Raw genomic sequence first — 57,671 nt, 5'->3', positions numbered from 1 at the left:
GTCATACCTTTTATGAGAAGGTGTCGAGAAACAATATCATTGCCAGTGACAAGTTGGATGTGAAAGACATCATGGATGGGCAGTCGAGAATTGGCCCTTCTCACTACAACACATCGGCCCGCTCAAAAGTTAGCCGTTTCTTCAAGATAAAATTAAAGGACACGGTTGGAGAAAAGGTTTCCTGGCACTCGTACCTGAATGCTTATATTACACTGGCCAATATGCGACTAAGCGAAAAGGAGTGGGGGCGAAAGCTTATATTCAAAACTCCTAGGCCAGTGTTGAAATTTTATTTATATTTCAAGAAGGGTTTGGAAACATTGCGATGAAGGAAATATCAATAATTGGTGCGACGTTTTACGGGAATCGTGGCGCCGAAGCTATGCTTAGTACCACGATAGGAAGGCTTCGTGAAGCTTGTGCCGGTGATTTGCACTTCAATGTCTTTACATATTACCCCAAGAGCGATGGTGATCTGATAGACGATTCCAGGGTGTCGGTATACTCCTCTACCCCTGCCTATTTGGTAACTGTACTCTTCCCCGTCGCGATACTGTACCGGTTGTTTGGTGCTTTACGGTTGAGTTTTTTTCACCGTTTCTTCCCACAATCCATCTTGTCTCTGGCAAGATCAAAAGTTTTAATATGTTTGGCGGGTGTTTCATTTGTCGAGGGACGGACCAAGTTTATACCATTCAATATCGCCACTATCCTACCTGCCATGGTGCTGGGAGTTCCCGTCGTAAAATTTTCACAAGCAATGGGGCCTTTCAAGTCATATATAAATAGGGTGGCGGCACGAATCTTTCTAGGCCGTTGCCGACAAGTCTTTACGCGCGGTGAGACGACACATGCCTATCTACGCGATCTGCTCACCGCGTCAGAGCGTTACCAGCGCGCTGACGATGCTGCCTTTCTCTTCAAGAGCGAGGATTGCCTAAGCCAGCAAGTCGCGGGTTTAGAGAATAAGTTATCGGAACTAAAAGTTCTTCGTCAATCCGGCAAGACTATTGTGGGTGTTTGCCCAAGCGTCGTGATCGCCAAACGAGCCGAAGCTGCCGGTTGGGATTACCACCAGCGCATGCAGGAGCTGATTAGCGGCTTGGTAGAGAAGGGCTATGCAGTTGCTCTATATCCCAATGCTACGCGGGGTGAGGATATGGATAAGACCCATAATAATGATTTGCCACTTTTGGCAGAGATTGAAAAGAAGTTATCTTCAGATATTAGTAAGCATGTTGTCAGCTTTTCTGGGTCGCTCAATGCTGCTCAGATTCATCAGATCATTAATGCCTGTGATGTCCAAGCTGTTTCACGCTTTCATGCCATGGTGGCTTCATTGGCCTCATGTATTCCTGTTATGGTTATTGGTTGGAGTCATAAGTACCTCGAAGTCATGGAGCGTTTTGGCCAGCAAGACATGGTGCTTGATTATAAGAAGGGCAGCGTAGAGCCAGTCATTGACTGTGTCGATCGCTTGATCGCAGAAAGAACTGAACGTGCTCAGAAAATATCCAATGCATTGCCTGCAGTTCAAAAGCTTTCAAATGTACAGATCGATTATATCACCCATTTACTGAAGAGCAGCTCATGAACTGGGCTCTTCTCAAAAATGTCGCCAAGTGGATTTGGCTCAGTGCGATTGTTGTTTTTGTCATCTATTATGCGCTCAATAAAAGAGACATAATTCTTCAGACGCTTTCTTTACTGTCATGGGGGATTTTGCTTGGCGTTTTTCTACTGATATTCTTAGCCAAGCTCTGTCTAGTTGCCAACATGCGGATAGCAGCAAGTCATTTCTCCATTAATTTTGGCTGGATAGATAGCTACCGCATCTACAATCTCACTCAGTTGGCAAAATATATACCGGGCTCCATCTGGCAATTTGTCGGACGTATTGCCATTCTTCGCGAACGTGGAGTGGCCGCTCAGGATATTCGTGACTCACTGTTAGCAGAGCACTTGTGGGTAATGGCCTCTGCAGGGGTAATGGGTGTTGTACTCATTGCTGCCAGCCAGCCTGGCTTATTGCATGTTTGGTTCGATAACGTGGATGTCAATATTCGGCTCCAGTGGGTGCTGGCTGGGTCGGCCTTGATGATTGCTTCAGTAATAGTGGTCTTCTTCTTAAGAAGTCACCTGTTACGTTGGTTTCTTAGGCTTCGCCCTCCTGTTATGGCTATTCCAGCCCTTTTATTTACTTGGTTATTCCTAGGCTCTTCACTGGGGGTTACGATTGCTCCTTTTGTAGAGTCTTCCCCACCGCTAGCTTTTATTATTGGTATTTATTGTCTTGCCTATGTGGCAGGCTTTTTAGTGCCCTTTGCGCCAGCAGGCTTAGGTGTGCGTGAGGCAGTTTTTACGTTTTCCCTAATCCCATTCATGAGTGTAGACCTTGCGGTTTTATTGGCGGCAATAAATCGGATTGTATACTTTTCTGTAGAGATAATAGCTGTTGTATTTTGTTTTCGCCTGAAAGGTTTTCAGATTAATAAAATAGGGTAGTAGGGATCATGGGAAGTAGAGTATCTAGATCCGACAGTGGTTGGTTCTTCATGGCTTTGTTAATTGCTCTTGTTATACATGGAGCGATTCCATTTTTAGCTCTTCCTACTTTAGGTCAAGCGCTAGGTACTACCGTCGGCTTTGCACAGTCTCTTCTTAATGAGGGTGGCTTTTCACTTTACGCGAAGAACTTTGGCTACCCAACCCCGATGCCTCGCTCATTTGGTCTGGCAGGGGTTCTGGTAACAGAATTCTTTCTCTGGGTTGGTTTTAGCCCTGCTGATGCTTACACAAGCATGGCACTTCTTTTTTTGGCGCTAGCTTTTTGGGGAGCATATTGCCTTTCTGTATTCTTAGGTTCATCTAAAAAACTTGCGTCCATATTAGCTTTACTCTGGTTATCCCAGCCCGTAGTTTGGAATCATTCGGGATACTCAATGCTTTCATTAGGTGTTTCACTTCTCCCGTCATATCTATACGTTGCTTTTCTTTTATGTACCCCTCGCTTCAGTTTTGTCGATAAAACAAAAATTGTCGGCCTTTTTGTTTTTGTATGCATTGTCTCTGTGTTTATGGATGGCTATAGTTATGTGATGTTTGCTGCTGGGGCATCATTCATATGGCTGTTCACATACTATAAAATTAATGAAAGTCGATCATATGTTCTTTCATATTCGACACCTTTGATGTTCCTTGGGTTTGGTTTGTCATATGTCCTATATTCACTATATATTGGCCAAGCGAGCTTTCCATCATCACCTATTGATTTCTTCCGGGGATGGGGGCTTGATTTATCTTTTCTTGTGATGCCCACGCAAGGGGTGCATTGGCTTTGGGATTCTCTTGATTTAAGTGTTCAGCGATCTAGCGATGACTTCTTTGGTGATTCCTCGGTATGGGTCACGACTTTTTCACTTCCTATCATCATGGTCGGAATTTATGCCTGGTGGGTGGGGAAAAAATGGACACATATTGCAAGTCTATTTGTATTGATATCCATCTTCGCATTTTATATGTCGCTTGGCCCCTCGCTGAAGGTGAATTCCATAAAAGATATTTCACCTAAAGGTGAGTCATCATATGGCCGCATGATGCCTGAAGATATGGCTTTGATGCCTACGGGGAGTGCTATCATCTACGAAAACATTCCAGGCTTTAAGAGTATGCGTGCCACTTACCGTTGGCATGCGCTTTTTATTTTTGGGATGTGGGGATTGGTTATTATACTGGCAGTCCGTTGTGAAGCAAAAAACCATCGTATAGCTGCTTTCGGCATTCCATTTGTTTTATTGATAACAGTGCTGCCTGACCCTGTGGCCACTTTATCGAAAAAAATTGATAATCGTGCATCTGCTTTTAATTTAGATGAAGAGTTACTGTTGCCTATAGGTGGGAATATATCAAAAAAAGATACGGTTGCTTTTCTGCCATACCGAAACGATATTTTGGTTAACTATCTGTCATCAAAGTTGGATTTTACAACGTACAATGTTGGTGGTGATAAAAATTTGGCCATGGCCAAGAAAAATTGGCCATTTATTATAAAAAGTTCTCCACATGGTTTGGTTGATAATAATATTGAGGAAAGGATTTATCATCTCCTGTCGCAAAATCAGGCCGATGCCATCGTTTTGCTTTATGTAGACAGTATCAGAGCAATCCATTCTTGGCCAAGTCCTCCAGCGTATAGAGTAGATTTCAACCCCATAGTTTCTAATCTTCAGGAATCTGGTTGGGTGGATGTTGTTCAGCATGAGTACTTTGCTGTAATAAAGCCAGGTGATGATCTGCCGGAAAATTATAAGATAAATGGGAATGGTTTTTCCGTAGAGGGGTTTTCTTACAGCAACCATCATTCGCAAGTGGGTGAATTGCGAAACGAAAGTTTGGTTTCCACTGGAGCAGAAGGCTTCCTTCATTTTGGCCCTTACAAGTATCTTCCTGCTGGCAGGTATGGCCTCATTGTCAAGGGGGAGTCACACTCTTCTGAGTCAGCATGGATAGATGTTGTTTCTGAAAAGGGAGGCGTTAAACATTTTGGTGACTCCTTGAGTGATTTCGATGAAACTGGTGTGCTTTCTCAGGGGGAGTTCGAACTTAAAGATGATGTAACTGATTTGGAGATTCGTGTTTTTGTGGCAAATGAAGATCAAGTGGTTTTGCAGGGATATGAGGTTTTCCCCGCTGCAGAATCTACTTCAGATGAATAACTATTTTTGTTGCAATTAGGTGAATTACTGTCTTGAAATTGGTTTTCTGAAACAGTGGGGTTTTTGATGAAGGCGATTATTACCGGCATTACCGGCCAAGACGGCGCTTATCTGGCCGAACTGTTGTTGGAGAAGGGCTATGCGGTCTATGGCACCTTTCGCCGCACCAGCTCCGTCAATTTCTGGCGGATCGAGGAGCTGGGGATCCAGGACCATCCCAACCTGCATCTGGTGGAGTATGACCTGACCGACCTGTCGTCCAGCATCCGCTTGTTGCAGTCAACTGAGGCGACCGAGGTGTACAACCTGGCGGCGCAGAGCTTTGTCGGGGTGTCGTTCGATCAGCCGGTGACCACCGCGGAGATCACCGGCCTGGGGCCGGTGAACCTGCTGGAGGCGATTCGCATCGTCAACCCCGAGATCCGCTTCTACCAGGCGTCGACCTCCGAGATGTTCGGTAAGGTGCAGCAGATTCCCCAGACCGAGGCCACGCCGTTCTACCCGCGTAGCCCCTACGGGGTCGCCAAACTGTATGCCCACTGGATGACGATCAACTATCGCGAGTCCTACGGCATCTTCGGGACCAGCGGAATCCTGTTCAACCATGAATCGCCGCTGCGCGGGCGCGAGTTCGTTACGCGAAAGATCACCGACAGCGTGGCCAAGATCAAGCTGGGCAAGCTGGACGTGCTCGAACTGGGCAACATGGACGCCAAGCGGGACTGGGGCTTCGCCAAGGAGTACGTGGAAGGCATGTGGCGCATGCTCCAGGCCGACAAGCCGGATACCTATGTGCTGGCCACCAACCGCACCGAAACGGTGCGCGATTTCGTCACCCTGGCCTTCAAGGCGGTGGACATCGAGCTTCGCTGGGAAGGGGAGGGCGAACAGGAGCAGGGGCTGGATGCCAGCACCGGCCGGGTACTGGTCAAGGTCAATCCCAGGTTCTATCGCCCCGCCGAGGTCGAGTTGCTGATCGGTGATCCGCAGAAGGCCAGGGATGAGCTGGGCTGGGAGCCGAAGACCTCGCTGGAGGAGTTGTGCCGGATGATGGTCGAGGCCGACCTGCGCCGCAACGAACAAGGTTTCTCGTTTTAAGCCACGCGTTTCTTCAGGAGGCTGTATGCCAACTGCCCTGGTGACGGGGGCGTCCGGCTTTACCGGGCGCTACATGGTCAAGGCGCTAAAGGAAAAAGGCTTCCACGTGGTGGGATGGGGTTCCGACCCGTGCGGGGCCGATGACACCCAGCCATGCGATCTCACCGATGCGGCGGCCGTTCAGGCCGCCGTTTCGCGTGCACGGCCCGATTGGGTCGTGCATCTGGCGGCGCTTTCGTATGTGGGCCATGCCGATCAGGAAGCGTTCTACCGTACCAATGTGTTCGGTACGCTGAACCTGTTGGCGGCCCTGGGGGGGCTCGACTCGCCACCCTCACGGATTCTGGTGGCCAGCAGCGCCAATGTGTATGGCACTCCCGGGCTCGAGGTCATCGATGAGACGGTGTGCCCGGCACCGGTCAACCATTACGCCTGCAGCAAGCTGGCGATGGAGCACATGGTGGCCAACTATTTCGAGGGGCTGCCGATCGTGATCACCCGCCCGTTCAACTACACCGGCCCGGGGCAGGACGACCGCTTCCTGATCCCCAAGATCGTCAAGCACTTTGCGGGGGGAGAGCGCGTCATCGAGTTGGGGAATATCGATGTCAGCCGCGACTTCACCGATGTGCGGGATCTGGTCGGCGCCTATATCGCCTTGCTGGAAAGCGATGCAGTGGGGCTTCGTGTGAATGTCGCCTCCAACAAGGCGACGGCACTGCGCGCGTTGATCGAGACCATGAATGAACTGGCGGGCTACGAGATCGAGGTCAGGGTGAACCCCGATTTCGTCCGGCCCAACGAGATCGCGCGCTTGTGTGGCGATAGCACCCGGTTGCAAACGCTGACCGGGTGGCAGCCTGGCTACCCCCTGCGCGATACACTGGCGGACATGCTGGTCCATGAACAAGGAATGTTGGCGTGAAGTTGACGGTGGGCCTGGATGCGCTGACTCCCCCCTTGACAGGCATCGGCTATTACACCCTGAACCTGCTGGAAGCGTTTGGAGATTGCCCCGATATCGAGTTGAGCGGTATTTCCTATCGGGGGCTATGGTCCCGCGAGCAGATCGAACACTCGCTGAGGCAAGCCAGTCAGCCGGCGCCGGTTCAGGCACGGCAAGACCCTTCGGCCGCCCGGTGGCACCGCCTGCGGGTGGCCGCCCGCGACGTGCCGGCGGCCTATCATGCCGCCAAGTGGTGGCGCGGCCGCAAGTGCGGGCAATTGCTGGCGAGCCTGGATAGCCGCACGATCTATCACGAGCCCAATTTCGTCGGCTATCCGTTTCGCGGGAAGACGGTGATTACCGTACACGACCTGTCGCATAGCCGGTTTCCGGAAGCCCATCCGCCGTCGCGGGTAGCGTACCTCAATCGGCACCTTCCTCGGGCAGTCCAGCAGGCGTCCGCGATCATCACGGATAGTGCCTTCGTCAAGCGCGAGCTGCTTGAGCTGGGGTTGGAGACGGATCCATCGCGCATTCATGTGACGCACCTCGGCTGTGAAGCGGGCTTTCACCCACGCGATGAACCATCCACCCAGCCATTTCGGGAGCGGCTGGGGTTGCGTTGGCGGGGCTTCGTGCTGGCGGTGGCGACCCTGGAGCCACGCAAGAACTTCGAAGGCTTGCTGCGTGCCTATCAGGCACTACCTCCGGAGCTTGCCCGTGAGTATCCCCTGGTACTGGCCGGGGGCGGTGGCTGGAAGGGAGCGGGGCTGAAGCGTCTGATCGCCGACATCAAGCCGCCGCACCGGGTGATCGTCACCGGCTATCTCGCTCGCCCCGAGGTGCAGGCATTGATGGCCTCCGCTGCCGTGTTTGCCTACCCATCGCTCTATGAGGGATTCGGTTTGCCGGTTCTCGAGGCCATGGCCAGTGGCACCCCGGTGCTGACATCCGACAATACCTCCCTGGGGGAAATCGCCTCCCAGGCGGCCTTGACGGTGCCGCCGCACGAGGTCGAGGCGATCGAACAGGGGCTAGCGTCGCTGCTCCGCGACGGCAGCAAGCGTGATAAACTCCGCGCCCTTGGGTTACAGCGAGCGGGGGAGTTTTCCTGGCGCCGCTGCGCCGAACAGACGCTGGGGGTGTATCGCATGGTAGACAGGGACGTGGGCAAGGGGTGTCATGGCGGCTAGCTCGACAGGCTCGGTCAGGAAGGTGTTGCTGGTATACAAGCACTATGCGCCCGACACCGGCGGGATCGAAACCGCCATCAAGCAGTATGTGCGGTGGCATCAGGACATGGGCCATGAGGTGACCGTGCTGTGTTGTGCGACCTCGGGTAGGGCGACGCGCCACGAACGCATCGACGGGGCCCGGGTCATTCGCTGCGGCTCATGGGGCCATCTGAAGTCGGTCCCCTTGTCGCCGGCCTTCTTCTGGCACTACTGGCGGGAAACGCGCGCTGCCGATCTGGTGCATGTGAACCTGCAGTTTCCCTGGGCCAGCCTGGGTTACTGGCTGTTCGGTAGAACGCGGGCGTGCCGATGGCTGGTGAGCTATCACATGGATGTGCACCGGCAGAAGTGGCTGAAGCGTTTGACCTATCCCTTCGATCGTTATCTGCTGACACGTGCCGACCAGGTGATCACCGGTAGCCCCAAGCTGCGTGAGCACTCCGAGATGCTCTCGGCCATCGAGCGCGACATCGCTATTCTGCCTTATGCCCTGGAGGAGGGGCGCATCGAGTCGGCGCTGGCCCCGGCCCAGGCGACGCCTGCCCGCGAGGCGGAACAAGAGCTGCCGGCTCCCGGCTACTTCGTCTTCTTCGGGCGCCTAGTGGAGTACAAGGGAACGCGCCCTACGGCGGCGGCCATGCGGCGGCTGGCGGTGGAAGCCCCGGGGATTCGCTTCGTGGTGTTTGGCCGTGGCCCGGAACAGCAGGCCTTCGACCGGCTGGCCACGGAGTTTCCGGAGCAGGTGACGGTGATTCCCGAGTTCGTCAGTGAGCGCCGCAAGTACCAATTGATCGCCCGCTCGGCCGCGGTACTCTTCCCCTCGGTGTATCCATCCGAAGCCTTCGGCATCGCCCAGCTGGAGGCCATGGCCTGTGCCAGGCCGATCATCAACTGCTGGCTGAATAGCGGTGTCAACTGGGTGGCCCCCGACCGGGAGTGTGCGATAACCGTGGCTCCGCACGATGTGGAGGCGCTGGTCACCGCCATCCGGCAGCTCGATACCGACCCCGAGTATGGCCGTCGACTGGGCGACGCCGCCCGTCAGCGCTTTCTCAAGGAGTTTTCCGAGCCCGTGGTGGCCAAGCATTTTCAGCATCTGGTGACGAGGTTGGTGGGTGACGAGAGTCGGGTCACCTGTGTTGGATGAGTGATATCACCTGATGACGCTGATGGAGTGGTTGCCTTCATGAGGCAGGCTGGAGATAGAAGTCCGATTACCGAGCGCTACCCCGCTCAGGTCTTCGTGCCGCTGGTCGATTCAATTGCGGTCTTCGTGGGTGGGTTCGTTGCCCACTACCTACGGTTTGGTACCTTCGATGTCCACGAGCGCTTCATGATCGGGATGTTCCTGATCGCGATCTTCGTGGTCATGGCCAATTTCATCGACGACGCCTATGTGCGCTGGCGCACGACCCGCCTATCCACCATCCTGTTTCGCTTGATGGGCGTGTGGCTGGGGGTCACCATCGTGGCGACCTCGATCATCTACCTGGCCGAAGCCTCGGTGCGCTATTCACGCCTGTGGCTGGGCATGACGATGGTCTTTTCGCTGGTGCTGGCGGGGGGCTTTCGCGTCGCGGTGATGCTGGCCTTGAAGTATGCCCGCGCCAAGGGCAAGAATCTGCGCGGGGTCTTCCTGGTCGGTCCGGGAACGAATTTGCTCAATGTGGCCAGGAGCATGCGCAAATCGCCGGGCGAGGGCTTCGCCATCGCCGGCGTTCAGCGGTTGAAAGACAAGCCGGATCGGGCCTTCCTGGAGTGCGTGGCGCGGCGTGTCGAGGCTTCCGGGGCAAGGGAGGTATGGATCTGCCTGCCGCTGGAGATGGGCAGCACGGTGCGCGAGATCGTGCATGCCTTGCGTCACCAGACGGTGGAAGTGCGTTTCATTCCCGAGTTCGGCGAGATTCAGCTGCTCAATCATCAGATCAGCGAGGTCGCAGGGCGTTTCGCCATCGACCTGAGCGTGACGCCGATGGTGGAGACGGCGCGCTTCGTCAAGCGAGTCGAGGATATCGTGCTGGGGTCGCTCTTCCTGCTGATATCGCTGCCGGTCTGCCTGATGATCGCCGTGATTCTCAAGTGCCAGTCACCGGGGCCGGTGTTGTTCAAGCAGTATCGCATGGGTATCAACGGAAAGCAGTTCAAGGTCTACAAGTTTCGCTCCATGGAAGTCCACGAGGAGGCGAGTGGCCAGGTCACCCAGGCGCGTCGCGGCGACCCCCGAGTGACCAGGTTTGGTGCTTTTCTGCGCCGTACCTCCCTGGATGAATTGCCTCAGTTCTACAACGTATTGCAAGGGCGGATGTCCGTCGTGGGGCCGCGCCCCCATGCCTTGGTGCACAATGAACAGTACAAGGAACTGGTCGAGTCCTACATGAAGCGCCATAAGGTCAAACCGGGGATGACCGGTTGGGCGCAGGTCAACGGCTTCAGGGGGGAAACTGATACACTGGACAAGATGGAGCGGCGTGTCGAGCATGACCTGTGGTATATCGATAATTGGTCGCTGTGGCTGGACCTGCGGATAATCTTCCTGACGATAGTTAAAGGCTTTACCGGTAAGAATGCATATTGATAGGTGCTTCTTGGCGAAAGCACCATGGTCTCCTGTATAATTTTTGGAAATAATTAATGACACTTTTTGACCGTGGCAGGGCAGCTCACTTCAACGGTATCGTATTATTCCTTGTATTGGCTTTGCTGGTTTCGACCCCTGTCAGGGTTCATGTCCTGATCGCCCTGCTTGCGTTGTATGCAATAGCATATTTGGTAGTGGCTAGAGAGAGTGTCAAGCTAAGCGCATTGGATTACTGTGTGATGGCTATATTGTCACTTTACGCCATTAGCCATATTCCTGTGTTCTGGTTGAGCGGCTTTTCATGGCGCTACCTCAGTCCGGGGCTTCATATGGTGGCCGTTATCCCCATTTATTTGATGCTTCGGCATGCATCTCCAGCCATCTCGTTGACACGGTATCGAGACTATATGGAGTGGGGGGCCGTCATTGGCGCGCTAGGAGCTGCGACAATCGCCATTTACCAGACCCAGTGGCAGGGAGGCTACAAGGCAGATGGCTTTCTGTTTCATATAAACTTTGGATATCTGTCCTGCTCCCTGCTGCTTGTTTGTGTGGCACTGATGCACGGTTCTTCACGAAAAATCATACTCGCTCTTGGTGTGCTCGCGGGTTTGGCGGCAACTCTATTGAGTATCTCGCGTGGCGCTATATTCGTGATACCTCTGGTACTTGCCATGCTGCTGGTACTGAATTTTTCACGCATCGGGGCATTGCGTGTCACGGGCGCCGTGATCGGCTTTATCGTCTTGGCAATCATCAGCTATGCAACGGTCCCCATGGTCAAGGAGCGCATGGATTTCACCGTGGAGGAATTTTCCAGCATCGCCGAGGGAAATGTGGAAGCCGCCATTTCTAGCGGTGGACGGCTGCAATTGTGGCGAGCTGCTACTGAAGCTTTCAAGGAGCGGCCATCGATTGGCCTGACTTATGATGAGCGCGAAGCGTTCAATCATGAGCTCGTTGACAATGGGGTCGTCACGGAGTGGGTGCTTGGAGTTTCGCGTGGTCATGCCCATAGTCAATACTTCGAAACCTTGGCTAGCGGTGGCGTGATTGGTCTTTTCGCCCTGATCGGATATTTGATTATTCCAGGCGCTTATTTTTTGTCTCGATATGTGAAGGATCCTGAGAATACGTATGCCTTGGTCGGGGTGACCTTTAGCGCTGCCTTTGCCTTGTTTTGCCTGACTGAAGTTGCGCTACAGCATGAAATGATCGCTACTTACTATGCCTATATGCAGGTTGTCATATTTGTCTTGGCCTTGGTGTATGGCCGCCAGGGGAACTATTCATGAAGCATGGATTGATCAGCCTCCAGGAGTGAGAATTTTGGTACTTGAAGCACGGCTGGTGAGGTTACATTTGTATACATAAGGGGCGCCCGCGGCGCCACTCGCCCCGTGGAGCGTGGATTCTACAATAGGGGCAGGAACCAGTAGCAATCGCAGGAGCAGGGACATGAGAATTACCGTTTTCGGCACGGGGTACGTTGGCCTGGTGACGGGCGCCTGTCTGGCCGATGTGGGCCATGAGGTGCTGTGCATGGACGTGGATGAGGCCAGGATCACTCGGCTCGAGGCCGGCGAGATTCCCATCTTCGAACCGGGGCTCGAGACGCTGGTGAAGGCCAATGTCGAGGCCGGGCGGCTGCAGTTCACTACCGACCCCACCGACGCCGTGGCCTTCGGCGTGTTGCAGTTCATCGCGGTGGGCACCCCGCCGGACGAGGACGGCAGCGCCGACCTGCGCCATGTGCTGGCGGTGGCCGGCACCATCGGCGAGCAGATGTACGACTACAAGGCGGTCGTCAACAAGTCGACGGTGCCGGTGGGTACCGCCGACCGCGTGCGCGAGGCGATCGCCCGAGGGGTGGCAGCGCGTGGCGTGGAGGTGGAGTTCGATGTGTGCTCCAACCCCGAGTTCCTCAAGGAGGGCTCGGCGATCGACGACTTCTCCCACGGGCCGCGGATCGTGGTGGGTACCGATTCCGAGCGGGTGAGGGAACTGATGCGCGAGTGCTACGCGCCCTACATCCGCCAGCAGGAAAAGCTGATGTTCATGGACGTGCCGGCGGCGGAGCTCACCAAGTATGCCGCCAACGCCATGCTGGCCACCAAGATCAGCTTCATGAACGAGATCGCCAACCTGGCCGAACGGCTGGGGGCCGATGTGGAGCAGGTGCGCCGCGGCATCGGCAGCGACCCGCGCATCGGCTACCAGTTCATCTACCCGGGGTGCGGCTACGGCGGCTCCTGCTTTCCCAAGGACCTGCGGGCGCTGGCCCACACCGCCGAGCATCTGGACTATTCGGCCGATCTGCTCAAGGCCGTGGAGGCGGTGAACCAGCGCCAGAAGCAGGGCATGTTCAACAAGCTGCGCCAGGCCTTCGACGGCAAGCTCGAGGGCAAGGTGATCGCGCTGTGGGGCCTGGCCTTCAAGCCCAACACAGACGACATGCGCGATGCCCCCAGCCGCGACCTGATGGAGGCGCTGTGGGCGGCCGGCGCCCGGGTGCAGGCCTACGACCCCGAAGCCATGAAGGAGTGCCGGCGGCTCTACGGCGAGCGCGACGACCTGATGCTGGTGGCCGATCGCATCCAGTCGGTGAAGGGCGCCGATGCCCTGGCTATCTGCACCGAGTGGAAGGAATTCCGCACGGTCGACATCGCCTGGCTCAAGCAGCAACTGGCGCTGCCGGTGGTGGTCGACGGGCGCAACCTCTATGACCCGGCCCTGATGAAGCAGGCCGGCCTGCTGTACTACGCCGTGGGGCGTGGGGATTCGTTGACGGCCAGGGAGTGATCTCCGCCAGCGGGACAGGGGGAATCATCCTCACGGGCGCCTTCGGGCGCCCGTTTTGTTTGTGCGCCATGCGCCTGCCGGTGGACAAGGAGGGTGTGTAGAAACCAGGGGGTCATTACAATTCGTCTGTCGCGGTTCCTCGGTACCAGCGAGGGCTATTGGCTGCGCCTGCAGAATGCCTACGATCTTGAGCAGGCGCGGCGCAGCGGGCGCTACGACGGCATTCGCCCCCGCGCCGCGTGACAACTACGTTAACAGATTGGGGCCACCTTGGATGAAACCTTGACGCTTTCAGAGTGGAGATCTATGTGCTACGTTGTAATGACGACGTAACACATGAAGGGCAGACCCATGAGCGAAGCAACCTTTACCTTTCGTGTCGATGACGCGCTGAAAGCGGAATTTGCCCAAGCGGCCAAGGCCAAGGACAGGACAGGGGCGCAGCTCCTACGCGACTTTATGCGCGATTTCGTGCGGGAGCAGCAGGAAGCGGCCGCCCACGATGCCTGGTTTCGCCGTGAGGTTCAGGCCGGTATTGACGCGGCCAATGCCGGCGATGTGATCCCGGCGGATGAGGTCGAAGCCGAAGCTGCTGCGTGGCGCGCTGAAACGCAACGGAAGCTGACCGGCTCTGCGTCGTGACGCTGGTTTGGACACGCCTGGCACGCCTCGACCGGAAGGAAATCCGCGAATACATCGCACAAGATAACCCCACCGCCGCGCTGGCTCTCGATGAGCTGGTGTCAGAGAAAGCCCAGCGGCTGGCCGATCATCCCAACCTCGGCCGTCCCGGCCGTGTCACCGGCACGCAAGAGTTGGTCGCGCACCGCAATTACATACTGGTCTATGACGTGGCTGGTGATACCGTGCGGGTTCTCCGTGTCCTGCACGCGGCACGCCAGTGGCCACTCCCCCAGAAGCTTTAGGTCGTCTCGGCCGTCCAAAAGATGGCGGTGGCCGCCAACCTGGCCGATGACCGCCCAGCGACGCTTCGCGCCGCTATCGCCCCGCGGAGCGTGTTTCCCACAGGGTGGTAGATTCGCTGCAGGTGGGGCTCCTGCAAGGTAGGCAAGGGAACGCCGGGTGGGCTTGCTGTACGGAGTGATTCCGACCAGCGTGACAAGTGGTATCATCCTGCGGGCGCCTTCGGGCGCTCGTCGTGTTTCTGGAGCAGGCTGATTACAGGGGATACCCTGTCAGGGCACCGGAATGCCTACACGATTGCCGAGTTCACCAATCTCGCCGAGGGCGATATCGAGGAGGCGGTGTCCGCTGGCGGGTGCCTGCAGCTGTGGACGGCGGCCAGCCATGCCCATAGCCAGTACTTCGAGATGGCGGCCACCGTGGGCGTTCTGTGGCTGCTCGGCTACCTGGTGGCGCCGGCCGTCTACCACTGGCGGCTCTACCGTCGCGATCGGGGCAACCCCTGGGCGCAGGTCGCCCTGGTGTTCACCCGCGGGCTTCGTCATCTACGGCCTCACCGAGGCGGCGATCCACCATGAGATGATGACGACCTTCTATGCCTATATGCAGGTGCTGTTGCTGGCGTTGGCGTTGTGTCATCGTCATGGCGTGTCGGCCGATCGCAGGACATGACGGCTGGGGGCCTTGCCCCAGCCGACACATCGTATAGAAGGGGAGGCGTCCTTGCGTACACTGGTGGTGGTTCGCTCGCTGAAGATGGGCGGTATGGAGCGCGTGGCGGTCAACCTGGCCGATGCCTTCGCCGAGCAGGGGCATGAGAGCCACCTGCTGACCTTCCGGCGTGTGCGCAGGCCGCTGGCGCCCGAGCACGGCGAGGTGCAGCTGCACCAGTTCGCGTTGCACTGGGTGCTGCGGCTGACCCTGGTGGGGTTGCTGATCGAGTGGCTGGCGCGCTGGTTTCTCAACCCCATCATCCGGCGTTCCTACTTCGTCTGGACGGGCTACCTGGGGGGATGGGTGTTCCGCGCCTGGTTGTGGCGTTTCGAGCGTCGGCACGGCCATGTGGATCGCATCGTGTTCCGAGGGGTCGGCACCTTCGAGTTGATCTGGCGCTTTCGTGACGAGCGGGCGCGCTTCGTGCTGGAGAACCTGATCTATCGGGGCGAGCGGGGCTGGAAGCCGCGACTGTTCACCCGGTGCCTGTTCCAGCACAAGCACCTGGTGGCGGTGTCGGGCGGCGTTGCCGAGAACGTGGCCGAGGCGCAACGGGCATTGGGCTTTGCACCGGCGTCGGTCGAGGTCATCGTCAATCCCTGCCCGATCCGTGCCATTCGCCGGCTGATGCTGGCCGACGAGCCCGACCTGCCCGACGAGCCCTATCTCGTGACGGTGGCGCGCCTGGTGCCGGCCAAGGACCAGGCGCTGCTGCTGCGGGCCTATGCGCAGTCGGCCCTGCAGATGCCGCTGGTGCTGGTGGGGGCGGGCAGTGAGCGCGGGCGGCTCGAGGCCCTGGCCGGTGAGCTCGGCATCGACGGGCGGGTCCGCTTCGCCGGACAGCGTGACAATCCCTATCCGTGGATGCGCCACGCTCGGCTCTTCGTGCTGAGCTCGCGCTTCGAGGGCATGGGGATCGTGCTCTTCGAGGCCCTGGCCTGCGGCACGCCGGTGCTGTCGGTGGACAGCTCCGGCGGCATTCGCGAGATCCTCAAGGGGGAACTGGAAGCCAGCATCGTGGCGCGGGACGAGGCCTCCCTGGCGGCCGGCATGCGGGCCGCCGTGGCGGGCGAGAAACCGCCCATCGACGATGCCTGGCTGGACGACTTCATGCCCGAGACGGTCGCCCGGCAGTTTCTCGCGGCTGCGCTTCCCTCTGTTGACCCCGGGTCTGAGCGCGGGCGTGCAGGCTCAGCTGCGAGATAGGGTTGAGGGGCTGGCGGATCGAGAGGCTGGCGAGTTGAGGGGGCTGGCTCGATATAAACCACCGCCTGCATAATCGGCCTGTCTGAAGCGAGGGAACGGGAGTGCCTGTGGAGCAGCGCGAGTGAAGTTCACGGCGGTGGAGGTCGATGGCCGGCGGCGAGGCTACCTGTTGTTCGAGTATGTCGGGGCGTACACGCCCCTCAACCTGGCCAAGGACGAGCGGTCGCGGTTGCTCGAACAGGTGGCCAGCAGCGAATTCTATTTCGATGAGTCAACGGGCGCCCTGGCCAAGGTCAAGAGCGACAAGTACGACTGGCGGCGGAATCCCTTCCGCTGGTTCTGGCGCGACTACTTCGAGAAGCGCCTGCTGTTCCAGTTCGAGGCGCGCAAGGAGATCCGCAGCAAGAAGGTGGTGCGGGCGGCCGGGCTGATCACCCCGGATTGCGTGGCCTGGGGGTTATCCCTCAACCCCTTCAATCGGCGTGGGTCGCTGTTGCTGATGGAGCACGTCCATGGCGTGGTGACCGGCGAGCAGTACTTCACGGGGCTGGGCGAGGCCGACCGCATGGCGTTTCTCTCGCGATTCTGCGCAGACGTGATGAAGCTGGCCAGGGCCGGCTACGTGCACCGCGACCTGCACATGAACAATGTGCTGTGCAAGCCGTCGGGCAGCATCGTCTGGGTGGATACCCATGTGAAGCCGCTGCCGCTGGGCAAGCGGGCGAAGTGGCGGGCGATCTATCGCTCGATCAGCAACCGGCGCCTGCTCGATGATCATTACCGGCAGTGGATCCATGACGACATGAAACAGCGCTGGATGGCCGGCTGACGGGGGCCAGGCGGGGAGGGCGGGCCCGGTTCAGGCGCCAAGGCCCGCCCCTATCGGGCCAGACCCTGACGAATCCCCACGTTTTTCTCGACGTTGATCGCTTGTTCGCCGAAGAAGGCGCCGAGGCTGCCCCTATGGGGTCAGACCCCAACCGAGTCACTAAGCCCGTCATGCTGCGCCTTGCGAGCGGTTTCGACACCGCCGGGGTCTGACCCCCTAGGGCCTCCCAGCGCTGGCAGCCCACCGCCAGGATTCTCTCAACTTGCTGATCTTTCAGTAAGATTCCTGGGGATTCGTCAGGGTCTGACCCCCTAGGGCCTCCCAGCGCTGGCCTGGCAGCCCACCGCCAAGTTGCTCTCAACATGCTGATCTTTCTGTAAGATTCCTGGGGATCCCTCAGGGTCTGAGCACCGGGGCCGTCATCCAGGTCTGCAGTTCGTCTTCTCAATGCCGCGGCTCGTGCCGCGGCATTGTCGTTTCTGCGCGCCGGGCATGATGCAAACCATATCGCCGGATCAGTGGATTTGGTCCTACGCCTGCCGGTGGCGAGAGTTACCTTCGTATACGTTCCAGTGCAATAGGAGTGTGTACGATGCCCATCCTCGTGACCGGTGGAGCGGGCTATATCGGCTCGCATACCGTGCTGGAACTGTTGCAGGCGGGCCACCGGGTGGTGGTGCTCGACAATCTGCGCAATGGTTCGCTGCTGGCGCTGCGCCGGGTGGAGGCGCTCGCCGGTCAGGCGGTGACGTTCCAACGCGGGGATGTGCGCGACCGGGCGCTGCTCGATGCGCTGTTCGCCGAGCATGCCATCGAGGCCGTGGTGCACTTCGCCGGCCTCAAGGCGGTGGGCGAAAGCGTTAGCCAGCCGCTGGCCTACTACGAGAACAACGTCAACGGCACGCTGGTGCTGTGCCGGGCGATGGCGGCGGCGGGCCTGCATCGGCTGGTGTTCAGTTCCTCGGCGACCGTCTACGGTGTCGAGGCGCCGGTACCCTATCGGGAAACCATGCCGCGGGGGACGACGGCGAACCCTTACGGCACCTCCAAGGCCATGGTCGAGAAGGTGCTCGAGGACCTGCAGGTCGCCGATCCCCGCTGGTCGGTGGTGCTGCTTCGCTACTTCAATCCCATCGGGGCGCATCCGTCCGGGCAGATCGGCGAGGACCCCCAGGGCATTCCCGACAACCTGATGCCCTATATCAGCCAGGTGGCCGTGGGGCAGCTGGCGGAGCTGTCGATCTTCGGCAACGACTATCCCACCCGCGACGGCACCTGCGAGCGAGACTACCTGCATGTGGTCGATCTGGCGCGGGGGCATCTCCGTGCCCTGGAGCGGGTCGAATCGCCGGGCGTGCATGTCTTCAACCTGGGCACGGGGCGGGCCTACTCGGTACTGGAGATGGTCGATGCCTTCCAGCGGGTCACCGGTCGCGCCGTGCCATACCGCTTTGCACCCCGCCGCGCGGGAGACCTGCCGGCCTTCTGGGCGGATACGACCAAGGCGGCCCGCGAACTCGGTTGGCAGGCATCCTGCAACCTGGACCAGATGATCCGCGATACGTGGCACTGGCAGTCGAGATACCCGCTTGGCTATCGGCAGACCGAGGAGAAGAGGGTAGTGGTGGGATGACGGCGCCGCCTCTGAGGCGTTGGCGTACCTGGGCATCCGCGAGTCAAGGTGACCATCTGCTGAACAGACACTCACCTGCTTATTCCACTGCGTTGTTTTCCTTCTCTTCCATGAGCCTGCCACTGGCCGGCTCAGTCCTTTTTCTCTCCCTGGTCTGAGATATTTCAGTTGATGTGATCGGTGTCTCTCAATGTGTGAGCAATGAATTTGATCTTATTTCTCAGCGGGGTTCCTTCAGGAAAATAGGAATGTATGGTTTCTGTAACTAGGTAAGCTGGATGTATCGGCAAAAACTTTCAGTATCGCCACTGAAGTTGACACTCTCGTGAATGCCATGCAGGGAAATTCATCCGGTGTCGCTGGGGGCCTGGAGGGTGTTGCCGCAGCAGAGACGAGAACAAGGGCCACGGATGACTGCCTATGAATCCGAGGCGGTAGCGTGCCAAGGGGTCAGCTGGGGAGAAGAGCAATGATGCCGCTTACAGAGATCAGTGGATACAGAGCCAGTACAGACGTTGTCGAAGTCGATGAAGATGTTGGCACTGCGGTCAGGCGATGGCGCCTGGCCGCAGTGCTTTTTCTGATGCTGATGCTCTCGGTCACCGCCGGTTGTGCCATGGCACCCGGCGGCCATATCGACGAGAAACGACTCGATGAATCGCTGGATTCACGAGTGGATATCATCGAGATCACACCGGACACGGTGGAGAGAATCCCGTCCGTGGAATCACAGGCACAGCCGATTCCTTCGTCGTTGCAACAGGGGATTCGGGACTACGAGTACCGAGTCGGCCCCGGCGATATCCTGAGTGTGATCGTCTACGACCATCCGGAGCTGACCATTCCCGCTGGGGGAGAGCGGGACGCTGCGGAAACCGGCAACCGGGTTCGCCCGGATGGCACCATGTTCTACCCCTATGTCGGCCGCATCCGGGTGGGCGGCAAGACGCTGGAAGAGGTCAGGAACCTGCTCATCCGTGGGCTTTCCGAAGTGATCACCGATCCGCAGGTGGAGGTCGGGATCGCCGCCTTCCAGTCGCAGAAGGTCTACGTCAGTGGCGCCGTGACGACCCCGGGCACCCTGCCGATCACCATCGTGCCGATGACCGTGCTGGATGCCATCAGTGCCGCGGGCGGTGCTCGTGACAACGCCGACTGGCACAGTATCATCCTCACCCGTGGCGGCCGTGAAGAGCGCCTGTCGCTCTATAGCATGCTGCGCCAGGGTGACCTGACCCAGAATCGCCTGCTGCGTGACGGCGATCTGCTCCATGTGCCGAGCTCCGAGAACATGAATGTCGTGGTACTGGGTCAGGTCCTGAAGCCCGGGGCCATTGCGCTGGGCAACGAGCGGCTGACCTTGACCGCTGCCCTGGCACGGGCGGGGGGCGTGAACGAGAGCCGGGCACAGCCTTCGGGGATCTTCGTCGTGCGCGGCAATCCGCCGGGAGACGAGAAGCTGGCGACCGTCTATCAGCTGGATATCAGCGATGCCACGCGGCTGATGCTGGGTACCCGGTTCCCTCTGGAACCCCAGGACGTCGTCTATGTGACATCGGCGCCGTTGGCCCGTTGGAACAATGTGATCTCGTTGTTGTTGCCGTCTGTCACGCTGCCGGGTGACGTCGCAGGTTCCGTCGATGATGTCGGGGACCTATAACAGGATCATGACCATGACTGTCCTTTCAAGTCACTCGGGGGGGGGCGACCCCCCCCGGGATACGCCCGATATCAGCCTTGTCAAGTTGATATCGACGCTGATGGATCACAAGTGGACGATAATGCTGACGGTAGTAGTGTTCATGTTGGCCGGCTATTTCTACGCCAGTTCTCAACCGAGAATCTATCAGTCTGACACCCTGATCCAGATCGAGAGTCGTGGATCCACCCTGGGGCTGCTCGAGACCCTGGCCGTGGGAGAGCAGGGGAGTAATTCCACGACGGCGGAACTGGAGATCTTGCGGTCTCGCATGGTGATGGGCGAGACCGTGGACCGGCTCGATCTGGCGATCCAGATAGAACCGGTGCGCCTGCCGCTGGTCGGCGATTTCCTGGTCAATCATGGCTTCACCCGTGAGCAGATGGAAGGCCTGAAGCTGGGCTGGCTGGTCGAGTGGCTGGCGCCAGATGACCAGGCGGGAAATGGCCAGGGTAGCCCCTATGTGTGGGCGGGTGAGTCGCTGCGCGTATCGCGGTTCGATGTGCCGGTTCATCGCGAGGGGGCATCACACGTGGTGAGAGTGCTGGATGATCAGCACTTCGAGCTGCTGCTTGATGACGAGCAGGTGCTGGCCGGGCGGGTGGAAGAGACGATACAGGACGAGGCGACGGGGTATCGCCTCTTCATCAGTCAGCTCGATGCCCATCCGGGGGCGACGTTCTGGTTGCGTCGGGTATCACATCTCGATGCGATCGGCCTGCTCCAGGGGCGCTTCAGCACCCTGCCCAGGGGAGAGGAGTCGGGCGTCTACCAGGCCCTGCTCAGCGGGCCCGATCCCGAACGGATCGTCCATGTGCTGGATACCATCACCGGGGTGTTCCTGAGCCAGAACGTGCAGCGCCAGTCCGAGGAGGCGGAGAAACAGATCGCCTTTCTCGACGAGCAGATTCCCCAGGTCAATGTGCAGCTTACCGATGCCGAGAACTCCCTCAATGACTATCGCGCCCAGCGCGACTCGGTGGATCTGACCTTCGAGACCGAGAACCTGCTGCGAAGCCTGGTCGCGGTGGATAACCAGCTCTCCGAACTGGCGCTGGCCGAGGCGGACCTGGCTGAGCGCTTCCGTCCTACCCATCCCAACTATCAGGCGCTGTTGCGCAAGCGCGCGCAATTGGGGGAAGAGAAGGCGCGGCTCGAGGCCGAGGTCAACAATCTGCCGGAGACCCAGCAGGAGGTGCTGCGCCTGACCCGCGATACCCAGGTCAACCAGCAGATCTATGTGCAACTGCTCAACCAGCGTCAGGAAATGCGCCTGGTGAAGGCCGGTACCGTCGGCAACGTGCGGATACTCGATCCGGCCGTGCTGCAGAAGGCCACCATCGCTCCCCGGATCGGGCTGTTGACGCTGGGGAGTGGCCTGTTGGGCGCGTTACTGGCGATAGTGGGCGTGATCCTGAAACTGGCCTTCAACCGCGCCATCGAGACGCCGGATCAGCTCGAGGCGTTGGGGCTTCCTGTCTATGCCATCGTGCCGGTTTCGGTCGGGCAGGGGAAGCTGTCGCAGTTGTTGCGACGCCGCAAGAAGGATGGGGTCAACATCTTCCGTGGCCTGCTGGCGCAAACGCATCCCGAGGAGCCTTCCGTCGAGGCGCTGCGCGGGCTGCGCACCAGCCTGCATTTTGCCATGCTGGAGGCCAGCGACAACCGGTTGGTCATCACGGGCTCGAGCCCGGGGGCGGGCAAGAGCTTCGTTGCCGCGAACCTGGCGGCGGTCTATGCCCAGGCCGGGCAACGGGTGCTGCTGGTCGATGCCGACATGCGCAAGGGCTACCTGCATCATGCCTTCCAGCAGCACGGCGACAAGGGGCTCTCGGAGCTTCTGGCCACGCGTATCGAGCTCGAAGAAGCCATTCGGCCCAGCGGTATCGAGGGGCTCGATTTCATTGCACGCGGCATGGTGCCGCCCAATCCCTCCGAACTGCTGATGCAGCATACCTTCGAGGACTTCCTCCAGCGCACGAGTCAGCTCTATGACCTGGTGATACTGGATACGCCGCCTGTGATGGCCGTGACCGATGCGGTCATCGTGGGCAAGCAGGCGGGTTCCTGCCTGATGGTGGTGCGCTACGGCCTCAACCCGCCGCGGGAGATCGAGGTGGCCAAGCGTCGCCTGGAGCATGCCGGCGTGCGAGTCAGGGGGGCGGTGCTCAACGCGACGGAGTATTCCAGCAGCAGTAGCTACAGCTATTACAACGTCTATGCCTACCGATAGCCGCGGCCTTGACCGCAACGACCCCCTGGAGGTACGGCCAGGGATGGCCGGTATTCCGGTATGCCATGTGCAGGATCGGGGGACACCCAGCATGCTCGCCTACCTGTGGGCGTTGGGGGTGTTTCTGTCCCAGTTCTATGTGCTGCCCAGCGGTCTTCCCCAGCCGGCTCACCTGCTGATCTTGCTGAATTTCCTGTTGATGGCCTACTTCTACTCGCTCAATTTTCATTACCACAGTTATTATGAACGACGCACGGTCCTATTTCTGATGGCCTTCTGTACATACGTGGTCATCGCCAATCTGGTATGGATGTTGATGGAGCAGAATCCGGTGTTCATGAAGGCAACCATTTATTGGTTGTATTCCGGAATCCTGTTCATCTTTCTATTGCAGGCGCTGGGTGATGATCATGTAAGAAAGAGTGTTGCTGCTGCTGCCTTCTTGAGTATCGCGGCACTCTTCCTGTTCTGGGCGCTTGGGCTGGGACGCTACGAGGTGGGCAGCCGATACAATGGTTTCTTCAACGACCCTAACCAGATGGCCTTCTATGTCATTTGCGTGTTCTCGATTTTCTTCTATCTGGTGAGAGGGAAAGGGGCGGGCTATCTTGTCTTTTCCCTTGCCGTGGTCAGCGTGATCCTGGTGTTCCTGACTCAGTCCCGCTCTGCGCTACTGGGGGTATTCTTCTCGCTGGTGGCGGCATATCTCAGGCTCAACGACGAGATTGCCATTGGCCATGGGGATCGGGACAAGCTGGTCGCCATCGTTATCGGCTTGATGGTCGTTCCCCTGGTGATATACATGATATTTAGCCTGGACATGGCAGGGGCGGCCCTCTCGAGACTTCAATCGACTGACTATGGTACGCAGGCGGATATCAGGGGATATTCACGCCTCCTGCATTACCCGGAGTATATCTTTCTCGGCTCGGGGCAGGGAGTCGACGAGCGATTCGGTACGAGGCACGAGATACATTCCACCTGGTTCGGGGTAATATTCTACTACGGCCTCGCAGGATTCATTCTGTTCATTACCTTTACTGCAAGGGTTTTCTTAAGGCTGGATGTAGCCGGAAAAGTGGCGTTTCTTGCCCCGGTACTCTATGGATTAGCGACCTACGGTGCCAGAACACCCGTGTTCTGGTTCTTTCTCGCTTCGGCTGTCTTTGCTGCCTCGGCGTACGAGACATCATCCCGGAGCAGATCCTCAAAGATCGGAATACCATGAAAATCATGTTCATTGGAACCGGAGTGTCGTCCGTGCTTGGTTTTCGCCGAACCCTGATGGAAAGGTTGCTTGCCGATGGTCATGAGGTCTTTGCCCTGGTGGATCGCTTCTCGGCGGATGAAGAAGCCAAGGTAAGGCGGATGGGCGTCGTGCCCTTGCGCTACACGCGTGAGAACGCCGGGTTTGTGGCCAATAACATCGTATCCTGCTACTTCAGAATGGTGGCTATCATCAGGGAGATTCGGCCGGATACTGTCTTCAGCTATTTCGCCAAACCCGTTGTAGTGGGTACCTGGGCCGCGGCCTGGTGCGGCGTCAGGCGAAGGGTCGGGATGCTGGAGGGCCTGGGTTACTATTTTTCAGAGTGTCATGGCCGTGCCAGTGTCAAGCGGCGACTCGTCAAGTGGATGCAGCTTGGCCTTTTTCATCTATCGGTGCCGCTCCTGGATAAGCTGGTGTTGCTCAATCCCGATGACAGGCAGGACCTGGTCGCTCGGTACAAGGTGCGCGCCAGGAGTGTCTTCGTGCTGGGCGGGATCGGCTTGCGGCTCGAGGACTTTCCTTACACCAGGCCGGTGACGGAGCCCGTCTCCTTCATCTTCGTGGGGAGGCTCATCCTCGAGAAAGGCATCAATAACTACCTGGATGCCGCAGAGGCAATATCGGCGATGTATCCGGGGGTGCGTTGCGTGGTTCTCGGGAGATTCGACGCCGGCCGTACCGAGGGGGGGGCTCCCGAGAGGTTCAAGGACCTCGAGAAGCGTGGCGTGATCCTTTACCCGGGTAAGGTCGATAATGTCAATGAGTGGCTCTCGAACGCGAGTGTCTTCGTGCTGCCGTCCTTTTACCGGGAGGGGGTGCCGCGTAGCACGCAAGAGGCCATGTCCGTCGGCAGGCCGGTGATTACCACCGACTCGCCGGGTTGTCGCGAGACCGTCATCGACGGTGTGAACGGCTTTCTGATACCGCCCGATGATACCCCGGCGCTCCTGGCGGCCATGACGCATTTCATCGAGCATCCCGAGGCGATCGTCGCCATGGGGGAAAGATCGCGGGAGCTGGCAGTCAGTCGATTCGATGCCGACCGGGTGGATGCCGTGCTGATCAGTCAAATCATCGACATCGAGGAGCCGCGGTCCACTGCGAATCAGGGAGCCGATCATGTGCGCTGAGCGACGGGCCAGGGGAGGGGGGAGGACCAGGACGTGGGTCGTGTCCTTGTTGAGGATGCCGAGGCAACGCAAGCGGTGCCTGTTGCTGCTCATCGATGCATTGATGGTCATGGCCAGTCTGCACCTGGCGGTGATCCTGCACAGGGAGAGTCTCGCCTCTTTGGCCGATGGGCGGTTGTGGGGGCTGACGGCCCTGGTGGTGCCGGCCAGCCTGCTGTGCTTCTACTGGCTCGGGGTGTACCGGTTGGTGATTCGCTACATGAGCCATCACGCCATACTGGGCCTGGGGATGGCGGTAGTGAGCTCTTCGCTGCTGGTATTGGTCGTCAGCCAGCTGCTGGGGGGCTACCTGCAGCTGTCGGAAGTGGTGATTCATGGCCTGGTGTTGCTGGCGGCGGTGGGGGGAGTGCGCTTCACGCTGCGCGAGCTCTATCTGGCCACCCGGCGCCGGCAGCGGCGTCCGGTGGTGATCTACGGGGCCGGTGCCGTGGGCTGTGAACTGGTGGCGGCACTGCGGCATGGCGGGGAATACGAGCCGGTGGCCTTCGTCGACGACTGGCGAGGCCTCGAAGGCGCGCTGGTCGAGGGGTTGCGCGTGTACCGGCCGGTCGCGCTGGCGGACCTGATCGAGGAGCATCGGGCGGCCATGGTGCTGCTGGCGATTCCCAGCGCGCCACGCTGTCGTCGCCGGGAGATCCTGCAGCAGCTCTCGACGCTGTCGGTGCCGATCCAGACCATTCCCGGCAGTGCCGACGTGATCGCCGGGCGTGCCAGCATCAGTGAAATCCGTGATGTGGCGCTGGAGGACTTGCTGGGGCGCGAACCCGCGCCACAGTTCCCCGACTTGATGGCAGCCAACATCCATGGCAAGGCGGTGATGGTGACCGGCGCCGGCGGTTCGATCGGTAGCGAGCTGTGCCGGCAGATCCTCGCCCAGGAGCCGGCGCTGCTGCTGATGATCGACAACTGCGAATTCGCGCTCTACGCCATCGAGCAGGAGCTGGCCCGGCTGCCCGGTGTCGGCCCGTCGGGCATCGAGATCAAGCCGTTGCTGGTGTCGGTGCAGCGTCGCAATTCCCTGGAGGCGATCTTCGATACCTTCGAGGTGCATACCGTCTATCACGCCGCTGCCTACAAGCATGTGCCGCTGGTGGAATACAACCTGATCGAAGGAGTGCGCAACAACGTCTTCGGCAGCCTCAACCTGGCCCGGGCGGCCATGCACGCGGGTGTGGAAACCTTCGTGCTGGTGTCTACCGACAAGGCGGTGCGCCCGACCAACGCCATGGGGGCCTCCAAGCGCCTCACCGAGCTGATCTGCCAGGCCTTCGCCCATTCCGGGTGCAGGACCCGCTTCTGCATGGTGCGTTTCGGCAATGTGCTGGGCTCCAGCGGCTCGGTGGTGCCGGTCTTCCGCCAGCAGATCGAGCAGGGCGGCCCGATCAGGGTGACGCATCCCGAGATCACCCGCTATTTCATGACCATCCCCGAGGCCGCCCAACTGGTCATTCAGGCCGGTGCCATGGCGCGAGGGGGCGAAGTCTACGTGCTGGACATGGGGGAGCCGGTACGCATCCAGGACCTGGCGGTAAACATGATTCGGCTCTCGGGGTTGGAGGTGAAGGACGAACAGCATCCCGATGGCGATATCGAGATCGTGCATACCGGCCTGCGGCCCGGCGAGAAGCTTTTCGAGGAACTGCTGATCGGTGGCGATGTGGCCAGGACACGGCATCATCGGATCAAGACCTCCCGTGAGCACTTCTGGGAATGGCCGCGTCTCGAGACGTTCCTCCAGGAGCTCGATCGGGCCGTGACCGCCTCCGACCAGATGCGGGTGCGCCAGTTACTGCAGGCGGCTCCGCTGGCGTATCACCCGGACGAACACATGGTCGACCTGATATGGCAAGCCCGGAAGGACCGGCTGCCGCCCGTAACTCCACCAGCGACAGCGGAAGAGGCCACCGTGAAATTCTCGGTTCCGCTCGGGCTCCGCTCTTCCAAACCGTTGTGATCCAACCTGGATGGTGATGGCATGTTAAAGGACTTGCGTGAACTCTATGGCCTCTTGAATCGAAAGCAGCGCAAGCGGCTCGCGAGGCTGCAGGTGCTGATCATCGTCATGGCCATTGCCGAGATCGCCAGTGTGCTCTCGATCGGCCCCTTCATGGCCGTGGTGGGGGACATGAGTCGCCTGGAGGGTGAGGGACGGCTCGCCTGGGTCTACCAGGCCAGTGGCTTGCCGAGCCCCGAGGCCTTCCTGACCCTGCTCGGGATCATGGTGCTGGCGATCCTGCTGCTGGCGGCGCTGTTCGCGATGTACACCACCTGGCGGCTGTCGCTCTACAGCGCCCAGGTGGGGGCCGAGCTCTCGAGTCGCCTCTACCGCTATTACCTGCACCAGCCCTGGTTGTTTCATTCCGGGGTGAACACCAGCCGGCTGATCAGCAAGGTGTCGCAGGAGGTGCAGCGCACCACCACCAAGATCATCAACCCGTGCATGCAGCTCAATGCCAAGCTGGTCATGGTATCGCTGATGACCGTGGGGATCTTGGTCTACAACCCGGTGGTGGCCGTGTGCGGTGCCCTGATATTCACCGCCGCCTATCTGTTGCTCTACAAGACGGTGAGACGCTTCCTGATCGCCAACGGCCGGCGCGTCTCCAAGGCCCAGGCCAAGCGCTTCAAGCTGATGACCGAAGGGTTCGGTGGCATCAAGGACCTGCTGTTCCTGCATCGCCAGGAGAGCTTCACTTCCCGCTTCGACAAAGCGAGCAACAGCGTGGCACGGGGGATGGGGGTTACCCAGGGGCTGAGTGATGCCCCGCGCTACGCCATCGAATTGGTGGCGTTCGCGTCGGTCATCCTGCTGGTGCTCTACCTGCTCAACCTCTACGAGGGCAATCTGGGCGCGATCCTGCCGGCGCTGTCGATCTATGCCCTGGCCGGCTTCAAGATGCTGCCCGCCTTCCAGAGGATCTATTCGGCCATATCCCATATCCGCGGCAACCTGGCGGCCTATGAGGCCATCCGCGAGGATCTGCTGGCCAGTCAAGCCGCCGAACTGGCCGATGCCGTCCCGGCGGACGAGCAGGTCACGCCTCTGGTGCCCGAACGGACGATCGTGCTGCAGGATGTGGTCTTCGACTATCCGGGCAAGAAGGAACTGGCCCTGGATGGGCTGACGCTGACGATTCCCGCCAACCGGATGGTGGGGTTGGTCGGCGCCTCCGGCAGTGGCAAGAGCACGGCGGTGGATCTGTTGCTGGGCTTGATCCGGCCGCAGCAAGGCCAGGTGTTGATCGATGATGTACCGTTGACCCAGGAGAACCTGCACTGCTGGCAGGCGGGCGTCGGATTCGTCCCCCAGCAGATCTTCCTGGCCGATGCCAGCGTGCTCGAGAACGTGGCCTTCGGTATCGAGCGAGACAGGATCGATGAGGAGCGTGTCCGGGAGGCACTGCGCATGGCCCAGCTCGACGATCTGATCGACAAGCTGCCGCACGGCATCGAGGAGAGGATCGGCGAGCGCGGCGTGCAGCTCTCCGGGGGGCAGCGCCAGCGTATCGGAATCGCCCGGGCGCTCTATCAGCAAGCCCGTGTACTGGTGCTCGACGAGGCCACAAGCGCCCTGGACGGTATCACCGAGCGTCGTGTGATGGACGATATCCAGCGTCTGGCCGGCAACATGACCATCGTGCTCATCGCCCACCGTCTGACCACCGTGAAGGACTGCGACATCATCTACATGATCGAGGCTGGCCAAGTGACTGACAGTGGGACCTACCAGGAGTTGGCCGAACGCAATATCACCTTCCAGTTGATGGCCAACCTGTAGACGGCGAATGTCGTCGCCGAAAGTTGTCAGCAATAGTTGTCGGCAAAAGTTGTCGGCGAGGCGCCACGCTCGTTGACCCCGGTCGAGCATAGGTGTCCACGATGAGGTGGTGCTTCCGATGAATGAGCGAGATGACGGTCCGGGCCCTGCGCTGCCCTTCTTTTCCGTTGTGATACCGGTTCACAATAAGGTCGAGTATCTGGAGAAGTCGCTTGCCTGCGTCTACGGCCAGTCCTTCCAGGATTTCGAGGTCATTGCCGTCGACGACCACTCATCGGATGGCTCCCTGGAAATTCTGCAGCAGCATGAAAGGGCCGGGAGGCTGACGCTGTTTCAGAGGAGTGAGCCCGGCCCCGGTGGTTACGCTGCCAGGAACCTTGGCGTGCAAAAGGCGAACGCCGAATGGATAGTATTCTTTGACGCCGATGACATCATGCATGCTGATCATTTGAATGACTTTCATGACATGATAAGTCAAAATCCCGAGCTTCGATTCTTTTGCGGTAACTATAACAAGATGGCTGGTGGCAAGGTTTCTGGAAAGGTCATAAATGTCAAGTCGGGAATATATAGTAGACTCGATGGCTTGACATTTTATGCTCTCGATGACTTTATTCATATGAACTCTGCCTGTACTCATGTAACGTTATTTAAAGAGCTGGGCGGGTTTCTGGAAGGCGAGTACAAGAGAGGGGGGGATGTGTACTTTTGGGTAAAATTATTAACAAGAATAGACGGTTTCTACTATAGTGATAGAGTAACGTCCGAGTGGCATGTTGATCATAGTGGCGTTACGAAAAACCCTCGCAACCTGACGTTGCATCCATTGGCGGATTTCCTGAAGAAAGAAACGCCGTGCCTGGATAAAGCATGTGATTTTCAGTTGAGAAAAATCATCAATAGAAAAGTCATATCTTGGGCAGCAGAAAAAAAGGTTCAAGGAAAGGGTTGTTATAAAGACTTTCCGCATATCAGCATCAAGTGTCTGGGTTTCGGAGGTATGTCGAGGGTGTTGCTGTTATTCATGCCATTAAGTTTTTATAAAAGGGTGGTCAGGGTAAAGCGCGCGTGGCCAGGGAAGAAATAGCGTAAAGGTTGCTTTGTCGTGAATCCTTGTGGTTCCTGATGTATACAGGGACTACCCATGTTCGCCTGCAGATATGACACTGCCCGGGGCTCACTGAGATGCCTGAGTTTTCCGTAGTGATGCCGGTCTACAACAAGATCGCGACCTTGTCGGCATCGCTGGCAAGTCTCTATCGCCAGACGTTCCATGATTTCGAGGTCATCGCGGTGGATGACGGGTCCACCGATGGCTCCCTCGAGGTGCTGCACCAGGATGCCCGGGCGGGCCGATTGCGACTCTTCCAGCGTGATGCGCCAGGGCCGGGAGGCCATGAGGCGCGTAATTTTGGCGCCAGGCAGGCCAGGGCCGACTGGCTGGTGTTCTTCGATGCCGACGACATGTTGCTCTTCGACCACCTGGCACGCTTCGCCGATGCCATCGCCGACCATTCCGGTATCGATCTATTCGTCAACGCCTACCAGAAAATGGTGGGACACCAGCGACTGCCGCGGGTGGTGTCCGTTCCCGAGGGGGTGTTGAGCCGCTACCGGGCATTGGCCGCCTTTGCGCGCTGTGACTTCATTCACGTGAACGGCGCCTGCCTGCGCCGTGACCGGTTCGAGGCGTTGCATGGCTTCCCCGAGGGGCGCTATCGGCAGGGGGGCGATGTCTATTTCTGGCTCAAGGCGCTCTGCGAACTCGAGGCGATGCACTACGACCCCACCGTCACCAGCCTGTGGCAGCCAGAGTACAGCGGACTTTCCCGGGATCCTCAGGAGCTGCATCCCGCCGCCCATCTGCCCGAGGAAAACACGCGTTGGCTCGCCTGGGGAGAGCGGCGCCAGCTACATGCCGCGGTCAATCGCAAGGTGCTTTCCTGGGCGGTGGAGAAGAGGTACCGAGGGCACTCGGTGTGGGCAGACCTGCGTGCCCTGAAGTGGAACGGGATGCGCTTCGTACACTGCTATCACATCGTTTCGCTACTGATGCCCCGGACCGTTTTCGATCGCATGCAACGTCATATCGATCACACATTCGCCATACCCGTGAAGGAGGATGGACGATGAGCAGGACCGTGATCACCTACGGGACCTTCGACATGTTCCATATTGGGCATCTCAATCTCCTGCGGCGAATCGCCGGGTTAGGGGATCGCCTGATCGTGGCGGTCTCCACCGATGAGTTCAACGCCGGGAAAGGCAAGCGAACCCTGATTCCCTTCGAACAACGCGCCGAGATCGTTCGCTCGATACGCTTCGTCGACGAGGTGATACCCGAAACGAACTGGGAACAGAAGCTCGATGACGTGATTCGCTACGGAGTGTCGATCTTCGCGATCGGTGACGATTGGACGGGGCATTTCGACTTCCTGGCTCCATATTGTGAGGTGGTATATCTGCCCCGTACCGAAGGTGTCTCGACGACCGAACTGAAACGCTCGCTCAACCGTTTCTGCAGTGTGTCGCGCAAGGACATCCTGTACGCCTTCGATGTCCTTGAACAGCTACGCAAGGATTTTGGCTGACTCACCCGTCGGGAGATCCTGGCATGACAGCTTACCTTCTGCGGCTTCTCCAGCAGCTTCTCTGGTTGCCCCTCTGTCCGCTCGCCTGGCTGATGCCCCGTGACGCGAGCCTGTGGGTGTTTGGTGCCTGGTACGGTCGCCAATACGCCGACAATGCGCGCTATCTCTATCGTCATGTCTGCGTGCACGAACCTGAAGTGCGTGCGGTGTGGCTCGCCCATGACCATGAGGTGGTCGAACAGGTGCGTCACGAGGGCGGTGAGGCGGCCCTGGCCTATTCGCTGAGCGGCATCCTGATCTCGCTGCGGGCGCGGCTATTTCTGGTCACGCACTCGGCAGAGGACGTCAATGCCCACGCTTCCCTGGGAGGTCTGGTGATAAACCTGACGCATGGCACGCCACTCAAGCGCTTCGGCCGGGACGCCCGTTCCCGGCGCTTCGGCAGTCTCACCTCGCTGTTCGATCGCTACTTGCGTCGGGCCCTGCCGGGGAAGCGGGGCCCCGACCATGTGCTGGTGGCCTCGGGTGTCGGCCGGCAGCGAATGATGTCGGCCTATGGGCTGCCCGCCGAGCGAGTCACGGCAGTGGGTTATCCGCGTTGGGATGCCTTCCGGCTGGATGCCACGGCATTGTTGCGGGGCGAGGGCATCGAGCCTCGCGACTATAACGGAATCCTGCTGTATGCCCCGACCCTTAGGAAGCAAGGAAGGGGGGGGCTTGACGTGGCCCAGGGGAAGCGCCTGGAGGAGTTGCTGCCCTGGCTCGAGCGTGAGGGGCTGCTGCTGCTGATCCGTGGCCATGTCGCGCTGAAGATGACCGGGGTCCAGGCACTGACACGGCGTTCGCAGCGGATCGTCGAGGCGTCGGTGGACCGCTTTCCCGATGTCAATGCCCTGCTGCCGGAGGTGGATGTGTTGATCACCGACTACTCCAGCCTGATGTTCGACTATGCCTGCCTCAAGCGACCCATCATCCTGATGGCACCGGACCTGGACGACTATCTCCACCGTGATGTGGGAATCTATGGCGACTATTTCGACGATGCGCCGGGCCCGGTGATCGCCGATTGGTCCCAGCTTCCCGATACCTGGGCAGAAGTGGCCGAGGGGCATCACGATGCGCGCCTGGCCGGGTTCACGGCTCGCCATGCCGCACTGAACGATGGCCGGGTGTGCGAGAGAATGACGTCCTACCTGCGGGCTAGGAGCCATCTGCCGGCCGTTGGCCCGACCTGAGTTCCGCCGGAGCATGGCCGGCGGTGTGACTGCATCACTCGCCGATGATCGGTGATATGGCGTGTCGTTTCTTCCTATGCCCTTGTTCCTTCCTGATGAAGAGCTCACTCGTGTGTCCGGTCCGGTGGGGGTAATGCCATTTACGCTTTGTCTGAAAACAGAGGATGCTGACTTATTGGTATCAATTGTCCCTGATAAGTGAGCTCCAGCCTCTAACGCTTCTGGAGGTGGGGGTGGGCACGGGCTTGGTGACCGCCTACTTGAGACACACCGGTATCGCGGTCACTACCCTGGATATCAATCCCCGCCTGGAGCCTGACCATATCGGCTCGATTCTCGCGTTGCCCGAGTCGCTGGTGAACGAGGCATTCGACATGGTGCTCTGCTCGCGGGTCCTCCACCATATCGGGTTCGAGGACTTTGAGCTGGCGCTCTCCAACCTTGCGCGTCTGACAAGAAGGGACTGCCTGATCACCTTGCCTGTCGATGACTTCAGGCTGTACTTGATGTCGCGAGTGACATCGTCGGGTATCCATACCCGATCGATCCCCCTGCCGCTTTCGTTGAAGAGATTCTTGATGAAGCTAAAGGGTAATGGGGCAGGAGGCGGTATCTGGAAAGTGAACTCGAGCAGGGCAACGACACAGGACAAGATCGTCGAGGCCCTTTCCCGATACTTGCGGATAGTCAGGGTGTTTCGAATACCCGAAAACCAGTCGCACCTGGTGCTCGTGTTGCGCAAGAAAGACGACGAGGAATAGGTGTCTGCACGAAAATGCCGATCTGTAGTTCCAGGAGGTGTCATGCGTGACGAAGGGACGGTGTTGTTGACTCATGGCTGGTGTCGCAGCAGTTACTCGGCGCTGCGCGGGCTGGCGCACCAGGGGGTCAAGGTGGTGGTGGCCGATACCGCCTGGATCGGCATGTGCCAGACCTCTCGCCTGGCGCACGCGCGGGGTAGATATCGTTCGCCCTATGGGGATCCCGATGGTTTCGTGACGGATATCGTCGAGCTCTGCCAGCGTCATGAGGTCGGGCTGATCATTCCGGGGCATGAGGAGGGCGAGCTGCTGGTGCAGGCGCGTGAGGCGGGGCGACTGCCGTCCGATGTCGCCTTGCCGATGACGGATTCGGCGACCCTGGCACTCGTCAACGACAAGGACCGCATGAGCCGACTGGCCAGGGGCCTGGGTGTGGCGGTGGCGCTCATCGTCGAGTATGGCGTTCCGGCCGAGGCCGGGAGCGCCACCGATCCCGAGCGCTGGTACGTGGCCCGGGCCCGGCGCAGCAACAGCTCCAAGGGCGTGCGTTTCGCGCGTGGCGGCGATGCGCTGGTGCGCGCACTCGAACGGATGGTGACCGATTTCAGGCTTGACCCTGACCGGCTGCCGATCGTCCAGGAGCGCGTGTCCGGCGATGGCTGGGGCGTCTCCTGCCTTTACTGGCATGGCCGCAGGGTCGCTAGCTTCACACATCGACGACTCCAGGAGAAGGTCTTGACCGGGGGCACCAGCACCCTGCGCGTGAGTGCCGTCAACCCGGCCCTGGAAGTCGATGCCCACCGACTGCTGGAAGCGCTGGGCTGGCATGGCCTGGCGATGGTGGAGTTCAAGCATGACGCCGAGAGCGGCCGCCACCATTTCATCGAGGTCAACCCCCGGCTGTGGGGCTCCATCGGCTTGTCGTTGAGTTCGGGGGTCAACTTTCCCTGGCTGCTCTACCTTGCCGAGACCCGCGGGGCGGAGGTGGCCCGGGCGGCGCTCGGGCCGGTCAGGGTAGGAATGGTCGAGCGGTGGCTGGTGGGCGATGTGATCCGGCGCCTCGACCTGCTGCGCCGCGGCCAACTGGCGGGTGCGCTGCGACTGCGTGACGGGGCACGAGCCCATGCCTTCGACGATTTCAAGCTCGACGACCCCCTGGTCCTGTTCGGAGAAGCGTTCTACTACCTCGCAAAGGGGCTGAGGACTCGCAGCATGAATCCTCTCGAAGCCGGTATGGTGCGCTGAGATGGCCCTGTTCGAACGTCGCCTGGGCGAGCAGCCGACGGCATGGAACGCCGCGGGTCTGAGCCTTGGCCAGCGGAGCCTGAAGCGTGCCTTCGACCTGATCCTGGCGCTGCTGTTGCTGGTGCCGCTGCTGCCGGTGATCCTGATGGGGGCCTGGGTCGCGGCCCGGGATACCGGGACCTCCGGCTTCTTTATCCAGGAGCGCATCGGACGGGGTGGAAGGCCGTTTCGGGTGGTCAAGTTGCGGACCATGCACTCGGAAGGCGGTTCCACCGTGACCACCCTGGGTGACCCACGCATCACCCCGCTCGGGCGCCGGTTGCGGCACTGGAAAGTCGACGAACTGCCGCAGCTGTTCAACGTGCTGGTTGGCCAGATGAGCTTCGTCGGGCCTCGCCCGGACGTGCCTGGGTTTGCCGATGTCCTGAGCGGAGAGGAGCGGGTGATCCTCTCGGTACGCCCCGGGATCACCGGGCCGGCGACGCTGAAGTACCGGGACGAGGAGCTGCTGCTGGCCGGAGAGGAAGACCCGGAGCGCTACAATCGCGAGGTGATCTTTCCCGACAAGGTGCGTTTGAACTGTGAGTACGTCATGCACTGGTCGTTTGCCGGGGATCTGCGCTACCTGTGGCGCACGGTCTTTCCCACGGGCCATCGCCGAGATCATGGCTCCTGACGAGCCGATACCTACCCAGGCCCGCGTGCGGAGGAGGGTGACGAGTATGGAAGGTTGGCCATGTTTCGAGCAGGACGAGTTGGAGGCGGTGAACCGGGTGTTGTGCTCCGGGCGGGTGAACTACTGGAACGGTGAGGAGGGGCAGTGCTTCGAGCGGGAATTCTGCGAGTTCCATGACATGCCCCATGCCATCGCCTTGGCCAATGGGACCCTGGCCTTGGAGCTGGCCCTGCACGCCCTGGGCGTCGGCCCCGGCGACGAGGTGGTGGTGACGCCGCGCAGCTTCATCGCCTCGGTATCCTGCGTGGTGGCCCGGGGTGCCAGGCCGGTGTTCGCCGATGTGGACCCGGATTCCGGAAACCTGACCGCCGAGAGCGTCGGGGTGGTGATCACGCCGCGAACCCGGGCGATCATCGCCGTACACCTCGCTGGCTGGCCCTGCGACCTGGATGCCCTGCGCAACCTGGCCGACCGGCATGGCCTGTGGCTGATCGAGGATTGCGCCCAGGCCCATGGGGCGAGCTGGCGCGGTCGGCGCGTGGGGAGTGTCGGTGATGCGGCGGCGTTCTCGTTCTGTACCGACAAGATCATCTCCACCGGTGGCGAGGGGGGCATGCTACTGCTGCGTGATGAAAAGGCCTGGGAGCGTGCCTGGAGCTATAAGGATCATGGCAAGGCTTGGCACGAGGTGCAGGTCGATCATCCGCCAGGATTTCGCTGGCTGCATACCAGTTTCGGTACCAACTGGCGCCTCACCGAGATGCAGGCCGCCATCGGTCGTCTGCAGTTGCGCAAGTTGCCGGGGTGGTTGGACCGGCGCCGGGAGAATGCCGCCGTGCTGAGCGAGCGTCTCGGTGCCCTGCCGGGGTTGCGCTGGCCGCTGCCGCCGGCCGGGGCGGAACACGCCTGCTACAAGGCCTATGCCTTCGTCGAGCCCGAGTCGCTGCGCTCGGGCTGGAGCCGTAATGCCATCGTCGAGACCATTCAGGCCCGAGGAGTGGGCTGTCTGCACGGGGGCTGCAGCGAGATCTACCTGGAGCGAGCCTTCGACGGCACCGACTACCGACCCGCCGACCGGCTGCCGGTGGCCCGGCGGCTGGGCGAGACCAGCCTGATGTTTCTGGTTGATCATACCCGTACGCCCGAGGTCATGCGCCGGGTGGCGGATGTGGTAGAAGCCGTGATGCGGGAGGCGGTCTGGACCCGATGAGCACTACGCGTTTCATGTGCGTCGGCTGAACGGGTTCGGGATGCCTGTTGCTGCGAATGTGTTGGGGTGAGGAAGCGGAGAAATCTCTATGCAGATCCAGTTCTAGTCATATGGCGATTTAAGCAGGGATATAGCAAGGGATTTCGGAAATTTATCGGTGACTGGGACTTGGTCGTCGGCATCCCCAGGAGTGGTATGGTACCCGCTTACATGATTGCGCTTACATGATTGCGCTTGCATTGAATGTGAATTGCATGGATATCTCGTCCTGGGTGAGAAACTATTCATTGATATGTAGTCACAAGCAGAACTGACTTCCTGAAATCGTGTTCACTTGCGTTAGGCGCGTGTACACAGCTAGTACCTATTGGCTTCGGAGAACGCCATATACAGACTCCCGGGCGGTAGCGTGGGAAAAGTCGAGTTATTTAGAAATGGTTCATGATATATGATGTCAACTCTCATTCAGCGATATGAGATAGGGATGGCAAGATGTCACGTCTACGCAGGCGAAACGGAATAATGGCCATAATGTTGATGGCTGTGCGATGATACCTCGCCATAATCAATTATCTCCCATATGGAGTATTTTCTGCCTCGCTTGAGACGTGGGGCCAAGGCGTCAGGCGACAACTTCGACCCGTTCTACAGCCCGGCTCTCAGGCGGGAATGTCGCGGCCAACTCCAGTGCCCGGCTTTCTGACTAGTCGAGGCTGATGTCTGCAATGGGCTGGTAGAACTTTCTGCATCGTAAGCTCGGGATACATGGTAGGTTGTTGTCGTGTAACGAGTATGTACCTTTAGCAGGATTCAAGTAATGAAAGGGAAAATGACCCGCGCAGTCGGACGGATGGCCAATCGTTTTGTACAGCCGCTAGGCTTTAGTATCCAGCGGAGGAGGCCGCGGGAGAGAGATATAAGTGTGTCTCCAATATTTATTGATCCCCTAGAAACACTCTTTTATTATGAGGGCAGGGATGGCGGCACTCGGTGCAGAAAAAATACTTGCCTAACACCGCTGCCATTCGAAGATCATTCGCCCGGAACACGTTGATTACTGGCCTCAGGTGCGGTGGGGACGTTGTGAGCGGGAAATTGCGCTTCAGTATTTAACCATCACTTTGATTTTGATTCCCGGGCATGGGCGAAAAAACGGGGATTGCTTTGAGAATACCTAGTGCAGTATGGGCCGGGCGAGTGGAGGGTATAAGGGATGATGGATATATACTGCGGCGCCAGGCAACCAGTTCGTTGGATTTTGTATTGCTATTGTTGATGTGTCCATTGCCAGTGCTGGAAGGTCGATCCTAATTTTTGGACTTCTGACTAGAAGTCGAGTGAACAAGCCACGTCGTCTGAATAAAAAGCTCCTTCTACTTTGTGTCATTCATAACATTCCTAACGCACGCAACGCCAATATTAAGAGAGGACAATCATGCTGCGACGCGCAAAACGCGCTGTGCTGGCAAGTCTGCATAGAGTGTTGAAAGTGGTGCGGCGCTCTCCGGAGAAGGCGGATCTACCTGCATTCAATGCTTGCGGCGTAGGCGTTTCATTTGAATCACCCCGAAAAGTCCTTAACCCTCAATGTATGTCAGTGGGTGACCATGTCAAAATTGGTCCTTATTGCCAGATCGCAGCAATTACAGAATACCCTGGCCCCTGGCTTCGTCTGCCAGATGAGAAGGTCGAACTGCAACGCTTCGAGCCCATAATACACATTGGAGACCGTGTGACTGCCACTAGTAGTCTACATATATACTCTCAACACAGTGTATTGATTGAAGATGGTGTAGGTTTCGGGCCCAACGTGTTCATTAATGACGCATCTCACGGTCATGAATGCGTCGACGTTCCATTTATGTGGCAACCTCTTCAGGATATTGCAGCGGTGTCTATAGGAAGAGGTTGTTGGATTGCAGCAAATGTCGTGATAATGCCTGGTGTGCATATTGGGGAGCAGTCAATTATCGGCGCGAATAGTGTCGTTGCGGAAAGTATTCCTCCTTATTGCATTGCAGCGGGAGCGCCCGCAAAAGTCATTAAACGATGGAATGTTGAGGCGCAGAGATGGGAAAAAGTCGCGCATTCCTCGGACCAGGCCGATCAGGGTCCGGCGCCATCACCATCCGCATAATCTGCAGTAAAAGAGTAGGTTCAGGGATTTGAGCGATTCGAAGTGCCTGCTTTTATCCTCAAGCACGGAGAGCGCCGCATTACCGAACAAGACTATGGCCTACGGTGTACTAAGAGGAGGGAGGTGGAAGCAATATGAGAGAAATTTGGATGGCCGTTGCGCACCGAAACTTGATGTCAGCCTCTCGCCGTCTCCTACAGCAAGGAAAGCAGGGGGCCCTCAAGATGCTAGGCGGACATGCGGCCCGGACTCCCATCCCGCCGCCGGTGCAGCCCGACTACCTGACTGCTGTATATAACTGCCGCCTGTCGGAGGCTATCTTCACTTGCCCGATTGACCGCTGCGTCAACTTGTATGGTTTCCCGTACGGGCCAGGCGGTTGGCATCCCTTTGTGGCGCTGCTGAAGAGTATGTGTGACGGCGAGGACGATGCCTACGAAGGATCGGTGCTCGAACGGTACTATGCACGATGGCAGCCGAAGAATGCGGGAGAGGCTCTGATGAGTGATCAAACGCCGCCGGACACGCTGCGAGAATTGCCGGCATGGGCCGCCTACCCGCCTTGGGTGAGGGGATCCCAACGGTCCATTATAGCGATGAAGCGAAGAGCTCTCGAAAGGGAAAATAGGATCGGAGGCGTTCATGGACTACCGCTCGAGGTCGGCTTTGCCGGGTGCGGGCCTGTTGCTGACGAAAAGGGCCAACTAGAGTACCGCCGGCTGGTGGATTTATACCGCTCCATCGATGAGGTCGGTTACGAGCGAGGCCAAGGTGACATAACAGGCGTGGTTCTCCGTCGGGGCCCGGATTACCGCGTGGTGGTAAAGGGTGGAAACCATCGCTTGGCTGCGCTGTCGATGCTGGGGTGGCGGACTGCACCGATCCGGCTCGCGCAGCTCGAGGTCGTTGATGCCGATCATGTGGATGCCTGGCCGCAGGTAAGAGACGGGATTTGGGACCGCGAGAGTGCGCTCCGGTATTTCAATCGCCTGTTCGATCTCGATTCGAGATCATGGGCGGTAGAGCGTAGATTGCTGTGATATAGCGCGCCAGGAGCATGCCATACGGTGCTATGTCGGGCCAAAGAACGAGCAAGCTCGTTTTCTTAACTAATTGGGGCGTAAGCCAAATGCGAGATGCTGATATGGACACGAAAACGGATAGTATCGCTGCATCGGAGTGCGCAACGATTATAGAGGTTCGCGCCCTACCGAGCAGGGTTGTTTCGTACGACGTTTTCGACACCTTAGTGACGCGTCTGGTAGGAGCCCCTTCTGCCGTTTTTCTACTGCTCGGAAGGCGACTCTGCGCCAGTGGGCTTATAGGATGCACTCCCGCTGCATTTGCAGAGCATCGTAGGGAGGCAGAGCGCCGAGCAAGACGGATAGCTTATCCGTGTGATGTAACTCTGGAGACGATCTATCGCGAGTTGAGCGTTGCTCTTGAGATGTCGGAGAGAGAGGCCGAGGCACTGGCTGATTCTGAGCGTGCGCTTGAGACCGAGTTGATCCGCGCGATTCCTGAAATGTACGATCATGTAAAGCATGCACGCACACGCGGCGATCGGATAGTATTTCTGTCAGACATGTATCTGAGTTCAGAGTTTATCCACGCGCGGTTGGCTGAGCTGGGGTTGTTTCGAAAAGGAGATTCCTGCTACGTATCATGTGAGACGGAGAGGTCCAAGCGACACGGCGATTCTTTCCGAGATATGGCTATGCGTGAGTCGGTATCGCTGGGAATGATATCCCATGTCGGTGACAACTACAGAGCGGATGTATTGGCAGCGCGAAAGGCTGGGGTCCGTACGGAATATTTTGAACATGCGCACCTGAATAGGTACGAGAAGATTCTGGAGACATACTCCGCCGCTACTGATGGCCTGACGTCGGTGATGGCGGGTGCATCTCGCATGACCCGGCTTTCTGTAGATGCACCGTCTCCGGTACAGGCTGCGCTTAGGGACGTATCAGCCGGCGTTATCGCGCCGGTACTTGCCGGATATGTTTTGTGGATTCTGCGACGCGCTAAGCGCCTGGGTTTGCGTAGATTGTACTTCGTTTCCCGAGATGGGCAGATACTGCTCGACATCGCACGGCGTATGTCGCAAAAAATTGCAGGGTTAGACATAGAGTTAAGATACTTCTACGGTAGCCGCCAGGCGATACAGATCGCAGATCTACGTGCAATTGATGATGCAGCACTAGCATGGATCCTGCGGAGAACGGGAGAACGCTCCGTCCGAAGCTATCTGGCGAGAGTCGCTCTCACCCCGGAGGATATACGCGCCTCACTATTAGAGGTTGGACTTAACGAGCGCGACTGGAGTATGCCCCTTTCAGAGAAATCGCACAAGATGCTGAGCGACGTGCTCATGCGGGGAGCTCCGGCCGAAATGATTCTCCAGCGAGCCTCGGATACCAGGCGCTTGTTGATCCGATACGCGCAGCAAGAGGGTATGCTGGATGCTGGCGAGTGGGGGCTTGTCGATACATGTGGGAGGGGGCAGATGCTGAATACGCTTTCTCATGTAGCAGTCGAGAAAGGAGCCGTGGCGCCTAAAGCATTCTACTTTCAATTAATGCATGGGGGGGAACAGGTCGAGAGCTATTGTCAGCGTGAGGTCTATTTTTGTGATGAAAAACGTCAGTGTGGATACATCAAAGTTATTCCGGACCTGACGTGCATAATCGAAATAGCATGCAGCGGAGATCATGGTCTGGTTCAGGGCTACTCAGAAACGGAAGGGAAGATAGTGCCGGTCCTGAAGGCCGAAAAGAATACTGCTGCCATTGATGCAGGGCTGCCGTTGCTAAGGCGATCATGTGCAACCTTCGTCGATAGTCTCTTTCTGGACCCGAAGGCCGTTCACCTTGGGGCGGACTCACGAGCCGCTAGTGCAGAGTTGATCACAAAATTCTGGTACACTCCAGGGCGATGGGAGGCTAGGGCTTGGGGTGCGATGCCGGTGGAGACAGATCATGCAGGACTGTCTGTCAGACCCCTCGCTCGCCCATTTACGGCGCGCGATGTGATATTGGCGATTTTCCTTCTGCGCCTTCCTTCCGATGGCCGTTTATGGCCCCAGGGTGGCTTTGCGGCTAGTTTGTACAGTTATACATTGATCATAAGAATTGGAGCTAGGCTGGGTCGCAGCCTGAAGGCTATGTTTCGGCGATGGTCATGACTGCTGATTGAGTCTCGCGACGATCCGTTTCTTGTGGTGGAAAGATGCAGTCTCCCCGGAAAATTCTGGCAGATGGCATTTTGAGCGCTTCGCTTTCTGCAATGGGTCCAAACGCGTTGAGCTCGATGATCAATGCCCACCAGCGACAGCGGCACCTTACTGCTGCGTGAAGCCCTCGATAGCAGCGGCGTGATCGACGCGCTTGAGGACTATCTGGTCGACTGGCGCGACCCGATCGCGTCCGCCACTCGTTGGCCAGTTAACTCCGCACCGTGGTGTTGCAGCGAGCCATGGGCTAGATCAATCTCAGTGATACCAACACGCTGCGGCGAGAACCGATCTGGCAACTGGCCTGTAGCGACGCGCGGGGTACGACGACATTGGCGCTGGACCGACCATCTCAAGCTACGCTGTCTCGGTTGCTGAGGTGCCTGGGTCGCGACGACAACATTGAAGAAGCGAGCCAATGTTGCCGCAACCTGACATAAGGGGCCAAATCGAAGCCCTGATGAATAAGCCGGGATCAAACGAGTGATGTATTGCTCGGAATCATCGCAAAAATACACTAACCGATAGGCTTTGATTCAACTCACGATGGGGTATTGCGCTTTGTCAGATATAAAACCAAATGTGGCAGTGCTTGCCAGCAGGTTCCCCGAGCTCTCCGAAACCTTTGTGATGCAGCACGTCGTCGGACTTTATGAAAGTGGCGTAGATGTCAAAGTGCTTGCAAATAAAGGAGATGATGCTGCTTGGAGTAGCTTGGGTGAGCACGCTTCTTGGATCAGAGAGCGTGTTTGGCATTATCGCATGCCTCATTCTAAGGGACGGCGTATCAGTGGTGCTCTTAGCAAGATAATGATGCATGCGAGACGTGGGGATTGGGCATATCTGCGGTCCTTTGATGGTTTGGCTTATGGGATCAAAGCCCTAAGTCTTCACCTACCCTATGTCCTTGATCAGGCGCAAGCTATGGGACCGGTCGATATCTTGCACTGCCATTTCGGACCTAACGGTGTCCTCGGAGCGCACCTGAAACGGCTCGGATTCTGTCGGCGGCTTGTGGTGACCTTCCACGGTATGGACGTTTCCAGAGTGCTCCATCAAGCAGGGAGGCATCATCCGTACCGTGCACTGTTTGAACATGCTGATCGCATCCTGCCCATCAGCCGCCGATGGGAGAAAAAGTTGATTGAGCTGGGGGCGCCGGCAAATCGAGTCCAGATCCACCGCGTGGGTATCGATGTAGATCGCTTCAGGTATAAGGAGCGGCAGTCTAATGATGGAAGCCTCCATCTCGCCACCACTGCACGCTTCACGGAAAAGAAGGGGCTGCCATACGCTATCGAGGCGGTGGCCCATCTTCGGCGCATTAGGCCGGACATATTATTGAAGTATGACATTATCGGCGGCGGGGAGGAGTGGGACGGCATCACCCAACTAGTCGATCGCCTTGACGTAGGCCATATCGTTACGCTTCACGGGGCCCAGCCGCACCACGTGGTAGAGAAAATGCTCGCGCAGGCAGATGTATTCATGCTTCCGAGTGTCACCGCTTCGAACGGAGATCAGGAAGGTATTCCGGTCTCTTTGATGGAGGCCATGGCCACCGGGATGCCGGTCCTCAGTACCTGGCATAGCGGTATCCCGGAACTGGTAGAGGACGGAGTGGCTGGCTTTCTCGTTCCTGAGCGGGATCCTGAAATGCTGGCGGACCGCATCGCCTATCTGGCTGATCATCCTGAAAAGTGGGGAGAAATGGGACATCGCGGACGTATAAAGGTGGAGCAGCAGTATAACATTCTCAGACAGAACGATTTACTTTTGGCGTTATACCATGAGCTCTTGGCCAATCACGAATGTTCGCCGAGCTCGGGGCTGGGCTGCATCGGTAATCATTCGGCTCGCTAGCCCGGATATTGCACCGGGCTGGCCAGAAGCTCCCAGATTCCGGGTTCGGTGGACGCTCTGACTCTCAGAGATTGGAATTGGCTGTTTTATGAGCAATTCGATGCGCCACGGGCGCACTTCCCCCTACCTGGATGTCGCCCACCACGCCGGTGCCATCCTCGCCCTGCTGGTCCGGCGGCTGCGTCAGGCGTGGCCCGATGTGAAGATCGTATTCCGTGGTGACAGCGGTTTCTGCCGCCCGCTGATCCTCAACTGGTGCGACCGCCATGATGTTGATTACATCATCGGCATCGCCGGCAACAAGCGTCTGGCCAAGCTGGCCCTGGACATCGACTACGCGTCAGCCATCCGCTTCGAGAAGACCTGGGAGAAGCAGCGCGTCTTCGGCTTCATCAAGTACGCCGCCGGCAGCTGGAAGAAACGCCGACGACAGGTGATCGTCAAATCCGAAACTTCGGGAGTATGGTCCTCGTCACGACGCTGTGCTCCTCCAAGCAGGCGCCACGTCAGCAGATACAGACACTCTACAAGGAGCGCTGGCAGATAGAACTGAGCTTCCGGGATATCAAGACGACGCTGGGTATGGAGGTGCTGCGCTGCAAGACTCCCGATATGGTCGAAAAAGAAGCCTGCGTGTATCTGCTGGCATACAACATGATACGCAGGATGATGACCCATTCCGGGATATGGGCGGGCACGTTGCCCAAATATGTGAGTTCCTTAATTCAAGCACATCCTGCAGTTTTTCTGGAGATAGCGGGTCGTCCATGACTGATGGCAGAACCGTTTCACGATGTGATGACGCTCACCACAGCGATTCAAGTGGGCCAGCGGCCGGATCGGCTGGAGCCAAGGGCCATCCAACGGCGGCCCAGGCCCCACCGGTTATTGAAAACGCATCGCCACCAAGCTCGTGAGGAAATCCAACTATACGGACATCCGAAAAAGCTTAAGTAAGTGCCATTTGGGTCAGATCCCCCGGGGCCTCCGGTAAACGGCGTCGAGGCTGACCCCGGGAGCCTCTTCAAGACGACAATGCCGCGGTTCATCCCGCGGCATTGTCGTTTCTGCACGCCGGGCATGATGCAAACCAATCGCCGGATCAGTGGAATTGGTCCTGCAGGCTGCGGCCACGAGAGTTACCTTCGAACACATTCCGTTTCAGTTGGAGCGTGTCCGATGACCATCCTCGTGACCGGTGGGGGGCGGGCTATATCGGCTCGCATGCCGTGCTGGAAGTGTTGCAGGCTGGCCATCGTGTGGTGGTGCTCGACAACCTGTGCAACGGCTCGCTGCTGGCGCTGCATCGGGTGGAGGCGCTCACCGGCCAGGCGGTGACCTTCGTGCAAGGGGATGTCCGCGACCGGGCGCTGCTCGATGCGCTATTTGCCAAGCATGCCATCTCTTCGGTCGTGCACTTCGCCGGCCTCAAGGCGGTGGGTGAGAGCATCGACAAGCCGCTGGCCTACTACGAGAGCAACGTCTACGGCACGCTGGTGCTGTGCCAGGCCATGGCGGCGGCGGGCGTGTACCGGCTGGTGTTCAGCTCTTCGGCCACCGTTTACGGAGTGGAGGCCCCGGTGCCCTATGTCGAGACCCTACCCCGCGGCACCACCTCGAACCCCTATGTCAGTTCCAAGGCCATGGTCGAGACGATGCTCGAGGATCTCCAGGCTGCCGATCCGCGCTGGTCGATGGTGCTACTGCGCTATTTCAATCCCATCGGCGCGCATCCATCCGGGGTGATCGGCGAGGACCCCCAGGGCATTCCCAATAACCTGATGCCCTATATCAGCCAGGTGGCCGTGGGGCGGCAGGCCGAGCTGGAAGCGGTGGCAGGGGGGGGGAAGCGGCATTCGCCGGTAAAGACCTGTCAGTCGCGGGGCCACAGTCGTCACCCCCATTCCCGCCGGGAGCGAGCTGGTGGCCACGAAAACCGGCAACCGGGTGCGTCCCGACGGCACCATGACCTATCCCTACGCCATGCCGACTAACATCCTGCTTACCCGTAACGGTCGCGAGGAGCGCCTGTTGCTCTATGCCATGCTGCATCAGGTGCGACGCCCCGGCGTGCTTCCAAGCCGCGGCGTCGTGCGTTATGGGATCAGGTGCTCTGGCTCAAGTGCTCTCGCCCTCGAGCAGGGTGAAGCCGACGTCGTGCTGGCGCCGGCGTACCGCCTTGCCGTCGAGCCGCCGGAGCACCTCCTCGGCGGCCAGCCGGCCGATGGTGTGGCGAGGCGAGCGGATGGTGGTCAGCCGCGGGGTAACGTGCTGGCCCAGGGAAAGGCCGTTGAAGCCGGCGATGGCGATTCGCTCGGGCACGCCCAGGCCGAGGCGCTGGGCGTGGAGCAGGGCGCCGGCGGCGAGGTCGTCGTTGGCGAAGTGGATGGCGGTGATGCCGGGGTGGTGCTCCAGGGCGAGCTCCAGCCCTCGGGCGCCGCCGTCGAGCCCGCCCGGCCGGCCGATGTCGAGGCAGGGGGCATCCAGGTCATGGCCGGCGAGCACTTCGCGGTGGCCCTCGTAGCGCAGCTCGGCGCGGTAGTCGGCGGCCATGCCCGCGCCGACAAAGGCGATGGCGCGGTGGCCGCGGTCGAGCAGGTGGCGGGCCATGCAGCGCCCGGCGTCGCGGTGGTCGAGGCCGACGTTGAGGTCCATCGCCTCGCCCAGCTCCATCACCTCCATGATCGGGTGCTCCCAGCCCTCGAGCAGGGTGCGGCAGGGGGCGCTGTGGCACAGCCCGGCGGTCACCAGCGCCGAACAGGACCAGCCGAAGAAGGTGCGGATCAGCTGGTATTCGCGCTGCAGGTCGTAGTCGGTGTTGCCGAGCAGGATCTGGTAGCCGCGCGCCTCGAAGGTCTCCTGCAGCCCGTTGATCACCTCGATGAAGACGGCATTGGCCAATGACGGCACGATCACCGCGATGAAGCGGGAGCTGGCGGAGGCGAGGCTGCCGGCCACCAGGTTGGGCACATAGCCGAGCTGCTCCACGGCCTGCAGCACTCGGGCACGGGCGGCCTCGCTGACCCGTTCGGGGGTGTTCAGCGCACGTGAGGCGGTGATGGAGGAAACTCCCGCCGCTTCGGCGACCTCCTTCAGGGTCGGCTGGGCCGAGCCACGACGGCGCCGCGTCCTTGTGTTGGGTTGGTTAGACATTGGTCTCATCCTTGCACACTGGGCTTGCTGATGGGAAGTCTCTCGTTTAGAACTATGTTAGCGCTAACATGGCAGCGCTACCATCACGAATCATTGGACACGACGTATCACAGAGCATCGGGAGATCGACAGGTGAGCGACATTTCCGCAAGCACGCCTCGCATCGGGGTCATCGGTCTAGGGGCCATGGGCAGGGGCACGGCCACCGCGCTGCTCGAGCAGGGACTGGCGGTGACGGGCTGTGATGTGTCCGCCCAGGCGCGCAACGCCTTCGAGGCCGAGGGGGGGCGCTGTGCCGCCACCCCGGCGGAACTGGCTGCGCACTGCGACATCGTGCTCCTGGTGGTCGTGAATGCCGATCAGGTCGAGCAGGTCCTGTTCGGTGACCATGGCCTGGTGGGCGCCCTCGCGCCGGGCCGCGTGGTACTGCAGTGCGCCACCGTGGCGCCCAGCACCGCGCGCCGGTTCGGCCAGCGGCTGGCCGCGGCAGGGCTCGAGATGCTCGATGCACCGATCAGCGGCGGGGCCGCCAAGGCGCGGGCCGGGCAGCTATCGGTGATGGCCTCGGGCGCCCCCGCGGCCTTCGACAAGGCCGCCCCGGCCCTCGACGGCATGGCCGCCACCGTCTATCGCCTGGGTGACGAGGCCGGCATCGGCTCGAGCATGAAGCTCGTCAACCAGCTGCTGGCCGGGGTGCATATCGCCACCGCGGCGGAAGCCATGGCGCTGGGCATCCGCATGGGGCTGGATCCGGACACCGTCTATGAGGTGATCACCCATTCGGCGGGCAACTCCTGGATGTTCGAGAACCGGGTGCCGCACATCCTCAAGGGCGACTACACGCCGCTGTCCGCCGTCGACATCTTCGTCAAGGACCTCAACATCGTCCACGACACCGGCCGCGAGCTGGCCATGCCGACCCCGGTGACCGCCAGTGCCCTGCAGCAGTTCACCGCGGCCAAGGGCGCCGGCTTCGGTCGCGAGGACGACGCGGCCGTGATCAAGGTCTACCAGCGGCTGTCGGGCATCGCCCTGCCCGAGGCGGCCAACGACGACGGTGAGGCCTGACCATGGGGATCGTGCTCGGCGCCATCGCCGATGACTTCACCGGGGCCACCGACCTCGCCAACAACCTGGTGCGCAGCGGCATGCGCTGCGTGCAGGTCATCGGCGTCCCGGAGCAGCCGCTGGCGCTGGTCGATGTCGATGCGGTGGTGGTGGCGCTGAAGTCCCGCTCCTGCCCCACGTCGCAGGCCGTCGAGGACTCCCTCGCCGCCCTCGACTGGCTGCAGGGGCAGGGAGCCCGTCAGTGCTTCTTCAAGTACTGCTCGACCTTCGACTCCACCGATGCCGGGAATATCGGCCCGGTCAGCGATGCCTTGCTGGAGCGGTTGCGGGCAAGCCAGACGGTGATGGTGCCGGCGTTCCCGGTCAACGGGCGCACCGTCTACCAGGGCCATCTCTTCGTCGGCGACCGGCTGCTCAGCGACAGCGGCATGCAGCACCACCCGCTCAATCCCATGCGCGATGCCGACCTGGTGCGGGTGCTGACGCGCCAGACCCCCCACCCGGTGGGGCTGGCGGCGCGAGCGGTGCTGGCCCGTGGCGGTGCGGCGACCCGCCAGCATCTCAACGCGCTGGCGGAGCAGGGGGTGCGCCATGTGATCTGCGACACCCTGGACGAAGCGGATCTCGAGGTGCTGGCCGAGGCGGTGGTGGACATGCCGCTGGTCACCGGCGGCTCCGGCCTGGGCCAGGCGCTGCCCGCGCAGTACCGCCGCCGTGGCTGGCTGGCCGAAGTGGCCGAGCCCGGCCGCCTGGCGCCGGCCTCGGGCCGCGCCCTGGTGCTGTCGGGCAGCTGTTCCCGGGCGACCCTCGGCCAGGTGCGGCACTTCCTCGAGCGTCACCCCGGCTTCGCCCTGGACCCGCTGGCGCTGGCCGAAGGCGACGATCACCTGGCGGCGGCCCTGGCCTTCGCCCGGGAGCGGCTCGGCGCCGGCGGACCGGTGCTGGTCTACGCTTCCGCCGACCCGCGGCGGGTCGAGGCGGCCCAGGCGACGCTGGGCGTCGCGCGGGCCGGACGCCTGGTCGAGCAGGCGCTGGGGCAACTGGCCACCATCCTGGTGGAGGAGGGCGTGGGGCGGCTGGTGGTGGCCGGCGGCGAGAGCTCCGGGGCGGTGGTCTCGGCGCTCGGCATCCGCCAGCTGCGCATCGGCGAGCAGATCGACCCCGGCGTGCCCTGGACCCAGACGCCGCTGTCGGGGCGAGCGGCGCCGCTGTCGCTGGCGCTCAAGTCCGGCAACTTCGGCGGCGAGGACTTCTTCACCCGGGCCTTCGCGGTGCTGCCAACGGAGGAGACGCCATGAGCGTGCATGACGAGAACGCCCTGCGCGAACAGATCGCGACCCTGGGCCAGTCGCTGTTCGACCGCGGCCTGACCATGGGCTCCAGCGGCAACATCAGCGTGCGCACCGGCGACGGCGGCTGGCTGATGACGCCGACCAATGCCTGCCTGGGGCGGCTCGATCCGGCGCGCATCTCGCGCCTCGACCGCGACGGGCGACTGCTCGATGGCGACAAGCCGACCAAGGAGAGCTTCCTGCACACGGCGATGTACGAGCAGCGGCCGCAGTCCGGGGCGATCGTGCACCTGCACTCGACACACTCCGTCGCCGTCTCCTGCCTGCCCGAGGTCGACCCCTGCGACTGCATCCCGCCGCTGACCGCCTACTATGTGATGCGCGTGGGCCGGCTGCCGCTGGTGCCCTACCACGTGCCCGGTGACCCGAGCCTCGGCGATGCGGTGCGCGGCCTGGCCGGCCAGCACAGCGCCGTGCTGCTGGCCAACCACGGCCCGGTGGTGGCCGGCAAGTCGCTCGAGGCGGCGGTCTACGCCACCGAGGAGCTCGAGGAGACCGCCAGGCTCTACCTGCTCTTGCGCGGCCAGAACCCGCGCGCCCTGACCCCCGAGCAGGTCGCCGAACTCGAGGCGCGTTTCCCGCGCGACTGATCCCCATTCGAACAGGACCCGACGATGATTCGACTGGCCGCCAACCTCAGCATGCTGTTCACCGAGCATGACTTCCTCGATCGCTTCGCTGCCGCCGCCGATGCCGGCTTCCGCGGGGTGGAGTACCTGTTTCCCTACGCCCATGCCCCCGAGACCCTGCGGGCGGCGCTGGATGATGCCGGCCTCGAGCAGGTGCTGTTTAACCTGCCGCCGGGGGACTGGGAGGCGGGCGAGCGAGGGCTCGCCAGCCTGCCGGGCCGCGAGGCCGAGTTCCGTGACGCGACGATCGAGGCGCTGCGCTATGCCGAGGCGCTCGACTGCCCGCGGGTCCATGCCATGGCCGGGCTGCTGCCCGCGGGGGCCGATGCCGAGACCCTCGCGGCGCATCAGGCCACCTACCTGAACAACCTGCGCTTCGCCACCGCCGAGGCGGCGAAGGCGGGACGCGAGGTGCTGATCGAGCCGATCAACACCCGCGACATGCCGCGCTACTTCCTCTCCCGCCAGGCGCACGCCATGGCGGTGCTGGAGGCGGTGGGCGCCGACAACCTGCGGCTGCAGTTCGACCTCTATCACTGCCAGCTCATGGAAGGCGACCTGATCCAGCACCTGGAGCGGCAGTTCGCGCGGATCGGCCATGTGCAGGTCGCCGGGGTGCCGGGACGCCATGAGCCGGATGTCGGCGAGGTTCACTACCCGGCCATCCTCGAGCGCCTGGCGGCGCTGGGCTACGACGGCTGGGTGGGCTGCGAGTATCGCCCGGCCGGCGGCACCCGCCAGGGGCTCGGCTGGGGCCGGGCGTATGGGCTAAGGGCCGAGGAGGAGGAGGGCACCCAGGGAGGGAGTCCTTCCCCCTCGGGGGTCTGACCCCCCGGGACGTCGAGGTCGGCGAGGGAGCCGATGTCGCCGGTTTCGGTCGGGAACGGGGTCAGACCCCAAGGCGGCCGCCGCCAGGGGTGGAGTCCTTCCCCCTCGGGGGTCTGACCCCCGGGACGCGGGGTCGGTGAGGGGGCGGTGTTGCCGGTTTCGGTCGGGAGCGGGGTCAGACCCCATGGGCGGCGTCGGCACACAGCAACGCAGCAACGACAACAGGAAGCGAGACCACCATGCATATCGTCATCACCGGCGCGGCCGGCTTTCTCGGCCAGCGCCTCGTCAACCAACTCCTCGACCGCGGGAAACTCAATGGCGTCGCGATCCGCCGCCTGACCCTGGTCGACCAGGCCGAGCCACCCGCCATCGACAGGGAGGGCGTCGAGGTGGTGTCCCTGGCGCTGGACATCACCGCCCCGGGCGCGCTGGACCCGGTACTGGAGGCCCGGCCCGATGTCATCTATCACCTGGCGGCGGTGGTCAGCTCGGCGGCGGAGGCGGACCTCGACCTGGGCATGGCCGTCAACTTCGACGCCACCCGCGCCCTGCTCGAGGGCTGTCGTGCCCACGGGCTCGCCGAGACCCGGCTGGTCATGGCCAGCTCCGTGGCGGCCTATGGCGGCGAGCTGCCGGCGGTGCTCGACGACATGGCCGCGATGCACCCCCAGAACTCCTATGGCGCCCAGAAGGCCATGAGTGAGCTGCTGGTCAACGACTACAGTCGCCGCGGCCTCGTCGATGGCCTGGTGCTGCGCCTGCCGACCATCGTCATTCGCCCCGGTCGCCCCAATGCCGCGGCCTCGAGCTTCGCTTCCAGCATCCTGCGCGAACCGCTCACCGGCGAGGAGGCCGTCTGCCCGGTACCCACCGACCTGGAGCTGTTCGTGATGTCGCCGACCAAGGTGGTCGATGCCCTGATCCATGGCGCCGAGGTGCCGGGCGAGGCCCTGGGGCCCTTCCGTGCCTTCATGCTGCCGGGCATCACAGTCAGCGTCGCCGAGATGCTAGAGGCGCTGCGCGAGGTAGCCGGCGACGAGGCGCTGGCCCGTGTCCGTCATGAGCCCGATGCGCGCATCGAGGCCATCGTCGGCAGCTGGCCGGCGCGATTCACCAATGAACGAGCCCGCCAGCTGGGCTTCCAGAGCGACAAGGACTTCCGCGAGATCGTCGAGGCCTTCCTGGACGAACGTGCCTGATCCCGGGCCGACGCACCCCGGGGTTCTTCCCAAGCGTGTCAATGCCAACTGAGGTGACAACAATGAAAGCCACTTTCGCCCGCCGTACCCTGGCCACGGCCATCACCGGTGCCACGACCGCCGCACTCGCCATGACGGCCCTCAATGCCCAGGCCGCCACCGAGGTCACCCTCGGCCACACCCTGTCGGACAGCTCCCACTACTCGGTGGGTGCGGACGCCTTCAAGGAGACCCTGGAGCGGCTGTCCGACGGCGAGTTCATCGTCAACGAGCACGCCTCCGGTTCCCTGGGCGGCGAGCGCGCCATGATCGAGGGCCTGCAGATCGGGACCGTGGACGTGGTGATCACCTCCACCGGCCCGCTGGGCAACTTCGTGCCCGAGACCTACGTGCTCGACCTGCCGTTCCTGTTCGAGGATTACGGCCAGGCGCGCTGCGTGCTCGATGGCGAGGTCGGCCAGGACCTGCTCGACAAGATGGGCGAGCATGAGCTGGTCGGCCTGGCCTGGTCCGAGAATGGCTTTCGCCACCTGACCAACAGCCAGCGCGAGGTGAACTCCCCCGAAGATGCCAAGGGGCTGAAGGTGCGCACCATGGAGAACCAGGTGCACCAGGAGGCCTTCCGCCAGCTGGGCGCGAGTCCCACCCCGATGGCCTTCCCGGAGCTTTTCACGGCTCTGCAGCAGGGCACCGTGGATGGCCAGGAGAACCCCATCACGGTGATCGTGGCCACCAACTTCTGGGAAGTGCAGGACCATCTCTCGCTGACCGGCCACGTCTACTCGCCGGCCGCCGTGCTGGGCTCGCCGATCCTGCTGGACGGGCTGAGCGACGAGCAGCGCGAGTGGTTCAGCGAGGCCGCCCGCGCCTCCGCCGAGGCCACCCGCGGGGAAGTGTCCCGCCTGGAGGAGGAGGGCATCGAGCTGCTGCGCGAGAAGGGCATGACCGTCAAGACCGACGTCGACACGGCACCCTTCCAGCAGGCCGTCGAGCCCGCCTACCAGATCTATACCGAGCAGTACGGCAGCGAGATGCTCGACCGTATCCGCGCCAGCAGCTGCTGAACCTCCGACCCGGCATCCGGCCGTCCGGCCGGGTGCCCCACCACCACAAAGGATGTCCCGATGGTATCCCGGTTTCTCCGCCTGGAAGACCTGACGACCCGGCTGGCCATGACGATCGCCCTGGCGATGCTGGTCGTGTCGGTCACGCTGGGCTTCTATCAGGTGCTGACCCGTTTCATCTTCAACGCCCCTTCGACCTGGTCGGAGGTGCTGTCCCGCACCACCATGATCTGGTGTGTCTTCATGGGGGCGGCCGCGACCTTCCGCGGTGGCTACATGATGGCGGTCGAGCTGATCTACAAGCTGGTGCCCCGGCGTGGGCTGCTGGCCCTGGAGTTCGCCGTCGGCGCCTGCTGCCTGCTGGTGCTGGGCGTGCTGGTGGTCTACGGCGCCCAGATGACACTGCGCGTCAGCGGCCAGACCCTCTCGGCGCTGCAGGTGTCGATGTCCTGGGCCTATGCGGCGATCCCCGTGGGCAGTGCCTTCGCCATGCTGGCGGTGATCGCGCGGCTGGCCGCCCAGGCGCTGGGCCAGGAGCAACTCGGCCCCGAGAACAGTGACGTCACCCCCGATGGCGAGGCCCAGCCGATGCGGCAGGGCGACGCCGTTTTCACCGATGAGCCGGGAGGCCGCCCATGAACCTCGTCATCGGCCTCTCGCTGATCATCCTCTTCGCGGTGGGCGTGCCCATCGCCATCTCGATCATGCTGGCCTCGATCATCGGCATCGAGTTCTTCTCGCGCCTGCCGCTGCTGATGGTGCCCCAGCAGGTGTTCATCGGCATCGACCACTTCCCGCTGATGGCCATTCCCTTCTTCATCCTCGCCGGTAACCTGATGGCCGCCGGGGGCATCTCGGCGCGGCTGGTGGACCTCGCCAAGTCCATCGTCGGTGGCCTGCAGGGTGGCCTGGCGATGACCTGCGTGCTGACCTGCATGATGTTCGCCGCGGTGTCGGGCTCCAGCGTGGCCACCACCTTCGCCATCGGCGCCATCCTGATCCCGGCGATGGTCAACCACGGCTACCCTCGGCCGCTGGCCGCCTCGATCCAGGCCTCCTCGGCGGAGCTCGGCGTGCTGATCCCGCCGTCGATCCCGCTGATCCTGTTCGGGGTCAGCACCGACACCTCGATCGGCCAGCTGTTCATCGCCGGCATCGGGCCCGGGGTGCTGGTCGCCGGGGCCTTGCTGCTGTTCCTCTACCTGTTCTGCAAGGTGCGCGGTTACGGCCTGCAGGACCGTGAGGATCGGACGCAGTTTACCGTCGCCTTCCGGCGCGCCTGGGCCGCCATGCTGATGCCGGTAGTGGTGATCGGCGGCATCTACGGCGGCGTCTTCACCCCCACCGAGGCCTCGGCGGTGGCGGTCTTCTACGCCCTGGCGGTGGGCGGGCTGCTCTACCGCGAGCTGCGGCTCGTCGACCTGGGGCCGATCCTGCGCCAGAGCGTGATCTCCACCGCGGCGGTGATGCTGATCATCGCCGCCGCGGCGCTGTTCAGCTTCCTGATCAGCCGCTCCGGCCTGCCCAGGGAGATCGCCGCCTGGGTCACTGCGGTGTTCGATAGTCCCTGGGCCTTCCTGCTGGCCGTCAACGGCCTGCTGCTGGTGGTGGGGATGTTCATCGAGACGTCGGCGGCGATCCTGGTGCTGGCACCGATCCTCACGCCCATCGCCATGCAGTTCGGTATCCAGCCGGTGCACTTCGGACTCGTGATGGTGGTCAATCTGGCCCTGGGGATGATAACGCCCCCGCTGGGCGTCAATCTCTTCGCCGCCTGTGCGGTGGCCAAGATCTCCATCGATCAGATGCTCCCCTGGCTGTTTCGCTTCGTGCTGGTGATCCTGGCCTGTCTGATGGCGATCACCTATATGCCCTGGATCTCGCTGGGGCTGGTCGACCTGCTCTACTGATGACAACGACAAGGAGAGACGCCATGCAGCCCCTACCCGAGATGCCGCCGAGCCTGGCACTGATCGGCGGCGAGTGGGTCGCGACCCAGGCGACCCTGGAGGTGGAGGCCCCGGCCCGCGGGGAGCCCATCACCCGCATCGCCCGCTGCCGGCCCGAGGAGGTCGATGCCGCCGTCGGCGCCGCCGGCCGGGCCTTTACCGGCCGGCTCGGCAACTGGGCGAACTGGCCCGCGCGCCGACGCAGCGAGTGGCTGCTGGCCTTCGCCGCGGCCATCGAGGCCGACCGCGACCGGCTGGCGGCGCTGGAGTGCGCCGACACCGGCAAGCCGATGACCCAGGCCCGCAGCGACATTGCCGCCTGCGCCCGCTACTTCCGCTTCTATGGTGGGGCGGCGGACAAGCTGCACGGCGAGACCCTTCCCTTCGACAACGACTTCGCGGTGATGACCCTGCGCGAGCCCTACGGGGTCTGCGCCCAGATCATTCCCTGGAACTACCCGGCGCAGATCTTCGGCCGCTGCGTGGCGGCGGCGCTGGCGGCCGGCAACAGCGTGGTGCTCAAGCCGGCCGAGGACGCCTGCCTGAGCGTGCTGCGCCTGGCCGAGCTGGCCGTGGAGCATGGCCTGCCGCCCGGCGTGCTCAACGTGGTGCCGGGCCTGGGCAGCGAAGCGGGGGCGGCGCTGGCGGCGCACCCGGGGATCCAGCATCTCTCCTTCACCGGCTCGCCCGAGACCGGCACCCGGGTCGCCCGGGCGGCGGCGGAGCACCATGTGCCGGTGACCATGGAACTGGGCGGCAAGTCGCCCCAGCTGCTGTTCGCCGATGCCGACCTGGACACGGCCCTGGAGGCGGTGGTGCGCGGCATCATCCAGAACGCCGGCCAGACCTGCTCCGCGGGTAGCCGCCTGCTGGTGCAGCGTGACTGCGCCGAAGTGGTGCTGGCGCGGCTCGCCGAGCGCTTCTCGGCGCTGCGCTGCGATGCCGGCGAGGCCGACGCCGACTGCGGCCCGCTGATCAATGCCCGCCAGAAGGCGCAGCTCGAGGCGCGGCTGGCACGGGCCCGGGCCGATGGCATCCGGGTGGCGGCCCGGGGCCGGCTGGCCGACACGGCGCCCGCCGGCGGGCACTTCGTGGTGCCGCGGGTGCTGGCCGATATCCCCGCCGGCCACGAGGTGCTGCACGAGGAGCTGTTCGGCCCGGTGCTGGCGGTGCAGGTCTTCGCCGACGAGGCCGAGGCCCTGGCGCTGGCGAATGCCACCGACTTCGGCCTGTGTGCCGGGATCTGGACCCGTGACGGGGGACGGCAGCTGCGCCTGGCCAAGGGCATCCGCAGTGGCCAGGTGTTCGTCAACAACTACGGCGCCGCCGGTGGCATCGAGCTGCCCTTCGGCGGGGTCGGCCGTTCCGGCCACGGCCGCGAGAAGGGCTTCGAGGGGCTGAGAGGTTATACCCGTATCAAGACGGTGGCGATTCGCCACGGTTGAGCGGCGAGGAGCCGGCAGCCGATTTATACCGTTATCTTGCATGGTTCGAATCCTGTAGCGATGCCTCGCGTGTCGCTACCCTGATAGGGGAGTCATACGATGAGCCAATCCCGCCGTGTCGGCATGATCGGCGTGGGCCTGATGGGCCACGGTATCGCCCGCAACATCCTGAGTGACGGCCACCGGCTCTGTTTCCTGGACCACCCCGGCAACCAGCCGGTGGCGGACCTGCTGGCCACCGGTGCCGTGTCGAAGGCCTCGGGGCGCGAGGTGGCCGAGGGTGCCGAGGTGATCATCCTCTGCGTGACCGGTTCGCCCCAGGTCGAGGCGGTGCTGTTCGAGCCCGGCGGCGTGCTGGAGGGGCTGGTCGAGGGCAGCGTGGTAGTCGACTGCTCCACGGCGCTGCCGAGCTCGACAGAACGGGTTGCCGAGCGGGTCGCCGCTGCCGGCGGGCGCTTTATGGATGCGGCCATGACCCGCACCCCGAAGGAGGCCGCCGAGGGGCGTCTCAACCTGATCGTGGGAGCCCCGGCGGCGCTGTTCGCCGAGACGCGGCCACTGCTCGAGAGCTTCGCCGAGACCATCACCCACGCCGGGGCGGTGGGCGCCGGGCATACCCTGAAGCTGTTGCACAACTATGTGTCGCTGGGCTTCTCGGCGGTGCTGGCCGAGGCGACGGCGGCCTCGCGGCGCGCCGGCATCGACGACGGTGCGCTGCTGGAGGTGCTGGGCAAGGGCGGCGGCGGCGGCGTGGTATTCGAGCGGATGCGCCCCTTCATCGAGGCCGGTGATCCCTCCGGCTTCCGCTTCAGCGTGGCCAATGCCAGCAAGGACATCGGCTACTACCATGCCATGACCGACGAGCTCGGCGTGGCGCGCGGCGTGGCCGGCGCGGTGCGCGAGCTCTACGCGGGCATCGAGGACCAGGCGCTGGCGGTACCCGAGGTCATCCGCGTGCTGGAGCGGAGGGGGCGTTGAGGCGCCAATCTCCTACCCGATGGTGCAATGACCACCCTGTAGGAGCTCAGCTCCGCTGGGCGATTGCGTCGCGAAGCGGCGCCAGGCGGTTGTCTGCGGCGTTGGCGGCCATCACCGGGGCGCCTGCGGCGCCAATCGCTCGGCAGAGCCAAGCTCCTACAGCGCAGGAACCAGCCCCCCTGTAGGAGCCCAGCTCCGCT

48 protein-coding genes and 2 pseudogenes (1 of these 50 running past the window's edge) are annotated in these 57,671 nt (G+C 61.0%); 49 read left to right on the top strand and 1 reads right to left on the bottom strand.

Annotated elements, in window-relative coordinates; translation table 11 throughout:
* The 39 genes and pseudogenes from QLQ85_RS12765 to QLQ85_RS12575 all read left to right on the top strand — a co-directional run.
* Window positions 1–329: the final stretch of a Coenzyme F420 hydrogenase/dehydrogenase, beta subunit C-terminal domain gene (locus QLQ85_RS12765; RefSeq protein ID WP_282739339.1), read on the top strand. Its footprint begins 781 nt before the window's first position; only the last 329 of its 1,110 coding nucleotides appear in the window; its start codon lies beyond the left edge, outside the window; it ends in the stop codon at window positions 327–329.
* The gene (locus QLQ85_RS12760; RefSeq protein ID WP_282739338.1) at window positions 326–1,594 is read left to right on the top strand and encodes a polysaccharide pyruvyl transferase family protein; all 1,269 of its coding nucleotides are present in this window, start codon (window positions 326–328) and stop codon (window positions 1,592–1,594) included. The genes QLQ85_RS12765 and QLQ85_RS12760 overlap by 4 nt, the downstream gene beginning before the upstream one ends.
* Window positions 1,591–2,505, top strand: a complete 915-nt coding sequence (locus QLQ85_RS12755) for a hypothetical protein (protein WP_282739337.1) — start codon at window positions 1,591–1,593, stop codon at window positions 2,503–2,505. Before QLQ85_RS12760 ends, QLQ85_RS12755 begins: the two co-directional genes overlap by 4 nt.
* An 8-nt stretch (window positions 2,506–2,513) precedes the next feature.
* On the top strand, window positions 2,514–4,715 hold the full coding sequence (locus QLQ85_RS12750; protein ID WP_282739336.1) for a hypothetical protein: 2,202 nt from the start codon (window positions 2,514–2,516) through the stop codon (window positions 4,713–4,715).
* A gap of 63 nt (window positions 4,716–4,778) precedes the next feature.
* Window positions 4,779–5,813 carry a GDP-mannose 4,6-dehydratase gene (gmd, locus tag QLQ85_RS12745; protein WP_282739335.1) on the top strand — a complete coding sequence of 345 codons (1,035 nt, stop codon included), beginning with the start codon at window positions 4,779–4,781 and terminating at the stop codon, window positions 5,811–5,813.
* A gap of 25 nt (window positions 5,814–5,838) precedes the next feature.
* Entirely contained in the window at window positions 5,839–6,738 is a 900-nt protein-coding gene (locus tag QLQ85_RS12740; protein WP_282739334.1) for a GDP-mannose 4,6-dehydratase, read from the top strand.
* Between the two features lie 8 nt (window positions 6,739–6,746).
* A complete protein-coding gene (locus tag QLQ85_RS12735) occupies window positions 6,747–7,952 on the top strand; it encodes a glycosyltransferase family 4 protein (RefSeq protein WP_282739501.1) in 1,206 nt (401 codons plus the stop codon).
* A 22-nt stretch (window positions 7,953–7,974) separates the two neighbouring features.
* Complete coding sequence (locus QLQ85_RS12730) at window positions 7,975–9,141, top strand: glycosyltransferase (protein WP_282739333.1); 1,167 nt, start codon at window positions 7,975–7,977, stop codon at window positions 9,139–9,141.
* Window positions 9,142–9,180: 39 nt separating this feature from the next.
* Window positions 9,181–10,569, top strand: a complete 1,389-nt coding sequence (locus QLQ85_RS12725) for an undecaprenyl-phosphate glucose phosphotransferase (RefSeq protein WP_282739332.1) — start codon at window positions 9,181–9,183, stop codon at window positions 10,567–10,569.
* 56 nt (window positions 10,570–10,625) lie between these two features.
* A complete protein-coding gene (locus QLQ85_RS12720) occupies window positions 10,626–11,867 on the top strand; it encodes an O-antigen ligase family protein (protein WP_282739331.1) in 1,242 nt (413 codons plus the stop codon).
* Window positions 11,868–12,030: 163 nt separating this feature from the next.
* Entirely contained in the window at window positions 12,031–13,374 is a 1,344-nt protein-coding gene (locus QLQ85_RS12715) for a UDP-glucose dehydrogenase family protein (protein ID WP_282739330.1), read from the top strand.
* 93 nt (window positions 13,375–13,467) lie between these two features.
* The gene (locus tag QLQ85_RS12710) at window positions 13,468–13,617 is read left to right on the top strand and encodes a helix-turn-helix transcriptional regulator (RefSeq protein ID WP_282739329.1); all 150 of its coding nucleotides are present in this window, start codon (window positions 13,468–13,470) and stop codon (window positions 13,615–13,617) included.
* A 108-nt stretch (window positions 13,618–13,725) separates the two neighbouring features.
* A complete protein-coding gene (locus QLQ85_RS12705) occupies window positions 13,726–14,016 on the top strand; it encodes a CopG family ribbon-helix-helix protein (RefSeq protein WP_282739328.1) in 291 nt (96 codons plus the stop codon).
* Window positions 14,013–14,300, top strand: a complete 288-nt coding sequence (locus QLQ85_RS12700; protein WP_282739327.1) for a type II toxin-antitoxin system RelE/ParE family toxin — start codon at window positions 14,013–14,015, stop codon at window positions 14,298–14,300. Before QLQ85_RS12705 ends, QLQ85_RS12700 begins: the two co-directional genes overlap by 4 nt.
* Window positions 14,301–14,639: 339 nt before the next feature.
* Window positions 14,640–14,876 (top strand): hypothetical protein, encoded by a 237-nt coding sequence (locus QLQ85_RS12695; RefSeq protein ID WP_282739326.1) that lies wholly within the window; start codon window positions 14,640–14,642, stop codon window positions 14,874–14,876.
* Window positions 14,877–15,021: 145 nt separating this feature from the next.
* Entirely contained in the window at window positions 15,022–16,218 is a 1,197-nt protein-coding gene (locus QLQ85_RS12690; RefSeq protein ID WP_282739325.1) for a glycosyltransferase, read from the top strand.
* A gap of 121 nt (window positions 16,219–16,339) precedes the next feature.
* The gene (locus tag QLQ85_RS12685) at window positions 16,340–17,047 is read left to right on the top strand and encodes a lipopolysaccharide kinase InaA family protein (protein ID WP_282739324.1); all 708 of its coding nucleotides are present in this window, start codon (window positions 16,340–16,342) and stop codon (window positions 17,045–17,047) included.
* A 592-nt stretch (window positions 17,048–17,639) separates the two neighbouring features.
* Window positions 17,640–18,680: a UDP-glucose 4-epimerase GalE gene (gene galE / locus QLQ85_RS12680; RefSeq protein WP_282739323.1), complete on the top strand. Its 1,041-nt coding sequence runs from the start codon at window positions 17,640–17,642 to the stop codon at window positions 18,678–18,680.
* Between the two features lie 583 nt (window positions 18,681–19,263).
* On the top strand, window positions 19,264–20,340 hold the full coding sequence (locus QLQ85_RS12675; protein ID WP_456070614.1) for a polysaccharide export protein: 1,077 nt from the start codon (window positions 19,264–19,266) through the stop codon (window positions 20,338–20,340).
* Window positions 20,321–22,612, top strand: coding sequence for a polysaccharide biosynthesis tyrosine autokinase (locus tag QLQ85_RS12670; protein WP_326521378.1), 2,292 nt, complete (start codon window positions 20,321–20,323; stop codon window positions 22,610–22,612). Before QLQ85_RS12675 ends, QLQ85_RS12670 begins: the two co-directional genes overlap by 20 nt.
* A gap of 91 nt (window positions 22,613–22,703) precedes the next feature.
* Entirely contained in the window at window positions 22,704–23,840 is a 1,137-nt protein-coding gene (locus QLQ85_RS12665) for a hypothetical protein (RefSeq protein ID WP_282739320.1), read from the top strand.
* Window positions 23,837–25,012: a glycosyltransferase family 4 protein gene (locus QLQ85_RS12660; protein WP_282739319.1), complete on the top strand. Its 1,176-nt coding sequence runs from the start codon at window positions 23,837–23,839 to the stop codon at window positions 25,010–25,012. Before QLQ85_RS12665 ends, QLQ85_RS12660 begins: the two co-directional genes overlap by 4 nt.
* Before the next feature lie 40 nt (window positions 25,013–25,052).
* On the top strand, window positions 25,053–27,026 hold the full coding sequence (locus QLQ85_RS12655; protein WP_282739318.1) for a polysaccharide biosynthesis protein: 1,974 nt from the start codon (window positions 25,053–25,055) through the stop codon (window positions 27,024–27,026).
* Window positions 27,027–27,047: 21 nt separating this feature from the next.
* Window positions 27,048–28,850: an ABC transporter ATP-binding protein gene (locus QLQ85_RS12650; protein WP_282739317.1), complete on the top strand. Its 1,803-nt coding sequence runs from the start codon at window positions 27,048–27,050 to the stop codon at window positions 28,848–28,850.
* 118 nt (window positions 28,851–28,968) lie between these two features.
* Window positions 28,969–29,937, top strand: a complete 969-nt coding sequence (locus QLQ85_RS12645; protein ID WP_282739316.1) for a glycosyltransferase family 2 protein — start codon at window positions 28,969–28,971, stop codon at window positions 29,935–29,937.
* Between the two features lie 98 nt (window positions 29,938–30,035).
* A complete protein-coding gene (locus tag QLQ85_RS12640) occupies window positions 30,036–30,983 on the top strand; it encodes a glycosyltransferase family 2 protein (protein ID WP_282739315.1) in 948 nt (315 codons plus the stop codon).
* Complete coding sequence (locus QLQ85_RS12635) at window positions 30,980–31,441, top strand: adenylyltransferase/cytidyltransferase family protein (RefSeq protein WP_326521377.1); 462 nt, start codon at window positions 30,980–30,982, stop codon at window positions 31,439–31,441. The genes QLQ85_RS12640 and QLQ85_RS12635 overlap by 4 nt, the downstream gene beginning before the upstream one ends.
* 23 nt (window positions 31,442–31,464) lie before the next feature.
* Window positions 31,465–32,676 carry a CDP-glycerol glycerophosphotransferase family protein gene (locus tag QLQ85_RS12630; protein WP_282739314.1) on the top strand — a complete coding sequence of 404 codons (1,212 nt, stop codon included), beginning with the start codon at window positions 31,465–31,467 and terminating at the stop codon, window positions 32,674–32,676.
* Between the two features lie 164 nt (window positions 32,677–32,840).
* Entirely contained in the window at window positions 32,841–33,437 is a 597-nt protein-coding gene (locus tag QLQ85_RS12625; protein WP_282739313.1) for a class I SAM-dependent methyltransferase, read from the top strand.
* A gap of 42 nt (window positions 33,438–33,479) precedes the next feature.
* Window positions 33,480–34,682 carry a carboxylate--amine ligase gene (locus QLQ85_RS12620; protein ID WP_282739312.1) on the top strand — a complete coding sequence of 401 codons (1,203 nt, stop codon included), beginning with the start codon at window positions 33,480–33,482 and terminating at the stop codon, window positions 34,680–34,682.
* A gap of 1 nt (window position 34,683) precedes the next feature.
* Window positions 34,684–35,358, top strand: coding sequence for a sugar transferase (locus QLQ85_RS12615; RefSeq protein WP_282739311.1), 675 nt, complete (start codon window positions 34,684–34,686; stop codon window positions 35,356–35,358).
* 46 nt (window positions 35,359–35,404) lie between these two features.
* Window positions 35,405–36,568: a DegT/DnrJ/EryC1/StrS family aminotransferase gene (locus QLQ85_RS12610; RefSeq protein WP_282739310.1), complete on the top strand. Its 1,164-nt coding sequence runs from the start codon at window positions 35,405–35,407 to the stop codon at window positions 36,566–36,568.
* A 1,435-nt stretch (window positions 36,569–38,003) separates the two neighbouring features.
* The gene (locus tag QLQ85_RS12605) at window positions 38,004–38,705 is read left to right on the top strand and encodes an acyltransferase (RefSeq protein WP_282739309.1); all 702 of its coding nucleotides are present in this window, start codon (window positions 38,004–38,006) and stop codon (window positions 38,703–38,705) included.
* Window positions 38,706–39,205: 500 nt separating this feature from the next.
* The gene (locus QLQ85_RS12600) at window positions 39,206–39,745 is read left to right on the top strand and encodes a ParB N-terminal domain-containing protein (protein ID WP_282739308.1); all 540 of its coding nucleotides are present in this window, start codon (window positions 39,206–39,208) and stop codon (window positions 39,743–39,745) included.
* A 389-nt stretch (window positions 39,746–40,134) separates the two neighbouring features.
* Complete coding sequence (locus QLQ85_RS12595; protein ID WP_282739307.1) at window positions 40,135–41,892, top strand: hypothetical protein; 1,758 nt, start codon at window positions 40,135–40,137, stop codon at window positions 41,890–41,892.
* A gap of 97 nt (window positions 41,893–41,989) precedes the next feature.
* Window positions 41,990–42,347: pseudogene (locus QLQ85_RS12590) on the top strand (transposase); the annotation flags it as partial.
* A 124-nt stretch (window positions 42,348–42,471) separates the two neighbouring features.
* Window positions 42,472–43,803 carry a glycosyltransferase gene (locus tag QLQ85_RS12585; RefSeq protein ID WP_282739306.1) on the top strand — a complete coding sequence of 444 codons (1,332 nt, stop codon included), beginning with the start codon at window positions 42,472–42,474 and terminating at the stop codon, window positions 43,801–43,803.
* A gap of 88 nt (window positions 43,804–43,891) precedes the next feature.
* Window positions 43,892–44,574, top strand: a pseudogene (locus QLQ85_RS12580) (transposase).
* A 401-nt stretch (window positions 44,575–44,975) separates the two neighbouring features.
* On the top strand, window positions 44,976–45,797 hold the full coding sequence (locus tag QLQ85_RS12575) for an NAD-dependent epimerase/dehydratase family protein (RefSeq protein ID WP_407650388.1): 822 nt from the start codon (window positions 44,976–44,978) through the stop codon (window positions 45,795–45,797).
* A 124-nt stretch (window positions 45,798–45,921) separates the two neighbouring features.
* Here QLQ85_RS12575 and QLQ85_RS12570 read toward each other — a convergent pair whose 3' ends face one another.
* Window positions 45,922–46,956: a LacI family DNA-binding transcriptional regulator gene (locus QLQ85_RS12570; RefSeq protein WP_282739304.1), complete on the bottom strand. Its 1,035-nt coding sequence runs from the start codon at window positions 46,954–46,956 to the stop codon at window positions 45,922–45,924.
* A 30-nt stretch (window positions 46,957–46,986) separates the two neighbouring features.
* Here QLQ85_RS12570 and ltnD point away from each other — a divergent pair, with 30 nt between their 5' ends.
* From ltnD to QLQ85_RS12520, 10 genes are all read left to right on the top strand, one after another.
* Entirely contained in the window at window positions 46,987–48,024 is a 1,038-nt protein-coding gene (ltnD, locus tag QLQ85_RS12565; protein WP_326521376.1) for an L-threonate dehydrogenase, read from the top strand.
* Window positions 48,025–48,026: 2 nt separating this feature from the next.
* On the top strand, window positions 48,027–49,322 hold the full coding sequence (otnK, locus tag QLQ85_RS12560; protein WP_282739302.1) for a 3-oxo-tetronate kinase: 1,296 nt from the start codon (window positions 48,027–48,029) through the stop codon (window positions 49,320–49,322).
* Entirely contained in the window at window positions 49,319–49,966 is a 648-nt protein-coding gene (otnC, locus tag QLQ85_RS12555; protein WP_282739301.1) for a 3-oxo-tetronate 4-phosphate decarboxylase, read from the top strand. Before otnK ends, otnC begins: the two co-directional genes overlap by 4 nt.
* A 24-nt stretch (window positions 49,967–49,990) precedes the next feature.
* Window positions 49,991–50,833, top strand: a complete 843-nt coding sequence (gene otnI / locus QLQ85_RS12550) for a 2-oxo-tetronate isomerase (protein ID WP_282739300.1) — start codon at window positions 49,991–49,993, stop codon at window positions 50,831–50,833.
* 239 nt (window positions 50,834–51,072) lie between these two features.
* The gene (gene denD / locus QLQ85_RS12545; protein ID WP_282739299.1) at window positions 51,073–52,035 is read left to right on the top strand and encodes a D-erythronate dehydrogenase; all 963 of its coding nucleotides are present in this window, start codon (window positions 51,073–51,075) and stop codon (window positions 52,033–52,035) included.
* A gap of 62 nt (window positions 52,036–52,097) precedes the next feature.
* Window positions 52,098–53,099 carry a TRAP transporter substrate-binding protein gene (locus tag QLQ85_RS12540; protein ID WP_282739298.1) on the top strand — a complete coding sequence of 334 codons (1,002 nt, stop codon included), beginning with the start codon at window positions 52,098–52,100 and terminating at the stop codon, window positions 53,097–53,099.
* Window positions 53,100–53,159: 60 nt separating this feature from the next.
* Window positions 53,160–53,738 carry a TRAP transporter small permease gene (locus QLQ85_RS12535; RefSeq protein WP_282739297.1) on the top strand — a complete coding sequence of 193 codons (579 nt, stop codon included), beginning with the start codon at window positions 53,160–53,162 and terminating at the stop codon, window positions 53,736–53,738.
* Window positions 53,735–55,009, top strand: coding sequence for a TRAP transporter large permease (locus QLQ85_RS12530; protein ID WP_282739296.1), 1,275 nt, complete (start codon window positions 53,735–53,737; stop codon window positions 55,007–55,009). Before QLQ85_RS12535 ends, QLQ85_RS12530 begins: the two co-directional genes overlap by 4 nt.
* A 23-nt stretch (window positions 55,010–55,032) precedes the next feature.
* Window positions 55,033–56,493, top strand: a complete 1,461-nt coding sequence (locus QLQ85_RS12525) for an aldehyde dehydrogenase family protein (RefSeq protein ID WP_282739295.1) — start codon at window positions 55,033–55,035, stop codon at window positions 56,491–56,493.
* 99 nt (window positions 56,494–56,592) lie between these two features.
* Window positions 56,593–57,471, top strand: coding sequence for an NAD(P)-dependent oxidoreductase (locus QLQ85_RS12520; protein ID WP_282739294.1), 879 nt, complete (start codon window positions 56,593–56,595; stop codon window positions 57,469–57,471).
* Window positions 57,472–57,671 lie beyond the last annotated feature (200 nt).

Source organism: Halomonas kalidii (assembly GCF_030010475.1).
Taxonomy (GTDB): Bacteria; Pseudomonadota; Gammaproteobacteria; order Pseudomonadales; family Halomonadaceae; genus Halomonas; species Halomonas heilongjiangensis.
Note: the sequence above shows the minus strand (reverse complement) of the source record. Positions and strands in the feature narration are given on the sequence as shown.

Coding starts and splice junctions, on each gene's coding strand:
- QLQ85_RS12650 (WP_282739317.1), top strand. CDS start 27,048: ATGTTAAAGGACTTGCGTGAACTCTATGGCCTCTTGAATCGAAAGCAG.
- QLQ85_RS12760 (WP_282739338.1), top strand. CDS start 326: ATGAAGGAAATATCAATAATTGGTGCGACGTTTTACGGGAATCGTGGC.
- QLQ85_RS12570 (WP_282739304.1), bottom strand. CDS start 46,956: ATGTCTAACCAACCCAACACAAGGACGCGGCGCCGTCGTGGCTCGGCC.
- QLQ85_RS12640 (WP_282739315.1), top strand. CDS start 30,036: ATGCCTGAGTTTTCCGTAGTGATGCCGGTCTACAACAAGATCGCGACC.
- QLQ85_RS12670 (WP_326521378.1), top strand. CDS start 20,321: ATGATGTCGGGGACCTATAACAGGATCATGACCATGACTGTCCTTTCA.
- QLQ85_RS12535 (WP_282739297.1), top strand. CDS start 53,160: ATGGTATCCCGGTTTCTCCGCCTGGAAGACCTGACGACCCGGCTGGCC.
- otnK (WP_282739302.1), top strand. CDS start 48,027: ATGGGGATCGTGCTCGGCGCCATCGCCGATGACTTCACCGGGGCCACC.
- QLQ85_RS12750 (WP_282739336.1), top strand. CDS start 2,514: ATGGGAAGTAGAGTATCTAGATCCGACAGTGGTTGGTTCTTCATGGCT.
- denD (WP_282739299.1), top strand. CDS start 51,073: ATGCATATCGTCATCACCGGCGCGGCCGGCTTTCTCGGCCAGCGCCTC.
- QLQ85_RS12530 (WP_282739296.1), top strand. CDS start 53,735: ATGAACCTCGTCATCGGCCTCTCGCTGATCATCCTCTTCGCGGTGGGC.
- ltnD (WP_326521376.1), top strand. CDS start 46,987: ATGGGAAGTCTCTCGTTTAGAACTATGTTAGCGCTAACATGGCAGCGC.
- otnC (WP_282739301.1), top strand. CDS start 49,319: ATGAGCGTGCATGACGAGAACGCCCTGCGCGAACAGATCGCGACCCTG.
- QLQ85_RS12660 (WP_282739319.1), top strand. CDS start 23,837: ATGAAAATCATGTTCATTGGAACCGGAGTGTCGTCCGTGCTTGGTTTT.
- QLQ85_RS12625 (WP_282739313.1), top strand. CDS start 32,841: ATGCTGACTTATTGGTATCAATTGTCCCTGATAAGTGAGCTCCAGCCT.
- galE (WP_282739323.1), top strand. CDS start 17,640: ATGCCCATCCTCGTGACCGGTGGAGCGGGCTATATCGGCTCGCATACC.
- QLQ85_RS12665 (WP_282739320.1), top strand. CDS start 22,704: ATGCTCGCCTACCTGTGGGCGTTGGGGGTGTTTCTGTCCCAGTTCTAT.
- QLQ85_RS12540 (WP_282739298.1), top strand. CDS start 52,098: ATGAAAGCCACTTTCGCCCGCCGTACCCTGGCCACGGCCATCACCGGT.
- QLQ85_RS12740 (WP_282739334.1), top strand. CDS start 5,839: ATGCCAACTGCCCTGGTGACGGGGGCGTCCGGCTTTACCGGGCGCTAC.
- QLQ85_RS12520 (WP_282739294.1), top strand. CDS start 56,593: ATGAGCCAATCCCGCCGTGTCGGCATGATCGGCGTGGGCCTGATGGGC.
- QLQ85_RS12615 (WP_282739311.1), top strand. CDS start 34,684: ATGGCCCTGTTCGAACGTCGCCTGGGCGAGCAGCCGACGGCATGGAAC.
- QLQ85_RS12630 (WP_282739314.1), top strand. CDS start 31,465: ATGACAGCTTACCTTCTGCGGCTTCTCCAGCAGCTTCTCTGGTTGCCC.
- otnI (WP_282739300.1), top strand. CDS start 49,991: ATGATTCGACTGGCCGCCAACCTCAGCATGCTGTTCACCGAGCATGAC.
- QLQ85_RS12600 (WP_282739308.1), top strand. CDS start 39,206: ATGAGTGATCAAACGCCGCCGGACACGCTGCGAGAATTGCCGGCATGG.
- QLQ85_RS12705 (WP_282739328.1), top strand. CDS start 13,726: ATGAGCGAAGCAACCTTTACCTTTCGTGTCGATGACGCGCTGAAAGCG.
- QLQ85_RS12645 (WP_282739316.1), top strand. CDS start 28,969: ATGAATGAGCGAGATGACGGTCCGGGCCCTGCGCTGCCCTTCTTTTCC.
- QLQ85_RS12720 (WP_282739331.1), top strand. CDS start 10,626: ATGACACTTTTTGACCGTGGCAGGGCAGCTCACTTCAACGGTATCGTA.
- QLQ85_RS12605 (WP_282739309.1), top strand. CDS start 38,004: ATGCTGCGACGCGCAAAACGCGCTGTGCTGGCAAGTCTGCATAGAGTG.
- QLQ85_RS12620 (WP_282739312.1), top strand. CDS start 33,480: ATGCGTGACGAAGGGACGGTGTTGTTGACTCATGGCTGGTGTCGCAGC.
- QLQ85_RS12675 (WP_456070614.1), top strand. CDS start 19,264: ATGCTGATGCTCTCGGTCACCGCCGGTTGTGCCATGGCACCCGGCGGC.
- QLQ85_RS12715 (WP_282739330.1), top strand. CDS start 12,031: ATGAGAATTACCGTTTTCGGCACGGGGTACGTTGGCCTGGTGACGGGC.
- QLQ85_RS12610 (WP_282739310.1), top strand. CDS start 35,405: ATGGAAGGTTGGCCATGTTTCGAGCAGGACGAGTTGGAGGCGGTGAAC.
- QLQ85_RS12525 (WP_282739295.1), top strand. CDS start 55,033: ATGCAGCCCCTACCCGAGATGCCGCCGAGCCTGGCACTGATCGGCGGC.
- QLQ85_RS12755 (WP_282739337.1), top strand. CDS start 1,591: ATGAACTGGGCTCTTCTCAAAAATGTCGCCAAGTGGATTTGGCTCAGT.
- QLQ85_RS12635 (WP_326521377.1), top strand. CDS start 30,980: ATGAGCAGGACCGTGATCACCTACGGGACCTTCGACATGTTCCATATT.
- QLQ85_RS12725 (WP_282739332.1), top strand. CDS start 9,181: ATGAGGCAGGCTGGAGATAGAAGTCCGATTACCGAGCGCTACCCCGCT.